The 56797-nt window shown below is 73.7% G+C and carries 51 protein-coding genes (1 of these 51 cut by a window edge); 46 read left to right on the top strand and 5 right to left on the bottom strand.

What is annotated here, in order from left to right; all coding sequences use genetic code 11:
• From AB0D94_RS24935 to AB0D94_RS24900, 8 genes are all read left to right on the top strand, one after another.
• Positions 1–587 carry the 3' portion of an AfsR/SARP family transcriptional regulator gene (locus AB0D94_RS24935; protein WP_362055684.1) on the top strand. The gene continues 235 nt to the left of window position 1, outside the view, so 587 of the gene's 822 nt are visible here — the last part of the coding sequence; the start codon falls outside the window, past its left edge; it ends in the stop codon at positions 585–587.
• Between the two features lie 101 nt (positions 588–688).
• Positions 689–1507, top strand: a complete 819-nt coding sequence (locus tag AB0D94_RS24930) for a thioesterase domain-containing protein (RefSeq protein ID WP_362055682.1) — start codon at positions 689–691, stop codon at positions 1505–1507.
• Positions 1508–1868: 361 nt separating this feature from the next.
• Positions 1869–2813, top strand: coding sequence for an aromatase/cyclase (locus AB0D94_RS24925; protein ID WP_362055680.1), 945 nt, complete (start codon positions 1869–1871; stop codon positions 2811–2813).
• A complete protein-coding gene (locus AB0D94_RS24920) occupies positions 2810–4684 on the top strand; it encodes an acyl-CoA dehydrogenase (RefSeq protein WP_362055678.1) in 1875 nt (624 codons plus the stop codon). The genes AB0D94_RS24925 and AB0D94_RS24920 overlap by 4 nt, the downstream gene beginning before the upstream one ends.
• A 293-nt stretch (positions 4685–4977) precedes the next feature.
• Entirely contained in the window at positions 4978–5787 is an 810-nt protein-coding gene (locus AB0D94_RS24915) for a 4'-phosphopantetheinyl transferase superfamily protein (protein WP_362055676.1), read from the top strand.
• A 299-nt stretch (positions 5788–6086) separates the two neighbouring features.
• The gene (locus AB0D94_RS24910; protein WP_362055674.1) at positions 6087–7637 is read left to right on the top strand and encodes a condensation domain-containing protein; all 1551 of its coding nucleotides are present in this window, start codon (positions 6087–6089) and stop codon (positions 7635–7637) included.
• Between the two features lie 34 nt (positions 7638–7671).
• On the top strand, positions 7672–7812 hold the full coding sequence (locus AB0D94_RS24905; RefSeq protein ID WP_362055672.1) for a hypothetical protein: 141 nt from the start codon (positions 7672–7674) through the stop codon (positions 7810–7812).
• A 341-nt stretch (positions 7813–8153) separates the two neighbouring features.
• Positions 8154–8573: a TIGR03618 family F420-dependent PPOX class oxidoreductase gene (locus AB0D94_RS24900; protein ID WP_362055730.1), complete on the top strand. Its 420-nt coding sequence runs from the start codon at positions 8154–8156 to the stop codon at positions 8571–8573.
• Positions 8574–8672: 99 nt separating this feature from the next.
• Here AB0D94_RS24900 and AB0D94_RS24895 read toward each other — a convergent pair whose 3' ends face one another.
• Positions 8673–9188, bottom strand: a complete 516-nt coding sequence (locus AB0D94_RS24895; protein ID WP_362055670.1) for a nuclear transport factor 2 family protein — start codon at positions 9186–9188, stop codon at positions 8673–8675.
• A 166-nt stretch (positions 9189–9354) separates the two neighbouring features.
• Between AB0D94_RS24895 and AB0D94_RS24890 the strand changes: the two genes are divergently transcribed.
• The 13 genes from AB0D94_RS24890 (at position 9355) to AB0D94_RS24830 (ending at position 21157) form a co-directional block, all read left to right on the top strand.
• Positions 9355–10827, top strand: a complete 1473-nt coding sequence (locus AB0D94_RS24890; RefSeq protein WP_362055668.1) for an FAD-dependent monooxygenase — start codon at positions 9355–9357, stop codon at positions 10825–10827.
• 50 nt (positions 10828–10877) lie between these two features.
• Positions 10878–11573 carry an antibiotic biosynthesis monooxygenase family protein gene (locus AB0D94_RS24885; RefSeq protein ID WP_362055666.1) on the top strand — a complete coding sequence of 232 codons (696 nt, stop codon included), beginning with the start codon at positions 10878–10880 and terminating at the stop codon, positions 11571–11573.
• A gap of 416 nt (positions 11574–11989) precedes the next feature.
• Positions 11990–12319 carry a TcmI family type II polyketide cyclase gene (locus AB0D94_RS24880; RefSeq protein WP_362055664.1) on the top strand — a complete coding sequence of 110 codons (330 nt, stop codon included), beginning with the start codon at positions 11990–11992 and terminating at the stop codon, positions 12317–12319.
• Entirely contained in the window at positions 12316–13587 is a 1272-nt protein-coding gene (locus tag AB0D94_RS24875) for a beta-ketoacyl-[acyl-carrier-protein] synthase family protein (RefSeq protein WP_362055662.1), read from the top strand. Before AB0D94_RS24880 ends, AB0D94_RS24875 begins: the two co-directional genes overlap by 4 nt.
• A complete protein-coding gene (locus AB0D94_RS24870) occupies positions 13584–14798 on the top strand; it encodes a ketosynthase chain-length factor (protein WP_362055660.1) in 1215 nt (404 codons plus the stop codon). Before AB0D94_RS24875 ends, AB0D94_RS24870 begins: the two co-directional genes overlap by 4 nt.
• A gap of 51 nt (positions 14799–14849) precedes the next feature.
• On the top strand, positions 14850–15119 hold the full coding sequence (locus AB0D94_RS24865; RefSeq protein WP_362055658.1) for an acyl carrier protein: 270 nt from the start codon (positions 14850–14852) through the stop codon (positions 15117–15119).
• Between the two features lie 12 nt (positions 15120–15131).
• Positions 15132–15920, top strand: coding sequence for a 3-oxoacyl-ACP reductase FabG (gene fabG / locus AB0D94_RS24860; RefSeq protein WP_266941030.1), 789 nt, complete (start codon positions 15132–15134; stop codon positions 15918–15920).
• A gap of 76 nt (positions 15921–15996) precedes the next feature.
• Positions 15997–16938: an aromatase/cyclase gene (locus tag AB0D94_RS24855; RefSeq protein WP_362055656.1), complete on the top strand. Its 942-nt coding sequence runs from the start codon at positions 15997–15999 to the stop codon at positions 16936–16938.
• A gap of 2 nt (positions 16939–16940) precedes the next feature.
• Positions 16941–18512, top strand: coding sequence for an FAD-dependent monooxygenase (locus tag AB0D94_RS24850; protein ID WP_362055653.1), 1572 nt, complete (start codon positions 16941–16943; stop codon positions 18510–18512).
• Between the two features lie 96 nt (positions 18513–18608).
• Positions 18609–20111: an FAD-dependent monooxygenase gene (locus AB0D94_RS24845; RefSeq protein ID WP_362055651.1), complete on the top strand. Its 1503-nt coding sequence runs from the start codon at positions 18609–18611 to the stop codon at positions 20109–20111.
• A gap of 62 nt (positions 20112–20173) precedes the next feature.
• Positions 20174–20512, top strand: coding sequence for a DUF6245 family protein (locus AB0D94_RS24840; RefSeq protein WP_362055649.1), 339 nt, complete (start codon positions 20174–20176; stop codon positions 20510–20512).
• Between the two features lie 142 nt (positions 20513–20654).
• Complete coding sequence (locus AB0D94_RS24835) at positions 20655–20909, top strand: type II toxin-antitoxin system Phd/YefM family antitoxin (RefSeq protein WP_362055647.1); 255 nt, start codon at positions 20655–20657, stop codon at positions 20907–20909.
• The gene (locus AB0D94_RS24830; protein ID WP_362055645.1) at positions 20906–21157 is read left to right on the top strand and encodes a type II toxin-antitoxin system RelE/ParE family toxin; all 252 of its coding nucleotides are present in this window, start codon (positions 20906–20908) and stop codon (positions 21155–21157) included. The genes AB0D94_RS24835 and AB0D94_RS24830 overlap by 4 nt, the downstream gene beginning before the upstream one ends.
• Positions 21158–21351: 194 nt before the next feature.
• Here AB0D94_RS24830 and AB0D94_RS24825 read toward each other — a convergent pair whose 3' ends face one another.
• Positions 21352–21666, bottom strand: a complete 315-nt coding sequence (locus AB0D94_RS24825; RefSeq protein WP_362055643.1) for a winged helix-turn-helix domain-containing protein — start codon at positions 21664–21666, stop codon at positions 21352–21354.
• Positions 21667–22862: 1196 nt separating this feature from the next.
• Positions 22863–23897 (bottom strand): methyltransferase, encoded by a 1035-nt coding sequence (locus AB0D94_RS24820; protein ID WP_362055641.1) that lies wholly within the window; start codon positions 23895–23897, stop codon positions 22863–22865.
• A gap of 241 nt (positions 23898–24138) precedes the next feature.
• Here AB0D94_RS24820 and AB0D94_RS24815 point away from each other — a divergent pair, with 241 nt between their 5' ends.
• The 16 genes from AB0D94_RS24815 to AB0D94_RS24740 all read left to right on the top strand — a co-directional run bounded on the left by AB0D94_RS24815 (position 24139) and on the right by AB0D94_RS24740 (position 42328).
• On the top strand, positions 24139–25239 hold the full coding sequence (locus tag AB0D94_RS24815) for a ScyD/ScyE family protein (RefSeq protein ID WP_362055639.1): 1101 nt from the start codon (positions 24139–24141) through the stop codon (positions 25237–25239).
• Between the two features lie 222 nt (positions 25240–25461).
• Positions 25462–26604, top strand: coding sequence for an inositol-3-phosphate synthase (locus tag AB0D94_RS24810; RefSeq protein ID WP_362055637.1), 1143 nt, complete (start codon positions 25462–25464; stop codon positions 26602–26604).
• Between the two features lie 113 nt (positions 26605–26717).
• A complete protein-coding gene (locus AB0D94_RS24805) occupies positions 26718–27671 on the top strand; it encodes an SCO3242 family prenyltransferase (protein WP_362055728.1) in 954 nt (317 codons plus the stop codon).
• Positions 27668–28513, top strand: a complete 846-nt coding sequence (locus tag AB0D94_RS24800) for a sugar phosphate isomerase/epimerase family protein (RefSeq protein WP_362055635.1) — start codon at positions 27668–27670, stop codon at positions 28511–28513. The genes AB0D94_RS24805 and AB0D94_RS24800 overlap by 4 nt, the downstream gene beginning before the upstream one ends.
• The gene (locus AB0D94_RS24795; protein WP_362055633.1) at positions 28510–29160 is read left to right on the top strand and encodes an EboA domain-containing protein; all 651 of its coding nucleotides are present in this window, start codon (positions 28510–28512) and stop codon (positions 29158–29160) included. The genes AB0D94_RS24800 and AB0D94_RS24795 overlap by 4 nt, the downstream gene beginning before the upstream one ends.
• Positions 29161–30030 (top strand): TatD family hydrolase, encoded by an 870-nt coding sequence (locus tag AB0D94_RS24790; RefSeq protein ID WP_362055631.1) that lies wholly within the window; start codon positions 29161–29163, stop codon positions 30028–30030.
• A gap of 3 nt (positions 30031–30033) precedes the next feature.
• Positions 30034–31203 carry a metabolite traffic protein EboE gene (eboE, locus tag AB0D94_RS24785; RefSeq protein ID WP_362055629.1) on the top strand — a complete coding sequence of 390 codons (1170 nt, stop codon included), beginning with the start codon at positions 30034–30036 and terminating at the stop codon, positions 31201–31203.
• Positions 31200–32681: a nucleotide pyrophosphatase/phosphodiesterase family protein gene (locus AB0D94_RS24780; RefSeq protein ID WP_362055627.1), complete on the top strand. Its 1482-nt coding sequence runs from the start codon at positions 31200–31202 to the stop codon at positions 32679–32681. The genes eboE and AB0D94_RS24780 overlap by 4 nt, the downstream gene beginning before the upstream one ends.
• A 164-nt stretch (positions 32682–32845) precedes the next feature.
• The gene (locus AB0D94_RS24775; RefSeq protein WP_362055625.1) at positions 32846–33175 is read left to right on the top strand and encodes a 4Fe-4S ferredoxin; all 330 of its coding nucleotides are present in this window, start codon (positions 32846–32848) and stop codon (positions 33173–33175) included.
• Entirely contained in the window at positions 33172–35199 is a 2028-nt protein-coding gene (locus AB0D94_RS24770) for a hypothetical protein (RefSeq protein WP_362055623.1), read from the top strand. The genes AB0D94_RS24775 and AB0D94_RS24770 overlap by 4 nt, the downstream gene beginning before the upstream one ends.
• A gap of 71 nt (positions 35200–35270) precedes the next feature.
• The gene (locus tag AB0D94_RS24765) at positions 35271–36707 is read left to right on the top strand and encodes an amidase family protein (protein WP_362055621.1); all 1437 of its coding nucleotides are present in this window, start codon (positions 35271–35273) and stop codon (positions 36705–36707) included.
• 3 nt (positions 36708–36710) lie between these two features.
• On the top strand, positions 36711–38237 hold the full coding sequence (locus tag AB0D94_RS24760; RefSeq protein WP_362055619.1) for a glutamine synthetase family protein: 1527 nt from the start codon (positions 36711–36713) through the stop codon (positions 38235–38237).
• A gap of 47 nt (positions 38238–38284) precedes the next feature.
• A complete protein-coding gene (purB, locus tag AB0D94_RS24755) occupies positions 38285–39571 on the top strand; it encodes an adenylosuccinate lyase (RefSeq protein WP_362055617.1) in 1287 nt (428 codons plus the stop codon).
• A 97-nt stretch (positions 39572–39668) separates the two neighbouring features.
• Positions 39669–40286, top strand: a complete 618-nt coding sequence (locus tag AB0D94_RS24750; protein ID WP_362055615.1) for a GNAT family N-acetyltransferase — start codon at positions 39669–39671, stop codon at positions 40284–40286.
• Positions 40283–41344 carry a C45 family peptidase gene (locus tag AB0D94_RS24745; RefSeq protein ID WP_362055613.1) on the top strand — a complete coding sequence of 354 codons (1062 nt, stop codon included), beginning with the start codon at positions 40283–40285 and terminating at the stop codon, positions 41342–41344. Before AB0D94_RS24750 ends, AB0D94_RS24745 begins: the two co-directional genes overlap by 4 nt.
• 210 nt (positions 41345–41554) lie before the next feature.
• Positions 41555–42328 carry a response regulator transcription factor gene (locus AB0D94_RS24740; protein ID WP_362055611.1) on the top strand — a complete coding sequence of 258 codons (774 nt, stop codon included), beginning with the start codon at positions 41555–41557 and terminating at the stop codon, positions 42326–42328.
• 69 nt (positions 42329–42397) lie between these two features.
• Here AB0D94_RS24740 and AB0D94_RS24735 read toward each other — a convergent pair whose 3' ends face one another.
• Positions 42398–43480, bottom strand: a complete 1083-nt coding sequence (locus AB0D94_RS24735) for a transcriptional regulator (protein ID WP_362055609.1) — start codon at positions 43478–43480, stop codon at positions 42398–42400.
• A 228-nt stretch (positions 43481–43708) separates the two neighbouring features.
• Here AB0D94_RS24735 and AB0D94_RS24730 point away from each other — a divergent pair, with 228 nt between their 5' ends.
• From AB0D94_RS24730 to AB0D94_RS24705, 6 genes are all read left to right on the top strand, one after another.
• On the top strand, positions 43709–45259 hold the full coding sequence (locus tag AB0D94_RS24730; RefSeq protein ID WP_362055607.1) for an MDR family MFS transporter: 1551 nt from the start codon (positions 43709–43711) through the stop codon (positions 45257–45259).
• 115 nt (positions 45260–45374) lie between these two features.
• Entirely contained in the window at positions 45375–45785 is a 411-nt protein-coding gene (locus AB0D94_RS24725) for an enediyne antibiotic chromoprotein (RefSeq protein WP_362055726.1), read from the top strand.
• Positions 45786–46480: 695 nt separating this feature from the next.
• A complete protein-coding gene (locus tag AB0D94_RS24720; RefSeq protein WP_362055605.1) occupies positions 46481–48514 on the top strand; it encodes an FAD/NAD(P)-binding protein in 2034 nt (677 codons plus the stop codon).
• A complete protein-coding gene (gene pcaB / locus AB0D94_RS24715) occupies positions 48511–50025 on the top strand; it encodes a 3-carboxy-cis,cis-muconate cycloisomerase (RefSeq protein WP_362055603.1) in 1515 nt (504 codons plus the stop codon). Before AB0D94_RS24720 ends, pcaB begins: the two co-directional genes overlap by 4 nt.
• Positions 50022–51533 carry an FAD-dependent monooxygenase gene (locus AB0D94_RS24710; protein WP_362055601.1) on the top strand — a complete coding sequence of 504 codons (1512 nt, stop codon included), beginning with the start codon at positions 50022–50024 and terminating at the stop codon, positions 51531–51533. Before pcaB ends, AB0D94_RS24710 begins: the two co-directional genes overlap by 4 nt.
• 1 nt (position 51534) lies before the next feature.
• Entirely contained in the window at positions 51535–52263 is a 729-nt protein-coding gene (locus AB0D94_RS24705; RefSeq protein WP_362055599.1) for an SDR family oxidoreductase, read from the top strand.
• Between the two features lie 131 nt (positions 52264–52394).
• On the opposite strand, the gene AB0D94_RS24700 is transcribed toward AB0D94_RS24705, so the two are convergent.
• Complete coding sequence (locus AB0D94_RS24700; RefSeq protein ID WP_362055597.1) at positions 52395–53171, bottom strand: alpha/beta hydrolase; 777 nt, start codon at positions 53169–53171, stop codon at positions 52395–52397.
• 375 nt (positions 53172–53546) lie between these two features.
• Here AB0D94_RS24700 and AB0D94_RS24695 point away from each other — a divergent pair, with 375 nt between their 5' ends.
• The 3 genes from AB0D94_RS24695 to AB0D94_RS24685 form a co-directional block, all read left to right on the top strand.
• On the top strand, positions 53547–54737 hold the full coding sequence (locus AB0D94_RS24695) for an FAD-dependent monooxygenase (RefSeq protein ID WP_362055595.1): 1191 nt from the start codon (positions 53547–53549) through the stop codon (positions 54735–54737).
• Between the two features lie 271 nt (positions 54738–55008).
• Positions 55009–56457 carry an FAD-dependent monooxygenase gene (locus AB0D94_RS24690; RefSeq protein ID WP_362055592.1) on the top strand — a complete coding sequence of 483 codons (1449 nt, stop codon included), beginning with the start codon at positions 55009–55011 and terminating at the stop codon, positions 56455–56457.
• Between the two features lie 71 nt (positions 56458–56528).
• The coding region (locus AB0D94_RS24685) for an NAD(P)H-binding protein (protein ID WP_362055590.1) at positions 56529–56797 on the top strand (269 nt) is incomplete at its 3' end.

The following is a 56797-nucleotide window of genomic DNA, read 5'->3' as shown; positions in this document are numbered from 1 at the left end:
CGGACACCCCCGGCTCGGCCAAGGACGTGCTCGTCACCCGCTACGGGGGCTACCTGCTCCAGATCCCCACCGAGGCGGTCGACGTGCACACCTACGAGCGCCTCGTGGCCGAGGGCCAGCAGGCCTTCGAGGACGGCGAGGACGGGCACGCGGCCAAGTGCCTGCGCGAGGCCCTCGACCTGTGGGAGGGGCCCGCGCTCGTCGACGTACGGGTCGGCCCGATCCTCGACATCGAGGTGATGCGCCTGGAGGAGAGCCGGCTCGTCGCGCGCGAGCGCCGGATCGACGCCGACCTGCGGCTCGGCCGGCACGTCGAACTCATCGCCGAACTCACCGATGTGATCGCCCGTCACCCCCAGCACGAGGGGCTGCACTCGCAGGCGATGGTCGCGCTCTACCGCTCCGGCCGGCAGGCCTCGGCGCTCGACGTCTACCGGCGGCTGCGCCAGCGGCTGATCGAGGACCTCGGCGTGGAGCCCTCGCCCCAGCTCCAGCGGCTGCACCAGGCGATGCTCGCCGTGGACCCCCGCCTGGACGTGATCTCCGGACCGCGGCGCACCTCGACCTTCGACCTCTACGCGGCCTGAGTCCAGCGGTGCTCGAGGCGGCCGGGTGAGGCTCGGGCCTCGACCACCGCGCGCCGCGGCCACCGCTGCGCGCGCACGGCTTCCCAGGAGGAGAGCGGCGGATGACTTCCCCGGCGGAGCTCGACGAGACGGTACGAGAAGCGGTACGAGGGGCGGGCGCCCCGGTGGCGGTGGAGCCGGCGGACCGGCGGGTCAGGCTCCACTGCCTCGCCCACGCGGGCGCGGGCGTGGCCAGCTACCGCCGCTGGCCCGCCGCGGTCGGGCAGGCCGTCGACGTGGTGGCCCTGCCGCTGCCCGGCCGGGAGAACCGGCGCCGCGAGCGGCGCGTCACCGACCGGGCCGGCCTCCTCGACGACCTCCTCGCGCCGCTGCTGGAGGCGGCCGAGGCGGGCCCGTACGCGCTGTACGGCCACAGCCTGGGCGCGCTCGTCGTCTACACGCTGACCCGGGCCCTGGCGGACGTCGGTGCGCCGCCGCCGCTGTTCCTCGCGGTGGGCGCGTGCCTGCCGCCGCACGCCACCACCGCGCTGGTCGGCGCGGCCGACCTGCCCGACGAGGAGCTGCTGCCGCTCCTGGGCGACCTGGGCTCGCTGCCCCAGGGCCCGGCCGCCGACCCCGGGGGTCTGTGGCGGCGCAGCGTCCTGCCGGTGCTGCGCGACGATCTGCGGCTGGCCAAGGCCCTGCGTGAGGCGGCCATGGACCCCGCCACCGGCGGGCCCGTCGACGTACCGCTGCTGGCCTTCGCGGGCAGCGAGGACCCGATGGCCGTGCCCGCGGCGCTGCGCGAATGGCGGCAGTGGACCACGGGGCGCATCGAGGCGCGGACGGTCACCGGGGACCACTTCTTCGCGGGCGACGAGGCCTTGCCGCGCCTGATCGGCGAGGCCTGCCGGGAGCGCGTCCTCGGCGACCCCGCGTAGAGCTCCCGTCCGGTCCGATCCGGACTCCTGCACACGACAGAGCCGTCCCGGCCGCCCCGGGGCGGCTCTTCGGCGTTCCGGTGCGGGGAGAGGGAGCGGGGGGAGGGAGGGGGAGGCAGGCGCCGCGTCCTGCCGTCGGGCAGCCGGTTCGAGGCGGCTTCCGGCGCGGCTCCGGCGGGGTGCGAGCAGACCACGAGCGGTTCCGGACAGGCTCGTGGACACGGCCATCGAGCGGAGGACCGTCGGCAGTGACTGCCGGTGCCGGTGCGAGCGACACCGGTACGGGCGGCATCGTGCCGGCCGCGGGTCGCGGACCCGGCCGGCACGGCGGCGCCGCTTCGAGTGATGAAGGGTGTGGAAGATGTCGGATGCGCGAGTGCACCACACGGTCCACGAAGCAATCTCGGCGGCTCCGGCCGGAGTGCTGTACGGGCTGATCGCCGACGCCACGCAGTGGCCGCTGTTCTTCCAGCCCTGCGTCCACGTCGAGCAGCTGGACTTCGACGGGACGCGGGAGCGGCTGCGGATGTGGGCCACCGCGAACGGCAAGGTGAAGTCCTGGGTCACCAGCCGGCGCCTGGACGTCGAGCGGATGCGCGTGGAGTTCTCCCAGGACGTGCCCGCCGCGCCGACGGACTCGATGAGCGGCGTCTGGACGGTGGAGTCGCTGGGCGACCGCTCCAAGGTCACCCTGGAGCACTCGTTCACGGTGCCCGGTGACGACCCGGCGGACGTGGCCTGGGTGAGGGAGGCCATCCGCGCCAACAGCCGCGCCCAGCTGAGGCAGCTGGCCGCGCCGTGGGCGAACCTGGGCGAGCTCGTGCTGTCCTTCGAGGACACGGTGCGCATCAACGCGCCCGCCGAGCTGGTCTTCGACTTCCTCTACCGGGCCGCGGACTGGCCGGGTGCGCTCCCCCACGTACGGGAGCTGGAACTGACGGAGGAGCAGCCGGGCGTCCAGGTGATGTCCATGGGCAGCATCTCCATCGACGGCAGCGCGCACAGCACCGAGTCGGTGCGCATCTGCTTCCCGGCCGCGGGCCGGATCGTCTACAAGCAGACGCAGACCTCCCCGCTGCTGGCCGCGCACACCGGCGAATGGTCGGTCGAGCCCGACGAGTCGGGTGTGAACGTCACCGCCCGGCACAACGTGCTGCTGCGCGAGAAGAAGATCGAGCAGGTGCTGGGCGCGGGCACCGACGCGGCCGCCGCCGGGCGGCACGTGCGCGAGGCCCTCGGCCAGGCCGGGCTCTCCGTCCTGCGGTACGCAGCGCAGCACGCCGCGGCCGCGGTCCGGGTCCTGTGACCACGGTCGTCACCGAGGCCGCCGGCGCGGCCCCGGACGCGGCCCCCCGCGTTCCCCTGCCTGGTCCGCCCGCCCCCGGGGCGGGCCCCGCCGCCTCCCCGGCGGTCCCCACAGCCCCCGTACGGGAAACCCGCGCACCCGTACGGGACATCAGTGAGCTCGAGCGCGCCGCCCGGCTGGAGGTGCTGCTCGGCGATCCCTACGATCCGCTCAACCCGCACGGGCACCTGGCGCTGCTGCGGGCCGACGAGGCCCGCGAGGTGCCCGAGGCCACCGAGGCGCTGCTCGCGGAGGCCGGGCTGGCCGCCGAGTTCGTACCGCGGGAGCTGGGCGGGCGCCTGACGGACCTGGAGGAGCTGGCGCGGGTGCTGCGGCCGCTGTTCCGCCGCGATCTCGCGCTCGGTTTCGGCTTCGGCATCACCTCGCTGTTCGCCGCCTCCACGGTGTGGACCGCGGGCGACGTGCACCAGCGCGGGGAGATGGCGCGCGTGCTGCTCGGCGGCGGCCGGGTCACGATCGTGCACCGCGAGCTGGCGCACGCCAACACCGTGCTGCGCGACGAGTTCACGGCCCGGCCGGCTCCCGGCGGCGGGTTCGTGGTGGACGGGCGCAAGGCGGTCGTCATCAACGCCGACCGCGCCGACACGTTCATCATGTACGCGCGCACGGCCGAGGACGGTCCGGGGAGCCACTCCGTGCTGATGCTCGGCCCCGGGGCGCCCGCCTCCGGCGAGGTGCGCCGGCTGGCGCGGGTGGAGCTGCCCGGTATGCGCGGCGCGCGGTTCGCCGGGCTGGAACTCGCCGGTGTGGCGCTGCCGGACGGTGCGGTCGTCGGCGCGCGGGGCGAGGGGGTGTCGCTGGCGCTGCGCAGTTTCCAGATCAGCCACTGCCTGGTGCCCGGCACGGTGCTCGCGGGTGTGGACAGCGTGCTGCGCCAGGCGGTGCGCGCGGCCACCGAGAGCCGTCCCGACGGGCAGCCGGCCCGCCGCTGGCGCAAGGTGCTCGCCGGGGTCTTCGCGGACCTGCTGGCCTGCGACAGCATGGCCGTGACGGGGCTGCGCGCGCTGAGCCTGCTGCCCGAGGACGCGTACCTGCTGGCGGCGGCGGTCAAGTACACGATGCCGGACATGCTGCGGGAGAACCTGGAGGAGCTGGCCACCGTGCTCGGCGCCCGCGGGTACGACCGCGGGCCGGTGTACGGCGGTTTCCAGAAGCTCGTACGGGACCTGCCGGTGGCGGGGCTCGGGCACGCGGGGACGGCCGTCTGCCAGGCGGTGCTGGTGCCCCAGCTGCCGGTGCTGGCGCGCACGGCCTGGTTCCGCACCGGGGAGCCGCCGGCGGAGCTGTTCCATCCCGGCGCGCCGCTGCCGCCCTTCGACCACCGCCGGCTGGCGCACTCGGGCAGGGACGACCTGCTGACGGCCACGCTGATCGGCGTCGCCGGGCGGCTGGGCGCGGCGGCGGGCGCGGGACGGGGCCCGGGCGGGGGTCCGCGGGAGGTGCTCGCGGCCCTGGCGGAGACCTTCGTCGGGGAACTGCGGGTGCTGCGCTCGCGGTGCGCGGCGCTGGACGACGCGGGCAACTCGGCGGGGGCGGCCTTCAATCCGCAGGCCTGCGCGCTGGCCGACCGCTACGCCCTGGTGATGGCGGCGGCGGCCGTCCTCGGTGTCTGGGAGGGGCAGGCCGGTACGGGCTCCTGGCTGGAGGACCCGGCCTGGGCCGTGCTGGCCCTCAGCCGTATCGGCCGCCGGCTCGGCGCGGCGGTGCCGGACCTGCCCGACGGGGTCGTCGAGTCGGTGCTGGAGGAGGTGCTGGGCCGCTGCCGCGAGGGGCTCAGCCTGGATCTGTACGGGACGCGGCTCGCGGGCTAGTGCTGTGGCCGGAAGGGTTTGCCGGGTCGCGTCGTCCGGTGCGGTGCATCGCAAGGCGGAGGGCCGCGGCTCGTACTGGACGTACCGGAGCGGTCCGACAACGCGGCGAGGTGCCGTGCCGGGCGGCGCGACCCGGTGAACCATTCCGGCCACAGCGCTAGCCGCACGGCCGGGTCCCGTACGGGAGTTGACGGGGCCCGGCGTCCACGGGCGGCGGGTGCGGCGCCGCCCGGCTTCATCGCCGCCCGCCCCCGGTGGGGCGGGCGGTTCTGACTACACGCAGGGAGACGACGATGGACGAGGTGAGATGCGCCGCGCCCATTCACGTGCCGCGGCCGGCCGGTCCGTGGCACGGGGTGCGCGAGAATCTGGCGGAACTGGGCAACGCGGTGGTGTACACGACCTGGAGCGAGTGGCTGCCCAGTGTGCTCACCTCTCCCCGGCTGCGGGAGCTGCTCGGCCCGGACTGGGACCGCTACCGGCGCACCCCCGACGCCACCGTGCGCTACCGCTTCGCGGCCGCCCGGCTGCTGATCAAGTACACGGCCGCGGCGGCGCTGGGGACCACGCCCGAGGACCTGGACCTGGCCTACCGGCTCGGCGGGCGGCCGTACCTGCGCGGCTTCGACCAGGTCGACCTGAGCCTGTCGCACACCGGGGACCTGATGGCGGTGGGGCTCAGCCGTACCGGCCGGATCGGGGTGGACGTGGAGCCGGCCGACCGGACGGTGCGGCTGGAGCTGCTGGAGACGCAGATCCTGACGCCCGCCGAGGCGCAGGAGATCGCCGGGCTGCCGGAGGAGGAGCGGATCGGGCACGCGCTGCGGCTGTGGACGCTGAAGGAGGCGTACAGCAAGGCGCTCGGGCAGGGACTGCGGCTCGGCTTCCGGGAGTTCGGCTTCAGCAAGGGGGGCCGGCTGCTCGCGCCGGACGGCAGCGCCGCCACCCGCGGCGAGTGGGGCTTCGCCACCCATTCGGTCATGGGCCGCTACCTGCTCAGCGTGGCCTGCCACGACGCGGGACTCAGCTCGTCCGGCGACACCAGCGCGGGAACCATGCTCGACCGCGGGTTCCTGTCGGCGATGACCCGGACGGGAGAGTGAGCGCGGCGCGCGCCGACGGCGGGCGCCGTGAGGGGGACGGCCCGCCGGGCCGCGCCCACGGGTGACCCCCTGGACGAGTGGGGCCCCTCCCCGCAGGCGCCGCTTGGGACTTGCTCGTCCAGCCGTCCTCCACCGGATCTCCACCCGCGTCAGCCCCGTATCAGGGCCATGACAGCGGGGTGCTTCACGGTGGGCCCGGGAGCAGCGCGCCTTCGGACCGCCGGAGCGGGCGCGGCTCTCCGGGTTTCCGGCTGCCCCGGGCCCGTACGGGAGCACGTGGAGCCGGAGGAGGGCGTGCGATGGCGAGGCCGAGCCGCCCACGCCCGGTGCACGGACGCGCGGGCCGCAGGGCCGCCGTCCGGCGCTCCACGGTGCCCGCCCGTCCGGCGGAGCCGTCCGTTCCGGTGAGCCGGATCCCGTCCGACCCGCTGCTGGAGGCCCTCGCCGGGCGGGGCGGCGGCCGCCACGTCGAGCAGTTGTCGTGGCGCTGGCGCGGGCCGCTGGACACCGGCCGGTTCACCGCCGCCTGGCAGTCCGTCGTCGACCGCGAGACGGTGCTGCGGGCGGCCGTCCAGCGGGAGCCGGAGCCGCGGGTGGTGCTGCACGAGCGTGCCGCCGCCGAGGTCGTACGGCATCCGGCGGGCACCGTCGACTGGGACGAACTGCTGGAACGGGACCGGCTGCGCGGCTTCGACCTGCGCAGTCCCGGTCCGCTGCGCGTCACCCTCGTCGACGACCCCGCGGAGGGGGCCGGGCCGGGGGCGCTGCCGGGGCCACCGGCGGGTGCGACGCGCGTGCTGGTCACCTTCCACCACGGACTGCTCGACGCCTGGAGCGTGTTCGTGCTCCTGGACGAGTTCTACCGGGCCTATCTGGCGGGCGGCACGCTGTCCGGCGGCGAGCGGCGCCCCGACATCCGCGACTGGGCCGGCTGGCTGGACGGCCAGGACACCGGCCCGGCGCGGGAGTTCTGGACCCGGGCCGTGCCCGAGGGGGTGCCGGCGGTGCTGCCCGCGCTGCCGGGGCCCGACACCATGGAGAGCGGGTGCGGCCGGGCCGAGGCCCGGCTGAGCGCGGCCGAGGCGGACCGGCTGCACCGGTGGGCCGCCGCTCAGGCCGTGCCCGACTCCAGCGCGCTGCAGGCCGTCTGGGCGCTGCTGCTGTACCGGGCCGCGGAGGTGAGCGGGCCCGCACTGGTGGGCTTCGGGGTCACCGTCTCGGGGCGGGGCATCGCCCTGGACGCCGTCGAGCGGCTGCCGGGGCCGATGCGCAACTGCCTGCCGATGGCCGTGCGGGTCGACCCCGCACACGCGCTGGGGCGGCTGCTGACCACGCTGCGCGACCGGGCGCTGGACATGGCCCCGTACGAATGGGTGACGGCCGGGCAGATCCACGAGTGGACCGGCCGCACCGCGGACGGCCGGCTGCTGGAGAGCCTGGTCGCGGTCGAGAGCACGCCGCGCGCACCGGCTGAGCTGAAGGATCAGCTGGCCGCCGACGGCATCCGGGTCGATCCGCTGCGCGCGAGCGGCGCGCACACGGTCTTCCCCGTCGCGCTGCTGGCGCACGGCGGCAGCGACGGCGCGCTCACGCTGGCCGCCGTCCACGACCGTGCCCGGATCTCCGCCGCCGACGCGCGCCGCCTGGTCGGGCACTGCGCCCGGCTGCTGCGCGCGCTGCCGGCCACCGGCGAGGCGACGACCGTGGCGCAGGTGCTGGCCCTGCTGGCCGACGACGAGCCGCCGCGGATCGCCGTCGGGCGGCGGCCGCCCGCCGGGGGCGGGGACGGGCTCAGCCGCCCCGCGACCGGCGGACGACCGGTCGTCGAGCGGATCCCGAGCGAGTCTTGACACCGTGGGGCGACCGACCGTGAAGGAGGCGCCCGTGTACCGCATCAGTGAAGAGTTCCAGGAGGTCGAGATGGTCGTGTTCGGGATGGTCCCGGTGCGGGTCGCGCCCCCGCTCCGGCTGGCCGGAGCGGACGAGGACGAGGCGGAGTTCACCATCGTCCGCGGCATCGACTAGCCATGCCGTACGAGACCTCGGCCACCTCCCTCGCCGGCCGCCGCTGGGAACTGCCCCCGCTGCCCCGGCAGTCCCCGCAGTCCCCGCTCTCCCCGCCGCGGCCCGCAGGCCGCCGGGCCTCCCCGGCCCGCACGCGCGCCGCGCACCTGCGCCGGGCGGTATGGCTCGCCGTGTGCGGCCCGGGCGGCGCGGGCGGCCCCGCCGGTGCCCGCACGGGCCGGCGTACGGGCAGCCGTACGGACAGCCGTACGGGCCGCACGCCCGGCCGGGCCACGGCCCCCGCGGCCGCCCGGACCCCGCCCCAAGGCTCCATGCTCCAGCGGAAGAAGGATCCACACACGATGTCGCTGTCCGAACAGGGTTCCGCCGCCCCGACGGTGTCGGCCGGGGTCGAGACGTTCCTGAACGACCCCCGGCACGTCGGCGCGCTCACCACCGTCCGGCCCGACGGGACGCTGCACGTGGCGCCCGTACGGTTCACCTGGGACGGGCGGGCCGGCCTCGTCCGGGTCATGACGGTCGCCTCCTCGCGCAAGGCGCGGAACCTGCTGGCCGGCCCGGGCGGCCGGGTGGCGCTGTGCCAGGTGGACGGCTTCACCTGGGTGACCCTGGAGGGCCGGGGCACGGTCGTGACGGACCCGGCGCGGATCGCGGACGGCGCGCGGCGCTACGCCAAGCGGTACTGGTCGGCGCCGCCGGACCCGCCGGGCCGGGTGGTCATCGAGATCGAGGTCGACCGGGTGCTCAGCCTCAACGCCTGACGCGCCCGCGGGTACGTACGCGCGGCGGCGCCGGGGGTTCTCCCCGGCGCCGCCGCGCGTTGCCTTCGGTTCCTTCGGTCCTTCGGTTCCCCCGGTGGCTCAGGCGGCCGGCGGCGGGTTGCCGTCGGCCCACAGCAGCCGGAAGGACAGCAGGTTCAGCCGCCAGCCCTGCGGGGTGCGCCGGGCCTCGCCGTCGACGTAGGTGCCGGTGGCGAAGAGCGGGGGGAGCTCGCCCTGGGGGCGCGCGTGCCGCTCGTGGTGCACGTGCGTGGAGAGCAGGTTGGCGCGCAGCGTGGCCCGGTCACCGTCGAGGACGACCACGGCCGGTGAGCCGAGGTGCTGGGTGCGGGCGAAGGCCGCGAGGGCCGAGCGGTGGTACTCGGCCATCTCCTCGATGCCCTCGTGACGGCTCATCGGGAACGCGACCACCGCGTCCGGGGTGAACAGGCGCGCCGCCCAGGCGTCGTCCAGCTTCTCGTTCTCGATGTTGTCGAGCGACACGAGGTAGTGGCCGAGCAGGTCCGCGACGTGGGCGCGCGATTCCGCGGCGGATTCGGTGGGGGCAACACCTTGGGATTCGGTGGTGGATTCGTCCAGGATTCGGGTGGAGTTCATGCCTGATAATGCCGTCGCGGATACCTCCCCCGGCAAGTCCGCTTGTCAAAGATCTGACGTACCCGACGGTTTTCTGTCATTGCTTGTCGAAGGCCTGTACTCAGCCCTATTTACGACCCGGGCAAGCCCTCGCAATACTGGCCGAACACCAGCGGGAAGAGGGCAGATGGACACCTTTGATGCAGACGTCATCGTAGTGGGAGCCGGTCCCACCGGACTTATGCTCGCGGGCGAATTGAGGCTCAATGGAGTCTCGGTGACGGTCCTTGACAAACTCACCGAACCCATTCAGCAGTCCCGCGCCCTCGGCTTTTCGGCACGGACCATCGAGGAATTCTCCCAGCGCGGACTGATTCCCCGATTCGGCGAGGTCGGGGTCATTCCCTTCGGCCACTTCGGCGGGGTCCCGCTCGACTACCAGGTCCTTGAGGGCGGTTCGTACGGCGCCCGCGGCATTCCGCAGGCACGCACCGAGGGAATCCTCGGCGGCTGGGCCCGCGAGCTGGGCGCCCAGGTGCGCCGCGGCGTCGAGGTCACCGGCCTGGAGCCCGACGACGACGGCGTGACGGTCGTCGCGGACAGCGCGGACGGCCCGGTGCGGCTGCGCGCCCGCCACGTGGTCGGCACCGACGGCGCCCGCAGCGCCGTCCGCAAGATCGCCGGAATCGACTTCCCCGGCACCGAGGCCACGCTCGAACTGCGCTTCGCCGACGTGACCGGGATCCAGCTGCGCCCCCGCTTCAGCGGTGAGCGCGTCCCCGGCGGCATGGTCATGGTCATCCCGATGGGCCCGGACCGCAGCCGCATCATCTACTTCGACAGCAACGAGCCGCTGCGCACCAGCCCGGACCCGATCACCTTCGAGGAGGTCGCCGCGGCCTTCCAGCGGCTGTCGGGCGAGGACATCAGCGGCGCCACGCCGCTGTGGGTCAGCTCGACCACCGACGTCAGCCGCCAGGCCTCCGCGTACCGCAAGGGCCGGATCTTCCTCGCCGGCGACGCCGCGCACATCCACCTGCCGATCGGCGCGCAGGGCATGAGCGCGGGCGTGCAGGACGCGGTCAACCTCGGCTGGAAGCTCGCCCTGGACATCAAGGGCCAGGCCCCCGAGGGCCTGCTCGACACCTACCACGCGGAGCGGCACCCGGTCGGCGCCCGCATCCTGACCAACACCCTCGCCCAGCGCACGCTCTACCTGGGCGGCGACGAGCTCAACCCGATGCGCGAGGTCTTCACCGAACTGGTGCAGAACTACGAGTCGGTCCGCCGCCACCTGGTCGGCATGGTCACCGGCCTGGACATCCGCCACGACCTCGGCGAGGGCGACCACCCGCTGCTGGGCCGGCGCCTGCCGGACCGCGACCTGGTGGTCGACGGCGAGAAGACCTCCAGCTTCGCGCTGCTGCACGCCGGGCGCGCCGTGCTCCTGGAGCTCGGCGGCGACCACGGCCTGCGCGAGGCGGCCGCGGGCTGGGCCGACCGCGTCGAGGTGGTCAGTGCCGAACAGGTCGACTGCGACGCCCCTGTGGACGGCATCCTGCTGCGCCCCGACGGCTACGTCGCCTGGGTCGGTTCCTCCGGCTCCGGTTCCGAAGGCCTCGACGACACCCTCACCCGCTGGTTCGGTCCCGCCAACTGAGCGCGCTCCGCTGCGCTCACGTCCGTACCCTCAAAGGAAGCGAAGGAACAATGCCCACCATCTCCCTCGAGGACAAGCACCTCACCGTCCTCAACCTCTTCACCACTGACGCTCCTGAGAAGCAGGAAAGCCTGATCCGGGAGATGCGCAAGATCGTCGACGCGGCGACCTACGAGGGCTGGATGTCCAGCACCGTGCACGCGGGCGTGGACAGCCCCGGCACCGCCAACTTCATCCAGTGGCGCAGCGGCGAGGACCTCGAGAAGCGCTACTCCGCGGACGAGTTCAAGCACCGCACCCTCCCGGTCTTCGGCGAGATCACCACCTCGATCCGCCTCCTGCAGAACGAGGTCGTCTACACGCTGGCCGGCCCCGGCCCGTGCGGCAAGATCGAGATCGGCCCGCACCGCGAGGTCTACACCTCCATCACCGTCTACGGTGTCGAGGCGGAGAACCAGGACGAGCTGATCGACGCCCTCGGCGCCGGCCAGGCCGGCATCGTGGACGCCCCGGGCTTCCGCGCCCACGTCGTCCTCAAGGGCCTGCGCGCCCGCGGCCTGGAGGGCTCCTTCGTCGTCTCCTACTTCCAGTGGGACACCAAGGAGGCCTACGAGGCCCACCGCGACCAGGACCCCGAGACCTGGCCGGTCGGCCGCCAGAAGGCCCAGGCCCGCGTGGACGCCGTCGCCACCTCCGTGGACGGCAACACCTACAACGTGGTGCACACGCGCTCTGCCGGCGAGTGAACCGGCCGCGCCCCTGACGGCGCGACCGACTCCCTAGGGGGTGTCTCGCCGATCATGCCGGGCTAGGGTCGTCTGGTGCCGCGCCTCGCCGCGTTGTCGTCGGTCGCCGACGCTCCGCGTCGACTCCCTCCTCCGCCTTGCGATCCACGGCACCAGACGACCCGAGCTGATCCGGCCTGATCGACAAGACACCCCCTAGCCCCCGGACGCCCGGTCCCCGCGCGGGGACCGGGCGTCCGGCGCACGTGCCCCGCTTCCGCGGCCGGAGCACGGCTCCGGCGGAACTCAGGCATCCCCCGTGCCGGGCGCTATCGCCGGGCCGCACCGTCGAGGGCGATGGCGCACTTTCCCGCCGCGCGCGCAGACCATGCCCGCTGCGCGAACCCTCCCACGCAACCGCTGAGGAGCTAAACCGTATGCACAGCACCCTGATCGTCGCCCGGATGGCAGCGGCCTCGACCAACGACGTGGCCAAGCTGTTCTCCGAATTCGACGCGACGGACATGCCCCAGCGCATGGGAACGCGGCGCCGCCAGCTGTTCTCGTACCGGGGCCTGTACTTCCACCTCCAGGACTTCGACGAGGACAACGGGAGCGAGCTCATCGAGGGCGCGAAGAGCGACTCGCGCTTCGTGCAGATCAGCGAGGACCTGAAGCCCTTCATCGAGGCCTACGACCCGAAGACCTGGCGTTCCCCGGCCGACGCGATGGCCACCCGCTTCTACAACTGGGAGGGTTCCGCGTGACGAGGCGACGCGTTGTCATCACCGGGATCGAGGTGATCGCCCCCGGTGGTGTCGGCAAGGAGAACTTCTGGAACCTGCTGAGCGAGGGCCGTACCGCCACGCGCGGGATCACCTTCTTCGACCCCACGCAGTTCCGCTCGCGGGTGGCCGCCGAGGTCGACTTCGACCCGTACGCGCACGGCCTGACCCCCCAGGAGGTCCGCCGCCTGGACCGGGCCGCGCAGTTCGCCGTCGTGGCCTCGCGCGGCGCGGTCGCCGACAGCGGCATCGAGCTGGCCGGGATCGACCCCCACCGCATCGGCGTCACCGTCGGCAGCGCGGTGGGCGCCACGATGGGCCTCGACGAGGAGTACCGGGTCGTCAGCGACGGCGGCCGCCTGGACCTGGTCGACCACACCTACGCGGTCCCGCACCTCTACAACCACATGGTGCCCAGCTCCTTCGCCACCGAGGTGGCCTGGGCCGTCGGCGCCGAGGGCCCCAGCACCGTGGTCTCCACCGGCTGCACCTCCGGCATCGACTCGGTCGGCTACGCCGTCGAACTCGTCCGCGAGGGCTCGGCGGACGTCGTGATCGCCGGCTCCTCGGACGCCCCGATCTCGCCGATCACCATGGCCTGCTTCGACGCCATCAAGGCCACCACTCCGCGCTACGACGACCCGGAGCACGCCTCGCGCCCCTTCGACGGCACCCGCAACGGGTTCGTCCTCGGCGAGGGCACCGCCTTCTTCGTGCTGGAGGAGCTGGAGAGCGCCAAGAAGCGCGGCGCGCACATCTACGCGGAGATCGCCGGCTACGCCACGCGCAGCAACGCCTACCACATGACGGGCCTGCGCCCCGACGGCCTGGAGATGGCCGAGGCGATCAACCTCGCGCTCGGCGAGGCGCGCCTGAACCCCGAGGCGATCGACTACATCAACGCGCACGGCTCGGGCACCAAGCAGAACGACCGGCACGAGACCGCCGCCTTCAAGCGCAGCCTCGGCGACCACGCGTACCGCACCCCGGTCAGCTCCATCAAGTCGATGGTCGGGCACTCGCTCGGCGCGATCGGCTCCATCGAGATCGCCGCGTCGGCACTGGCCATGGAGTACGACGTCGTACCCCCGACGGCCAACCTGCACACGCCCGACCCGGAGTGCGACCTCGACTACGTCCCCGTCACCGCGCGCGACCAGCTGGTCGACGCGGTCCTCACGGTCGGCAGCGGATTCGGCGGCTTCCAGAGCGCCATGGTGCTGGCCAGCCCCGAAAGGAGCCTCGTATGACCACGTCGGTGGTGGTCACCGGTCTTGGCGTCGCCTCCCCCAACGGGCTCGGCACCGAGGACTACTGGTCGGCGACGGTCGGCGGGAAGAACGGCATCGGCCGGATCACCCGCTTCGACCCCTCCGGCTACCCGGCCCGGCTGGCCGGCGAGGTGCCCGGCTTCCAGGCCGAGGAGCACCTGCCCAGCCGTCTGCTGCCGCAGACCGACCGGGTCACCCGGCTCGCGCTGGTGGCGACCGACTGGGCGCTGGCGGACGCGGGCGTCGATCCGAAGGAACTGCCCGAGTTCGACATGGGCGTCATCACGGCCAGCGCCGCGGGCGGCTTCGAGTTCGGCCAGGGCGAGCTGCAGAGCCTGTGGAGCCGCGGCAGCCAGTACGTCTCCGCGTACCAGTCCTTCGCCTGGTTCTACGCCGTCAACAGCGGCCAGATCTCCATCCGCAACGGCATGAAGGGCCCCGCCGGGGTCGTCGTCAGCGAGCAGGCCGGCGGCCTCGACGCCGTCGCCCACGCCCGCCGGCAGATCCGCAAGGGCACCGCGCTGATCGTCTCCGGCGGCGTCGACGCCTCCATCTGCCCCTGGGGCTGGGTGGCGCAGCTGTCGACCGGGAAGCTGAGCACCAGCGACGAGCCCTCGCGCGCCTACCTGCCCTTCGACCGCGACGCGCGGGGCTACGTGCCCGGCGAGGGCGGCGCGATCCTCATCGTCGAGGACGCCGAGGCGGCCCGGGCGCGCGGCGCCCACATCTACGGCGAGATCGCCGGGTACGGCTCGACGATGGACCCGCGTCCCGGCAGCGGCCGCGAGCCGGGCCTGGGCAAGGCGATCCGGATCGCCCTCGCCGACGCGGGCGTGGCCGCCGCGGACGTCGACGTGGTCTTCGCCGACGGCGCCGGGGACCCCACCCTCGACCGCGAGGAGGCCGCGGCGATCAGCGGGGTCTTCGGGGACCGCGCGGTGCCGGTGACCGTGCCCAAGACGATGACCGGCCGCCTGTACTCGGGCGCCGCGTCGCTGGACCTGGCGGCGGCGTTCCTGTCGATCCGCGACGGGGTCATCCCGCCCACCGTGCACACCCAGCCGTGCCCGGACTACCCGCTCGACCTGGTCGTCGGCCAGCCGCGGCAGGCCCCGGTGCGCACCGCGCTGGTGCTGGCCCGCGGCAGCGGCGGCTTCAACTCCGCCATGGTCGTGCGCGCCGCGCAGTAGCGCCGTACGCCACCCCAGACACCACACCACGTAAGGAAAGGGACTTCCACCATGGCCACCAAGGCATTCACCCCCGACGACCTGCGCCGCACCCTGCGGGAGGCCGCGGGCGTGGCCGAGGGCGTCGACCTGGACGGCGACATCCTCGACACCGAGTTCGACGTGCTCGGCTACGAGTCCCTCGCGCTGCTGGAGGCCGGAAGCCTCATCGAGCGCGAGTACGGCATCTCCCTCGACGAGGAGGCCGTCAACGACGCGAACACCCCGCGTGCGTTCATCGAGGTCGTCAACGCGCAGCTCGCGCCCGCCACGGCTGCCTGAGGGGGATCCGACATGACGCAGAACACCGCTCCCCGGGTCGCCGTCATCACCGGCGCCACCAGCGGCATCGGCCTCGCCTCGGCGCGGCTGCTGGCCTCGCAGAACCACCAGGTCTTCATCGGCGCCCGCAACGCCGACAACGTCGCGGCCACCGTCAAGGAGCTCCAGGCCGAGGGCCTGGACGTGGACGGCGGGGTCGTCGACGTCCGCGACACCGCCTCCGTCGAGGCCTTCGTCCAGGGCGCCGTCGACCGCTTCGGCACCGTCGACGTCGTCGTCAACAACGCCGGCCGGTCCGGCGGCGGCCCCACCGCGGACATCGCGGACGAGCTGTGGGAGGACGTCATCGAGACGAACCTCAACAGCGTCTTCCGGGTCACGCGCGCCGCGCTGACCACCGGCGGCATGCGCGGCAAGGACCGCGGCCGGATCATCAACATCGCCTCCACCGCGGGCAAGCAGGGCGTCGTCCTCGGCGCCCCGTACTCGGCCTCCAAGCACGGCGTCGTCGGTTTCACCAAGGCGCTGGGCAACGAGCTCGCCCCGACCGGCATCACCGTCAACGCGGTCTGCCCGGGCTACGTGGAGACCCCGATGGCCCAGCGGGTCCGCCAGGGCTACGCGGCCGCGTACGACACCTCCGAGGACGCCATCCTCGAGAAGTTCCAGTCGAAGATCCCGCTCGGCCGCTACTCCACGCCCGAGGAGGTCGCCGGCCTGGTCGGCTACCTGGCCTCCGACACGGCCGCCTCCATCACCGCCCAGGCGCTCAACGTCTGCGGCGGACTGGGCAACTTCTAGGCCCTGACCGGCCGGACCGGGCCCTCGCGCCCCGCGCACCACCGCATTTCCCGAGGAGAAAGAGGAGTAAGTCGTCATGACGACGCGTGAGGTCGAGCACGAGATCACCATCGGCGCCCCCGCCGCCGCGGTCTACCAGCTGCTCGCGGACGTCACCAACTGGCCGCGGATCTTCCCGCCGACGATCCACGTCGACCGGGTCGAGGCCGAGGGCAACGAGGAGAAGATCCGGATCTGGGCGACCGCCAACGGCCAGCCCAAGAACTGGACCTCGCGCCGCACCCTGGACCCCGAGGGCCTGCGCATCACCTTCCGCCAGGAGGTCCCGGCGGAACCGGTCAAGCACATGGGCGGCACCTGGATCATCGAGGCGCTCGGTGCGAACGAGTCCCGCGTCCGGCTGCTGCACGACTACAGCGCGATCAACGACGACGCGCACGACCTGCTGTGGATCGAGCGGGCCGTGGACAAGAACAGCACCTCGGAACTGGCGGCGCTCAAGACGAACGTCGAGCTCGCGCACGCCGCCGAGACCGAGGAGCTGACCTTCTCCTTCGTGGACACGGTGCAGATCGCGGGCAACGCCAAGGACGCCTTCGACTTCATCAACGAGGCGGACCGGTGGGCCGAGCGGCTCCCCCACGTCGCCGTCGTGCGCCTGGCCGAGGACACCCCGGGCCTGCAGGAGCTGGAGATGGACACCCGCGCGAAGGACGGCTCGGTGCACACCACCAAGTCGTACCGGGTGGTCTTCCCGCACCACAAGATCGCGTACAAGCAGGTCACGCTGCCCGCGCTGATGACCCTGCACACCGGCGAGTGGACCTTCGAGGAGAACGAGGGCGGGTTCGCCGCCTCCTCGCAGCACACCGTCACCATCAACACGGACAACATCGCGCGGATCCTGGGCCCGGAAGCCACCGTGGCCGACGCCCGCGCCTACGTCCACACCGCGCTCAGCACCAACAGCAGCGCCACGCTCGCGCACGCCAAGGCCTACGCCGAGCAGAAGGCCTGACCATGACGGCGGACCTGCTGGAGGCCGACGTCGTCGTCGTCGGCGCCGGTCCCGTCGGGCTGCTGCTCGCCGGCGAACTGTGCCGGGGCGGCGCCGACGTGGTCGTGCTGGAGAAGCGGCGCGCCCCCAGCACGGAGTCGAGGGCCTCCACCCTGCACGCCCGCACCATGGAGATCCTCGACGTCCTCGGGCTGCTGCCCGACCTGGGCGGACCGCCGGTCGAACCGCGCGGCCACTTCGGGGGGATCCCCCTGGACCTGACCGGGCCCAGCCCCCACACCGGCCAGTGGAAGGTCCCGCAGACCAAGACCGAGGGGGTGCTGGAGGAGTGGGCGATCGCGCTGGGCGCCGACATCCGGTGCGGCCACGAGCTGACTGCCGTCACTGAGACGGGCGGGTCGGCCGGGGGCGCGCAGGAGGCCGGGACCGGCGCGGTCACCGGGTCCGCCGCAGCCACGGAGCCCGCCGCGGGCTCCGGGTCCGGCGCAGCCGCCGGGTACGTGGAGGCCGAAGCCGTCGGCCGCGACGGGGCGGTGCTGCGGCTGCGCGCCCGCTACCTGGTGGCCTGCGACGGCGAGGACAGCGCCGTACGGCGCCTGGTGGGCGCCCGGTTCCCCGGCGAGGACGCCGGCCGGGAGCTGCTGCGCGCCGACGTCGACGGCATCGACATCCCCAACCGCCGCTTCCAGCGGCTGGAGAAGGGCCTCGCCATCGCCTGGCGCAACCCCGCCGGGGTGACCCGCGTGATGGTCCACGAGTTCGGCTCGGCCGCGCAGCCGCGCACCGGCGAGGCGCAGTTCGAGGAGATCGCCGTCGTCTGGAAGCGGGTCACCGGCGAGGACATCAGCGGCGGCACCCCGCTGTGGGTGAACTCCTTCGGCGACGCCTCCCGCCAGCTGGAGCACTACCGCCACGGCCGGATCCTGTTCGCTGGAGACGCCGCGCACCGGCAGATGCCGATCGGCGGCCAGGCCCTCAACCTCGGTCTCCAGGACGCCTTCAACCTCGGCTGGAAGCTCGCGCTGCACCTGCGCGGAGCCGCCCCCGCCGAGCTGCTCGACACCTACGACGCCGAGCGGCACGCCGTCGGCCGGCGGGTCCTGGCCAACATCCGGGCCCAGGCCCTGATGCTGCTCGGCGGCCCCGAGGTGGAGCCGCTGCGCACCGTACTGGGCGAGCTGATCGCCCTGGAGGACGTACGGGCCCACCTGGCCGGCATGATCAGCGGCCTCGACGTCCGCTACGACGTGGGCGGCCCGGCGCACCCGCTGCTGGGCCTGCGGCTGCCGGAGACGGCGCTGTCGGCCGGCGGCGGCGAGACCAGCACCACCCGCCTGCTGCGCGAGGGCAGGGGCGTCCTGCTCGACCTGCGCGGCGCGGCGGACGACCCGCTTCCCGGTGCGGACGGCTGGGCGGACCGGGTGGACGTAGTGGCCGCGCTCCCGAAGCAGGGCGGCGCCCTGGAGGGCGTCGGCGCGGTTCTCCTGAGGCCGGACGGCCATGTCGCGTGGGCGGGGTCCGGCGACGCCGGGCTGCGGGAGGCGCTGGAGCGCTGGTTCGGCCCGACGGGCTGACCGGCCGCCGGCCGCACGCCGACCGCGCGCCGGCCGCGCCCCCCACCTCCCACCACCGCGCAACTCTTTACGACGCATCTCGAGGAAGGGAACACCATGGAAGGGACAGCGGTGGACACCGATGTCATCGTCGTCGGAGCCGGTCCGACCGGCCTGATGCTCGCCGGGGAACTGCGCCTGGGCGGGGCACGCGTGATCGTGATCGAGAAGCTGACCGAGCCCACCATGCAGTCGCGGGGCCTGGGCTTCACCGCCCGCACCATGGAGTCGTTCGACCAGCGCGGGCTGCTGCCCCGCTGGGGCGGGCTCGAGACCATGCCCATGGGCCACTTCGGCGGTGTGCAGTTCGACTACAGCGTGCTGGAGGACGCCCACTTCGGCGCCCGCGGCGTGCTGCAGTGGCGCACCGAGGAAGTACTGGAGACCTGGGCCACGGAGCTCGGCGCGCAGATCCGGCGCGGCTGGGAGTTCGTGGAGCTGGCCGACGGGTTCCTGGACGGGGACGCCGTCGAGATCACCGTGAACACCCCGGAGGGCGAGCAGCGCCTGCGCGCCTCCTACCTGGTGGCCTGCGACGGCTCGCGCAGCACCATCCGCCGCGCGGCCGGCTTCGACTTCCCGGGCATCCCGGCCAGCCGGAAGATGTACGTCGCCGATGTGGTCGGCTGCGAACTGCGTCCGCGCTACCTCGGCGAGCAGCTGCCGAACGGCATGGTCATGGTCGGCCCGCTGGGCGACGGCGTGGACCGCATCATCGTCTGCCCGCACGGCACCCCGGCGAGCGACCGCGACGCGATCGTCCCGTTCGAGGAGGTCGCCGACGCCTGGGAGCACATCACGGGCGAGGACATCCACGGCGGCGGCGCGAAGTGGGTGAGCTCCTTCACCGACGCCACCCGGCAGACCTCCGAGTACCGGCGCGGACGGGTGCTGGTGGCCGGCGACGCCGCGCACATCCACCTGCCGGCCGGCGGCCAGGGTCTGAGCACCGGTGTGCAGGACGCGGTCAACCTGGGCTGGAAGCTGGCCTCGGTGGCCCGCGGTACGGCGCCGGACGCGCTGCTCGACACCTACCACGCCGAGCGGCACCCGGTCGGCAAGCGGCTGCTGATGAACACCCGGGCCCAGGGCACGGTGTTCCTCGGCGGCGAGGAGGCCGAGCCGCTGCGCCAGCTGTTCCAGGAGCTCGTGCAGTACGACGACGTCAAGCGGCACCTGGCGGGCATCGTCAGCCACCTGGAGATCCGCTACGAGTTCGGGGACGGCACGGGCGAGGAGGGCCACCCGCTGGTGGGCCGCCGGATGCCGCCGCGGCTGCTGGTCGGCGCCGAGGGCGAGACCCGCATCGCCGAACTGCTGCACCCCGGGCGCGGGGTGCTGCTCGACCTGGCCGACGACGAGGCCGTACGGAGTGCGGCGGCCGGCTGGCAGGGCCGCGTGGACGTGGCGACGGTCGTCGCCAAGCCCGCCGACGGAGCCGACCAACTGGAGGGCACCACCGCCCTGCTGGTCCGCCCCGACGGCTACGTGGCCTGGGCCGGATCCGCGGAGCACGGCCTCACGGCCGCCCTCGACCGCTGGTTCGGCCCGGCCGCCTGACCCCCTCCCCCAGGGGCCGCGCCCCCGTCCCCCCGTTGCCACACGGGGAGACGGGGGCGCGGGTGCGTTTGGGGTGCGCGGGTGCGCGGGTGCGCGGGTGCGGGCCCGGGGTCATCGGCCACCGCGGCAGCCTGCGACCTCGCCAACGCTTGTACGGAGCGGCGATCGGAACCGGGATGCTCACCGAGGGCCACATGCTCGCCGCCGGCGCCGGGGCCAAGGACATGAGCCTCGCCCGCCAGCAGGTGCTCAAGGCCTCCGGCGCGGAGGGCCCCGCCGTCACCGGAGTGCTGCACTGGCAGGCCGGACAGATCAGCCAGCCGCTCAAGGCCTTCGATGCGGCGACCGCGCACACATCTGCTGGGGCACGACAGGCCATCTGGCCCGACACCGTTCCCTGAGGGAACAAGGCGGCGATCATGACGGGAAGCGGTGAGGGCCCCGCGCGCCGGGTGGCAGGCGGGGCCTCGGGGACGGGACCGGCGGGAAGTACAGCCAGTGGCCCGACCCCACACAAGGCGCGGGAAGTGTACAGTTCTGCGCATGAGTGACACTCTGCCGATCACCGAAGCGCGGGCGAAGTTCGGCTCGCTGGTCCGCCGTACGTCCCACGCCCGCGAACGCATCACGATCACCGACCACGGCCAGCCGGCGGCCGTGCTCATCAACCCCCAGGAGCTGGCCGACCTCGAGGACGCCCTGGCCCTGGCCAGGTACCGCGAGCGCCAGTCCGCCGGGACCGCGGCGGCCGTGCCCCACGATGACGTCCGTGCCCGGCTCGGACAGGAGCGCGGGTGACCTACTCGATCGTCTGGGACGAGCCCGCCATCGACGCGGCCGCCCGGTACCTCAAGGACGACGCCGACGGGCTGCGCCAGCTGATGGACGCCGTCGACCTGCTCGCCGCCCAGCCCCGGCCCGAGGGCAGCACCCCCTACGGCTCCCCGGACCTGCGCCGGATGCACGTCGGGCGCTACCGGGTCATGTACGAAATCACCGAGGCCACCGTCACCATCGTGGTCATCCACGTCGGCCGCCTCGGCTGACACCCCCGCAGCAGCGCACGGCGAAGGGCCGGACCGACCGTGGTCCGGCCCTTCGCCGTTCCCAGGCCAGACCTGTTGGGTCCAACGGGTCCCCGACCGCCTGACCCCCTCCCCCAGGGGCCGTGCCTCCGTCCCCCCGATACACACCGGGAGGCCGGGGGCCCGGGTGCGTCCGGGCTACGAGCCTGGGGGTCTCAGCCGCCGGTACGTTTCAGCGGGACGACCACGCGTCGGCCGGTGGCCTTCTCGCCGAGGCGGTAGAACTTCACCTGGCCCTCCTTGTGCGTGAACTCCATCCACCCTTCCGCCTCCAGCTCACGCCGGGCGCGGGAGAAGTGCGACGGCGGGACGCCGACGATCTCAGCCAGCTCGACGGCCGTCATCTCCACCGCGCGCTCCAGCGCCCCGAAGACCGCGTACGTCATCAGCAGGTTCTGCTTGAGGTGAGGGAGTCGGCTGATCCGCAGTTGCAGAGCTTCGAGCTCCGGGTACGGGCTTTGGCGTGACATTCGTCTTGTCCTTCGGTGCAGCGTCGGGTCTCCCCGGCAAAGTCGGCAGCTTGTAGGTGGCAGCCTCTTGCGACTGTTCCTCTCCCGCGAGACTGGACACGATGTGTGGGCTGGCCCGGTACTTGATGGTGCGCCCCACAGTCTCGGCGACCAGGAAGAGCTTGTTCTCCGCCAGTTTCTTCGCGATCCGCCTGGTCCCCTGCGGCGTCAGCCCGAGGTGCTGTGCGGTCTCGACGGCTGTGGCTCCACCTTGCTCGTACGTCTGGATCGCGCAGTAGAAGAACACCCGGAAGTCGTCGCCCGTCAGGCCCGAGTCCTTGCTGAGCATCGCCATGACCCGCGGGAAGGAGAACTGTCCGAACCTCCCGCCGAAGTCGTACGAGCGTTGGACCGGCCCTTCCTCCCAGAGTTCGTGCACCTCACCGCTCTGTTGGCTGACCAGCTTCCGACGAGTACCGCGCGTGCTCCTAGGCAACTTCCGACCCCCGACCCGTGCCATCCGAACCCATCCAACATTACCAGGGACGACATGTCGTGGTGGGTAAGCGAACGAACCCTACAGTTCCCTTGATTACCACAGGCGACATGACCACCAGCGCCAGGTAATGGCATCCTAGGATGCCGATATAGGCATCCTAGGATGCCATTACCCTTGACGTTTCCGCAGGTCAGAGCCCTGCGAGGGTTGCGCCCTCTCTATATAAGGGAGGAATAGCAACCACGGAGGCCGGCAGGGGGCTCGGGCTGGGGCGGCTCCGGCAACAGGGACGGCCGCACTCGTCTGCATCTGAGGCGTCCCCGTCGCAGGCCGCCGGGGCTGTCGAGTCCGAACGCCCCGGGGGGCGTCCGCCCTCACCAGCGGGTGCGCGTCCACCACCGGCGGCGGCCGGGTCCGTGCGGGGCTTCAAATGGATGCAGTGGCTTATGCCGGTGGGGGCTGAGCGAATTCCGAATGACCGGCGTCCGGCTTGCGGGTCTCGCCTGGGCACACCTTCTATGGCTGAGGTCTTCCAGGTCCGGCCGAGGCCGAGCACGCTTGGAGGGCCGAGGTCCGGAGCCCGGCAGGCGTCAGGCCGCGGGGAGGCGCACGTAGAGGGCGATCGCGAAAATGCCGGGCAGGCCGTGGCGCAGCCCGAGGGCGGACATGGCGAAGGCCCCGGCGGGGCCGGGGCCTTGGCGGGACTCAAACGGCGGGCCTAGACCGGGACGGCTTCCACGATCGAGACCGGGGAGCCCGTCGGGACGACGCGTTCCAGCTTGAAGCCGGCGCGGGCCACGAGGTCCGCGTACTGGGTGGCGGTGCGCTCCTTGCCGCCGACGAGCAGCATCAGCCACATGTCGACGAGCTTGCCCGAGTGCGGGGCGTTGAGCTCGTCCTCCGGGATCACCATCTCGACCAGCAGCAGCTTGCCGCCGGGCTTGATGGCCGCGCGGACGTTGCGCAGGATCTCCAGCACCTGGTGCTCGGGCCAGTCGTGCACGATGTGCTTGAGGACGTACGCGTCGCCGCCCTCGACGACCGGGTCGAAGAGCCCGCCCGCGTGGGTGCTGCTGCGGTCCGCGACGCCCTGCTCGGCGAGGAATTCGGCCGCGCCGTTCCCGCCGACGCGGGGGTCGGAGAGGATTCCGCGGGTGCCCGGCGCGCTCTGCAGGATTCCCGCGAGGAGTCCGCCGCGGCCGCCGCAGAAGTCCACGACCGTGCCGAATTCGGAGAAGTCGTAGGAGCCGACGACGGGCTGGGTCTCCGTGTCGGACATGTTGCCCATGCCCTTGATGAACACCTCGCCGTACTCCGGGTTCTGCTCCAGGTACTCGAAGGCGCCCATTCCGCGCAGCTTCGGCAGGCTCGGCTCGCCGGTGCGTACGGAGTCCAGCAGGTGGCTCCAGTCCTCCCAGTGGATCGGGTGGCCCATCAGCACGGCGATGTCGCGCATCGTCAGCGGGTGGTCCGCGCGCAGCGCGTCGGCCATCGGGGTCAGCGCGTAGGTGCCGTCCTCGCGTCCCTCGAAGATGTGGTGGCTGGCGAGCAGCCGCAGCAGCCGGTGGACGGCCTCCGCGTCCGCGTCGACCCGCTCCGCGATCTGCGCGGGTGCCAGCGGTCCCTCGTACAGGACCTCGGCGATCCGCAGCTCGGCGGCGACGTGGATCGCCTGCGTGACCATGGAGCCCATGGCCAGCTCCAGCAGCGCGAACGGCGCGAACTGGGCGGGAGGGGGCGGCAATGCGGGCATTCGATTCCTCCAAGGCAGCAGCCTGAATTCTGTCCCAACCGCCGGAAGGGACCCGTCTCTCGACCACGATAGGGAAATTGCTCCAGGTGCTCTGGAGCCGTACTCGAATTTGGCTGGTGCGGGGAATTCAGGTGTTCAACCGCGGAAATCCGGCAGTCGGACATCGGCCGGTTTTCCCCTATCGTGGCGCAGGTTTCAATCTGCTCCCGGGGAAAACGGGGGGCGCCGACAAGGGAGAAACATGTCGAGTTCACGCAAGTCCTGGAAGAGGGCCCTCCTGGCGGCGGGTGCGGCCGGCATCGTCGTCGCTCCGCTGGTCTCCGGGCCGGCGCAGGCCGATGCCGCGGCGGGCACCGCGACGCTGGAGGTCCTGGCCACCGGCCTGAAGAACCCCCGCGACATCACCGCGCTCAACGACGGCACCCTGCTGGTGGCGGAGTCCGGCGAGGGCCTGGTGGGCTGCGCCGCGGGCGTGCAGTGTGCAGGGGCCACGGGCTCGATCTACAAGGTCAAGGGCACCTCCAAGAGCCGTGTCGTGACCGGGCTGTCGTCCGTCGCCGCGGGCCCGGCCGCCGCCGGCGCCCCGGTCATCGCCGCGGGCCCGGCCCGCGTCGTGCCCGACCCGCTGGGCGGCTACCTCGTCCTGAGCAGCTTCGGCGGCAACCGCACCACCGCGGACCGTGACGCGCTCGGCGCCAACGCCAGTCAGCTGGGCAAGCTCTTCCGCACCCGCGACGCCAAGGTCCTCGGCGACCTCGTCGACCACGAGACCCGGCTGAACCCGGACGCGGGCGACCTCAACGCCAACCCGTGGGGCTTCGTCCGCCAGGGCTCCGGCTACCTGATCACCGACGCGGCCGCCAACACCGTGGTCCGCGCCGCGAGCGACGGCACCACCACCACGGCGCACGTCCTGCCGAAGAACCAGCTGTCGAACACCACCGCCGCCGAGAGCGTGCCCACCGCCATCATCAAGGACTGGGACGGCACCCTCTACGTCGCCGACATGAGCGGCGGCAACCCCGGCGCCTCGCGCATCTGGAAGATCGAGCCGGGCGGCCAGCCGCAGGTGTTCGCCACCGGCCTGACCAACGTGGTGGACCTGGACTTCGACTGGAAGGGCGACCTCCTCGCCCTCACCTACAGCAAGACCACCCTGGCGGGCCCGCCCTCGGCCGGTGCGCTGCTGGAGATCAACCAGTTCACCAAGGCGGTCAAGGAGATCCCGACCGGTGACCAGCTCAAGCAGCCGACCGGTCTCGCGGTCGACGTCTGGGGCGACGTGTACGTCACCAACAACACGGTCGGCACCGGCGGCACGCTGGTGAAGGTCAAGTACTGACCACGTACTGACCCTCAGTACCCGCGCTCCGCGCACTCCCTACGGCCCCGCCGGTCCCCCAGCCGGCGGGGCCGTCGGCGTGCTGCGGCGCGGTACGCGGTGGTGGGCGGGACTCCGGTGGGGAACGGCTCGGGCGGCGCTCGACGGCCGCCGGAGCGGGGCGTCCTGAAGCCGCCCGGATCGGCATCCTGGCCGGGCATCCACTTGCGAAATACGACGCCCATGGAGGCTGCCGTGTCCCTTCACGCCGAGACCCCCGCCGCCGGAGACCGGACCGGCGTGTGGTTCGTCGGGGCCCGCGGGTCGGTCGCCACGACGGCGGTCGCGGGCTGCGCGGCGCTGGCCGCGGGGCTCGTCCCGCCGACCGGTCTGGTCACCGAGGCTCCGGCCTTCGCCGGCGGCTCCCTGCCCGCGCTCGGTTCGCTGGTCTTCGGCGGACACGACACGGCCGCCGCGCCGCTGCCCAAGCGCGCGGAGGAACTGGCCGCGCAGGGCGTGCTGCCGCACTGGCTGCCCGCCGCCGTGCAGGGCGATCTCGCCGCGGCGGACGAGCGGATCCGTACGGGCGGCCCGCTGCCGGGCGACGCCCGCACCGGCGAGGAGCTGATCGCCGCCTTCGCCGCGGACATCGGGGAGTTCGCCCGGTCCACCGGGGTGGCGCGCGTGGTCGTGGTGAACGTGGCCTCGACCGAGCCGGTCCCGGCGGGCGGCGAGCTGCCGGCCAGTTCCCTGTATGCGGCGGCGGCGCTGCGGGCCGGCTGCGCGTACGTCAACTTCACCCCGTCGGCAGGGCTCCACCACCCGCGGCTCGCGGAGGCGGCCCGGGCGTCGGGCCTGCCGTACGCGGGCCGCGACGGCAAGACCGGGCAGACGCTGCTGCGGGCGGTGCTCGCGCCGATGTTCCACCAGCGGGCGCTGACGGTACGGGCCTGGTCGGGCACGAACCTGCTGGGCGGCGGTGACGGGGCTTCCCTGGCCGATCCGGCGGCCGCGGCCGCGAAGAACGCGGGCAAGGAGCGGGTGCTGGCCGACAACCTGGGCTCGGTGCCCGAGGGCGAGGTGCACATCGACGACGTGCCGGCGCTCGGGGACTGGAAGACGGCCTGGGACCACGTGGCCTTCGAGGGGTTCCTGGGAACGCGGATGGTGCTCCAGACGATCTGGCAGGGCTGCGACTCGGCGCTCGCCGCGCCGCTGGTGCTGGACCTGGCCCGGCTGGCGGCCCGCGCCCACGAGGCGGGGCTGAGCGGGCCGCTGGCCGAACTGGGCTTCTACTTCAAGGACCCGGACGGCGGTTCCTCGGCGCTGCCCGAGCAGTACGCCGCGCTGCTGGACTTCGCCGCGCGCCTGGACGGGTCCCGGTGACCGCCGCGCCCACCACCGAGGCGGCGCGCACCACCCACACCCGCACCACAGCCGCGCCCGCCGGCACAGCGCCCGCCACCGAGGCGTGCGCCACCGCTCCGCCCGTCCCCGCGCTGTCGGCCGCCGGCCGGCTGCGGGCCTGGGCGGAACTGCTCAGGGTCCCCGCGGTGTTCACCGTGCCCGGCGACGCGCTCGCCGGAGCCGCGGCCGCCGGGGTGCGCCCGGGGCGCCGCAGCGTCCTCGCGGTCGGCGCCTCGCTGTGCCTGTACGAGGCGGGCATGGCCCTCAACGACTGGGCGGACCGCGAGGAGGACGCGGTGGCCCGCCCGCACCGGCCGCTGCCCTCGGGCCGGATCCGGCCCGGCTCTGCCCTCGCCGCGGCGGGCGTGCTGACGGCGGCCGGTCTCGCCCTGGCGGCGCGGGCCGGGCGCCCGGCGCTCGCCGTCGCCGTCCCGCTGGCGGCCACGGTCTGGGCGTACGACCTGCGGCTCAAGCACACCCCGGCGGGCCCGGCGGCCATGGCCTGCGCCCGTTCCCTGGACCTGCTGCTGGGCGCGGCCGCCGCCGCGGGCACCGTCCGCCCGGCCCTGGCCCCCGCGGCCGTCCTGGGCGGCCACACCTATGCCGTCACCCTGGTCTCCCGCCGCGAGGCCGAGGGGGGCTCCACCGCCGCCCCGCTGGCCGCGCTCGCCGCGACGGGCCTGCTGGCCGCCTCGGTGGCCCGCCCGCCCGCGGCAAACGCGGCAAGCGCGGCCAACACGGCGGACGCGAGGGACGCAGGGAACGCGGCGGACACGGCGGACGCGGCCGACCGGGGGCCGTACGCGACCGCCGTACGCGTCGCACTGGCCGCCGGGTACGCGACGACCTTCGCCCGGCCCCTCGTACACGCCGTGCTGCATCCGTCGCCGCCGCTCACCCAGCGGGCGGTCGGCGGGGGCATCCGGGCCATGATCGCGCTGCAGGGCGGGCTGATGGCGCGCGCCGGGGCGCCGGGAGCCGCGCTGCTGACCGCCGCGCTCGCACCCGTCGCCGCCCGCCTGGCGCGGAAGGTGAGCACCACATGAGCGCCCTGCGCCTGGGATACGGCACCAACGGCCTGACCGACCTGCGGCTCGACGACGCGCTCGCGCTGCTCGCCGACCTCGGGTACGACGGGGTCGGGCTGACCCTCGATCACATGCACCTGGACCCCTTCTCCTCCGACCTGGCGGCGCTGACGGCCCGTACCGCGCGGCGGCTGGCCTCGCTCGGGCTCGGCGTGACCGTGGAGACCGGGGCCCGCTACGTGCTCGACCCGCGCCGCAAGCACGGTCCCACCCTGCTCGACGCGGACGAGGACGCCCGCGGGGCCCGGACCGGCCTGCTGGTGCGGGCGGTGCGGATCGCCGCCGAGCTGGGCGCGCACGCCGTGCACTGCTTCAGCGGGGTGCTGCCCGACGGCGTCGACGAGGACACCGGCTGGACGCGGCTGGCCGAGGCGCTCGGTCCCGTCCTGGACGCGGCCGAGGAGTACGGGATGCCGCTCGCGATCGAACCCGAGCCCGGCCATCTGCTGGCCACGCTCGCCGACTTCCACCGGCTGCGGGCCGGTCTCGGCGACCCCGGCCCGCTCGGCCTGACCCTCGACATCGGCCACTGCCAGTGCCTGGAGGACGACAGCCCGGCCGACTGCGTACGGGCTGCCGCGCCGTGGCTGCGGCACGTGCAGATCGAGGACATGCGCCGGGGGGTCCACGAGCACCTGCCCTTCGGGGACGGGGAGATCGACTTCCCGCCCGTGCTGGAGGCCCTGGCGGCCACCGGCTACCAGGGGCTGACCGTCGTCGAGCTCCCCCGCCACTCCCACGCCGGGCCCGCGCAGGCCGCGCGGTCCCTGCGGTTCCTGCGCAACGGAGGCACGAGATGACCGCCCAGCACACCGAGCCCCGCGAGAGCCCGTACGAGACCCCGTACGGGGACCCGTACGAGACCGGAGCCCCGTACGAGCAGGTGCGCGCCGAGGCCTACGGCCCGCTCGACGACGCCGCCCGCGCCTGGCTGGACGCGGCCCGCGCCGACGCGGCCGCCCGGGTCCCCGAATGGGAGCTGCGCTTCGCCGAGGCCGGCCGCAACTGCGCCGCGCCCGACGCGGCCCGGGTGCTGCTGCTCGCCGCGGCCCGCCCCGGCGCGGCCGCCGTGACCCGGCTCTACCGGCAGGGCAGCGCCGCCGAACGGCGGGCCGTGCTGCTGGCCCTGCCGTACCTGGACCCCGCTCCCGGCGACGGGGTGCCGCTGGTCGAGGACGCCCTGCGCGCCAACGACACCCTGCTGGTGGCCGCCGCCCTCGGCCCGTACGCGGCCCGCCACCTGGCGCCGCACGCCTGGCGGCACGCGGTGCTCAAGTGCCTGTTCACCGGCGTCCCGCTGGCCGCGGTCGCGGGCCTGGAGCGGCGTGCCCGCGGGGACGGCGAACTGGCCCGGATGCTCACCGCCTTCGCCGCCGAACGCACCGCTGCCGGCCGCGCGGTCCCCGAGGACCTGCGCCGTGCGCTCACCCTGACCGAGGAGCTGTAAATGCGTATCTTCGACCCGCACATCCACATGACCTCGCGCACCACCGACGACTACGAGGCCATGTACGCGGCAGGCGTCCGCGCGGTCGTGGAGCCCGCGTTCTGGCTGGGCCAGCCCCGGACCTCCCCCGCGTCGTTCATCGACTACTTCGACGCGCTGCTCGGCTGGGAGCCCTTCCGCGCCGCCCAGCACGGGATAGTCCACCACTGCACGATCGCGCTCAACCCCAAGGAGGCCAACGACCCGCGCTGCACCCCGGTGCTCGCGGAGCTGCCCCGCTACCTGGTCAAGGACCAGGTCGTGGCCGTGGGCGAGATCGGCTACGACTCGATGACGCCGGCCGAGGACCACGCGATGGAGGTGCAGCTCCAGCTGGCCGCCGACCACGGACTGCCCGCGCTGGTGCACACCCCCCACCGCGACAAGCTGGAGGGGCTGCGCCGCACGATCGACGTCGTACGCGGATCCGCGCTGGGCACCGGGCGGGCGCTGCTGGACCACCTGAACGAGTCCACGGTCAAGGAGGCCAAGGACAGCGGCGCCTGGCTGGGCTTCTCCGTCTACCCCGACACCAAGATGGACGAGGAGCGGATGGTCGCGGTCCTCAAGGAGTACGGACCGGACAAGGTGCTGGTCAACTCGGCCGCCGACTGGGGCAAGAGCGATCCGCTGAAGACCCGCAAGGTCGGCGAGGCCATGCTGGCCGCGGGCTTCGGCGAGGACGACGTGGACCTGGTGCTGTGGCGCAACCCCGTCGCCTTCTACTCGCTCAGCGGGCGGCTGCGCCTGGAGGCCGCCGCCACCGGCGCCACCCACGAGGGCAACTCGATCCTGCGCGGCGCCCCCAAGACCGTCCCCGCCGGGGTGTAGGCGGTGCGTTTCCGGCACGAGGACGGCTCCACCGTCCACCTCGCGTACTGCACCAACGTGCACCCGGCCGAGACCCTCGACGGGGTCCTCGCCCAGCTGCGCGACCATGCCGAGCCGGTGCGCCGCAGGCTGGGCGTGGACCGGCTCGGCATCGGACTGTGGCTGGCCGAGGAGGCCGCCCGCACCCTGGACGGCGACCCGCGCGCGCTGCTGGGGCTGCGCACCGAGCTGGAGCGCCGGGGGCTGGAGGTCGTCACCCTCAACGGCTTCCCCTACGAGGGCTTCGGCGCCGAGGTGGTCAAGTACCGCGTCTACCGTCCCGACTGGGCCGACGCGCAGCGCCTGGAGTACACCCTGGCGCTGGCCCGGGTGCTGACCCGGCTGCTGCCCGACGACGTGGCCGAGGGTACGATCTCCACGCTGCCGCTGGCCTGGCGCACCGGGTACGGCGGGGAGCGCGCCGCCCGCGCGCAGGCGGCCCTGGCCGTCCTCGGCGAGCGGCTGGACGCCCTCGCGCAGGAGAGCGGCCGCTCGGTCCGCGTGGGCCTGGAGCCGGAGCCGGGCTGCGCGGTGGAGACCACCGCCGACGCGATCGGCCCGCTGACGGCCCTGGGGCACGAGCGCGTCGGGATCTGCGTGGACACCTGCCACCTGGCGACCTCCTTCGAGGAGCCGCGGGCGGCCTTCGCCGCGCTGGCCGCGGCGGGTGTGCCGATCGTCAAGTCCCAGCTGTCCGCGGCCCTGCACGCCGAGCATCCGGAGCGGCCCGAGGTGCGGGCGGCGCTGGCCGCCTTCGACGAGCCGCGGTTCCTGCACCAGACCCGTACCCGGAGCAGCGGGGAGCTGCACGGCTGCGACGATCTGGGGCCCGCCCTGTCGGGGGGCCTCGCTTCGGACAGCGGGCCGTGGCGCTCCCACTTCCACGTGCCCCTGCACGCGGCGCCGCAGGCCCCGCTGGCCTCCACCCGGCCCGTGCTGGAGGAGGCGCTGGCCGCGCTGGTCGGCGGCGAGCGGCCGCTGACCCGGCACCTGGAGGTGGAGACGTACACCTGGCAGGCGCTGCCGCCCGCGCTGCGGCCCCGCTACGCGGACCAGCTCGCCGACGGCATCGCCGCCGAACTCTCCCTCGTCCGCGACCTGCTGACGCACCACGGCCTGAAGGAACTGCCATGACGCCCGCCGCCCCGTCCCCCGGCCAGAGCACGAGCCAGAGCGCGAGCCAGAGCGCGAGTCCGAGCACGAGCACGAGTCCGGCTACGCCCGCGGCCCCGGGCGCGACCCCGCTGCTCGTGCTGGACGTCGTCGGCCTCACCCCGCGCCTGCTGGAGCACATGCCGCACCTGACGGCCCTGGCCCGGGGCGGCTCGCGCGCCGCGCTGGAGACCGTACTGCCCGCGGTGACCTGCTCGGTGCAGGCCACCTTCCTGACCGGCTCCACCCCGTCCGAGCACGGCATCGTCGGCAACGGCTGGTACTTCCGGGACCTCGGCGAGGTGCTGCTGTGGCGCCAGAGCCACGAGCTGATCGAGGGGGACCGCGTCTGGGACGCGGCGCGCCGCGTCCGGCCCGGCTACACGGTCGCCAACATCTGCTGGTGGTACGCGATGGGCTCGGGCGCCGACTGGACGGTCACGCCCCGCCCCGTCTACTACGCCGACGGCCGCAAGGAGCCCGACTGCTACACCCGGCCCCCGGCCCTGCACGACGAACTCACCGAGCGCCTGGGCACCTTCCCGCTGTTCACCTACTGGGGGCCGACCGCCGGCCTGCCCTCCTCCCAGTGGATCATCGACGCGACCCGGCACGTCATGGCCACCCGCAGCCCCGACCTGACCCTGGCCTACCTGCCGCACCTGGACTACGACCTCCAGCGGTTCGGCCCCGACGACCCCCGCTCCCACCGGGCGGCCGCCGAACTGGACGCCGCCCTCGCGCCGCTGCTGGCGGACGCCCGCGCCCAGGGCCGTACGGTCGTGGCGCTCTCCGAGTACGGCATCACCCGGGTCAGCCGGCCGGTCGACATCAACCGCGCCCTGCGCCGGGCGGGGCTGCTGGAGGTCCACACCCAGGACGGCATGGAGTACCTCGACCCGGGCGCCTCGCGCGCCTTCGCCGTCGCCGACCACCAGGTCGCCCACGTCTACGTACGCCGCCCCGAGGACCTCGGCGCCACCCGCGAGGCGCTGGCCGGGCTCCCCGGCCTGGCGCTGCTCCTGGACGAGGACGGCAAGAAGGCCGAGGGGCTGGACCACCCGCGCTCCGGCGAACTGGTCGCCGTCGCCGAGCCGGACGCCTGGTTCACGTACTACTACTGGCTCGACGACGCCCGCGCCCCCGACTTCGCCCGGCTGGTGGACATCCACCGCAAGCCCGGTTACGACCCCGCCGAGCTGTTCCTGGACCCCGAGGACCCCTACGTCCGGGTCCGGGCCGCGGGTGCGGTGGCCCGCAAGAAGCTCGGCATGCGCTACCGGATGGCGGTCGTCCCCCTGGACCCCTCCCCCGTCCGCGGCAGCCACGGCCGGCTGCCCGGGCACCCCGACGACGGCCCGCTGGTGCTGTGTTCGGTGCCCGCGGCCGTGTCGGGCCAGGTCGCGGCCACCGAGGTGAAGGCGCTGCTGCTGGAGCTGGCCGGGCTGACCGGCGGCTGAGAGCGGGCCCTGCGGGGCGGCCGGCGCCGGTTCGCGGCCGCCCCGCAGGGCACGGCTCCACCCGGTCCCGATCCAAGCTCTGGGGGCAGTCGAGACGGCGCCGGGATGATCGGACGCATCCCGTACCAGCTGTGGCCGAGAAGACTCAAAAGGGGTCCATGCCCGTGGAAAACAACGCTTCGTCGGCTGCGCTGTCCGGGCGGGCCGAGCGGATTGCCTCGCGCAGCCGCGGTGACAACTGGAAGAAGCCGCCGCGCCGCATCGAGAAGTCCGAGTGCATCACCTGCGACAGCTGCCTGCGCGGCTGCCCGGCGGAGTTCGGGGCCATTTTCGACCGCGGCCTGGACGTCGTGATCATCCCCGAGCTGTGCTCGGGCTGCCCTGCCTGCGTCCTGGAGTGCCCCGTCGACTGCATCTACGTCGACGAGGACTGGACCCCGACCGACGACTCGATGTGGAACCACATCGAGCTCACCGCCGGAGGTACGTCATGACCGGGCCCGCCGAGCGCGAGTCCCGCCGCGCCGTCAACGCCAGGAAGCGGATCAGCCGCCGGCCCAGCCGGCTCGGCACCCCCGCCGGAACCACCCTCAAGCCGGACCGCGAGAGCGAGCCCGACGCCGGCTTCCCCAGCCTGCTCAAGCGGGCCTGGCAGCGCGCCACGGAAGCCGGTGACCCGCGCTCCGCGGTCGAGGTGCTGCTGACCCTCGACGGCTACGTCCCCGCCGACGTGCAGCTGCGGGCGCTGAGCACCGCGGACGAGGCGGCGCTCAAGGTGCTGTCCGGGCTGACCTGGCGCGCCGAGGGCGGCGTCGACCTGGCCGCGGAGGCCGCCGCCGCGGCCGACGCGTCCGCGGACACCGGTGCGCAGCCCGCGTTCCTCGGCGAGATCGCCCTCGCCACCAGCGGCCGCATCCTGCTGCGCGTCCCCTCCCAGGCCCCCCTCGCCAAGCAGAACCTGGTCGGCGGCGTGCTGCGCGTGCCGTGGAGCGGGCGCCAGCTGGCCGCGTACGCCGAGGAGACCCGGCTCGCCGCCGCCCGGCTCGCCGAGTCGGTCGCCGACTGCCGGCAGTGGCTCGCGGACCAGGGCGCCGAGGCCCGTGACGAACTGCTCGAACAGGCCAAGGAAGCGGCCCTGCGCAACGCGCCCTTCGTGCTGTACCAGGAGCAGAAGCAGTACACGAACTTCCGCGACCAGAACACCCTCACCGGCAAGACCCTGTGGCCGGGCCACCCGGACTGCGCGCTCAGCAGCCTCCAGGGCCTGCCGCTGGACCTGTGGTCGGACAACGACGCCCAGATGGTCGTCTGCCTCACCCTGCTCATCCGCTCGGCCGGCTTCGGCCGGATCGAGGAGGCGAACAACACCCAGCTGACCGTGGACCACGTCGCGTACATGCTGGAGCGGGTCCGGCGGGGCTACAACGGCATCACGGGCGCCGAACCGGTCGCCCCCGCCGCCTCGCACCGCGTCCAGGACCTCGGCGACCTCGCCGACGCCCTGCGCGCCCGCCGCCAGGAGCCGGCCACCAACAGCCTGCTGTACCGCGAGATCCACGGCGCCCTCATGCACAAGATCGAGCGCGTGGCCGGCGCTCCCGCCGAGGGCGTCCGCGCCCGCGAGGAGGCGGTCACCGCCCGGCTGCGCGAGCGCCTGCCGCTGGCCGGCGCCACCTTGGAGGAGCTCGGCCTGCACCTCGCCGCCTCCCCCGAGTGGCTGGCCGCCCCGCACGGCGGCTTCGGCACCGGCCTGGAGTCCCTCGTGTACGAGACGGTGGCCGCGACCTCCGAGGCCTTCCGCGCCGACTTCGCCATGAGCCGGGGCATGCGTTCGCTGCCCGCGCTGATCAGGGCGCTGCGCGAGGAGAGCTGGGCGGAGATCTGCGACTGGGACATCACCAACTTCTTCTGCTGCGTGGTCCCGCTGCCCGAGGCGCGCCGCCATTTCGCGGACTCGGCGGCCGCGCTCGCCGACACCGCGTGGGCCATGTCCTCGCGGATGCAGTACAACTCCTGGCACTTCGTCCCGGGCAACGTGCCCCGTGTGCCCGAGGTGCTCGCCCGCGACCACTTCGTGCCGCCGACCATCCCGGACATCGCCTTCTACTCCGACCAGCACCACCACGGGCACGTCAACAACAAGGTGCGGTTCTCGATCCGTTCCCCGCAGGCCGTCGACGTGGACGGGCGGCGCTTCAACGGGTTCATGGACCTGCGGCTGCTGCGCTGCGACGGAACGCCCTTCAACGAGCAGGACATGCTCGCCGCCCACCGCGTGTCGGCCTTCATCGCCCGGGCCACGAGCCTGGTCGCGGCGATGGCAGCCGCCGGTGAGCACGTCGAGGTCACGTCCTTCGACGCCGCCTGGCACTGGTCGGCCATCACTGGAGCGGGGGCGACAACTGCCGGACCGGCGGCCGCCGGGCCGGCTCCGGCCCGGGCCGTGGCGCCCGAGCCGGCGGGAGCCGCGCCCGCGAGGGCCGCGGCCGCGCCGGGGCAGGCCCGGCACGCGTCCTAGGGAGTGTCGTCACAGCAGCCTCGCAGCCGCCCGTCCTCCGCCCCGCCGGGGGCGGTCCCGAAGGAGAGCCGATGACCGCCCGCGGCATCAGCCACACCAAGGAACTCCTCAGCCGGGGAGAGATCTCCGCCGTCGAACACGTCCAGGCCGTCCTGACCGCCATCCGCGAACGGGACACCCTGGGCGCGTTCGTCACGGCCGCGGGGGACGAGGCCCTGCGGGCCGCGGAGCAGGCCGACGCCCGTATCCGCGAACGCGGCCGGGAGGCCTGGTGGGACATGCCGCTGCTGGGCGTGACCGTCTCCGTCAAGGACCTGCTGCAGACCCGGGACCTGCCCACCACGCGCGGCTCGCTGCTGCCCAACGACCGCCCGCGCGCTGACGCGCCGGCCGTGGCCCGGCTGCGCGCGGCCGGGGCCGTGGTCGTCGGCAAGACCACGACCTCCGAGTACGGCTGGAGCGCCTCCACCGTCAGCCGGGTCGCCCTGCCCACCCGCAACCCCTACGATCCGCGGCTGACCGCGGGCGGCTCCAGCGGCGGGGCCGCCGCGGCGGTCGCGGCGGGGCTGTGCGAGGGCTCGCTGGGCACCGACGGCAGCGGCTCGATCCGGATCCCGGCCGCGTTCTGCGGCGTGGTCGGCTACAAGCCCTCGTACGGCCGCGTCCCCTACTTCGCCAACGGCGCCGAACGCCTCGCCCACCAGGGCCCCATCGCCCGCAGCGTCGCCGACGTCACCCTGCTCGGGCAGATCGTCTCCGGCCCGCACCCGGGCGACCCCGACTCCGGTCTCGGCTCGCTCGACACGCCGCGCGACAACCGCCGGCTGCGGATCGGCTGGATCGAGTACGAGGGGACCACGGACGGGATCCGCCGGGCCACGGCCCAGGCCCGGTCCGTGCTCGCCGCGCAGGGGCACCGCGTCGAGGACATCGAGGTCCGCTGCAACGACCTGTACCCCGCCCTGGTCGACCTGCTGGCCGCGTCCGAGGCCGCCGGCACCTCCGCCGAGGACGAACAGTGGTGCGACCCGGGCCGGCTGGAGGTCGTACGGTACGGGCGCACCCTCAGCGGGGCCGCCGTGATGCGGGCCGAGGGGGTGCGCCAGGAGCTGCGCCGCACGCTGCGCTCGGTCATGGACCGCTACGACCTGCTCGCCATGGCCACCGTGCCCGTCGAGCCCTTCGCGGCCGGGGCCATCGGACCCGCCTGGGCGGCCGACCCGCGCGACCTGCAGTGGCTTTCCTGGGCGCCCGCCTCGTACCCCTTCAACATGACGGGCCAGCCCGCCGTCTCCCTCCCGGCCGGGCTGACCGCCTCCGGGCTCCCGGCCGGGGTGCAGCTCGTGGGCCCGGTCGGCGCGGACGACCTGGTGCTCACCGTGGCGGGCCGCCTGGAGGCGGACCTGGCGCCGCTGCCGCAGCCGCCCGCCGCGGCGCCCGGCTCGGCCGCCGTGTCCGCAGCAGTACCCGCCGCCGTACCCGCGGCACTTGCCGAAAGGACGCTCTGAGCCATGTTTGCCCGGTCATGGTCGACCCCCTCCGCGGAGGGCAGTGTCGGGTGTCCCTCGTTCGTCGCCGACCACGCGCTGTGGGACGGCGCGCAGCTCGCCGCCGCCGAGCGGATCGAGGCGGGCCTGGACGGGGTGGACCTCGTACGCCTGGTCTTCGCCGACCCGCACGGCCTCGCCCGTTCCAAGACGCTGACCGCCCGAACCTTTCGCGGCGTGCTGCGCAACGGCATGAACTTCAGCCCGGGCCCGTTCCTCAAGGACACCGGGTGCGCCACCGCCGTCGACTACCGCGGCGAGCACGGCATCGGCGTCGACGAGATCGCGGGCCTCGGCAACTTCGTCCTGGTGCCCGACCCGCTGACCTTCCAGACGCTCCCCGGCGACGGGCCGCGCACCGCCTGGGTGATCGGCGACGAGTACCTGCGCGACGGCACCCCGCACCCGCTGTCCTCGCGGGGCGTGCTGCGCCGCACCCTGGCCCGCTACGCCGGCCGCGGCCTGTCGCCGGTCCTGGGCCTGGAGGTCGAGTGGTACCTCACCCGCCGCCTCGACGAGGACCCCGGCAACGCGGGCAACGGCTTCGGGCTCCAGGGCGAGGCCCCGCGGGTCGCCGCGATGAACGCGGGCTACCAGTTCAACCTGGACGCCGCCTACGACTCCGTGGCCCCGCTGACCGACCCGCTGGCGCTGGAACTGCTGCGGCTCGGGCTGCCGCTGCGCTCGATGGAGCACGAGATGGGGCCCGGCCAGGTCGAGACCACCTTCGACCCGATGTCCGCCCTGGACACCGCCGACGCGATGCTGCTGTTCCGCACCTTCACCAAGCGGTACTGCGCCCGCCGCGGCCACCACGCCTCCTTCATGTCCCAGCCGCGGATCGAGGGGGCCGACCCCAGCGGCTGGCACCTGAACCAGTCCCTCGTGGACACCGCCACGGGCCGCAACGTGTTCAGCGCCGAGGGCCTGTCCGCCGGCATGTCGCCCGTCAGCAAGGCCTACGCCGACGGCCTGCTGTCCTGGCTGCGCGACCTGTTCCTGCTGTCGGTGCCCACCGTCAACGGCTACCAGCGCCTCAGCTCCGCGCACGCCCTGTCCCCCACCCGCGCCCGGCTGAGCCTGGAGGACCGTACGGCGATGCTCCGCGTGGTCGGCAGCGGCGCGGGCGCGCACATCGAGAACCGCATCGGCGAGCCCTGCGCCAACCCGTACCTCAACATCGCGGCCCAGCTGTTCGCCGGCCTCGACGGACTCGACGGTCTCGACGCACTCACCGCGGGCGCCGCGGGGCCCGGCTCCGAGGAACCCCCGGGCCCCTCCGCCGAGTTCGTGCCCCAGTCCTTGCGCGAGGCCCTGGAGGCCTTCCGCTCCGGCCGGGCCGCCCGGCTGCTCGGCGAACCGCTCGCCGCCTGCCTGGCCAAGCTGAAGGAGAGCGAGCTGCGCCGGTACGAGGCCTGGGCCCTGCACGCCGCACCCGTGGCGGGGCGGGTCACGCAGTGGGAGCAGCGCGAGTACTTCGCGGCGTTCTGAGCCCCGGCCCGACCGACCCACACCACCCCACCGGACGAAGGACCCTCGTGATTCCTCGCTTCATGCTGCCGCAGATGGCGGACCTCTTCTCGGACGAGTCCCGCTACGCGACCTACGTACGCGTCGAGATCCTCGCGTCCGAGGCGCAGGTACGGCTGGGCCGCGTACCGGCCGAGGCGGTCGAGGACATGCGCCGGGCCCCGGTGCCGACGCCCGCCCGGGTCGAGGAGCTGGAGAAGGAGCGCGAGCACGAGGTGCTGTCCTTCCTCGCGGCGTACTGCGAGGGCATGCCGGCCTCCTCGGCCCGCTGGGTGCACCTCGGCATGACCAGCTACGACCTGGTCGACACGGCGCTCGGCCACACCCTGGCCCGCGCCACCGACCTGCTCACGGACGCCGCGAAGCGGCTGCGGCGGGTCCTGGTCGACAAGGCCTTCGAGCACTGGGACACGGTGATGGTGGGCCGCACCCACGGGGTGCACGCGGAGCCCACCACCTTCGGCCACAAGCTCGCCACGTCCGCCTTCGCCGTCGACCGCTCGCTGACCCGGCTCGCCGCGGCCCGCGAGGCCGTCGCCGTGGGCACCGTCTCCGGCTCGGTGGGCACGTACGCGCTGATCGACCCGTACGTCGAGGAGTACGTGTGCGGGGCGCTGGGCCTGGGGGTCGAACCGGCCCCCAGCCAGGTCGTCGCCCGCGACCGGCACGCCCAGCTGCTCCAGGCCGTGGCCGCCCTGGGCGCCTGCGTGGAGCAGATCGCCCTGGAGCTGCGGCTGCTCCAGCGCACCGAGGTCCGGGAGGTCGAGGAGCGGCGCTCCACCGCCTACCAGGGTTCCAGCGCCATGCCGCACAAGCGCAACCCGACGGTCAGCGAGCGGCTGAACGGCCTCGCGCGGCTGCTGCGCGGCTACGCCAACACGGCCCTGGAGAACGTGCCGCTGTGGCACGAGCGGGACATCGCCCACCAGGCCGTCGAGAAGGTGATCCTGCCCGACAGCCTGTCCGTCGGCCACTACCAGGCGACGGTGGCGGCGGACCTGGTGGCTTCGCTGACGGTCCACCCGGACCGGATGCGCGCGCACATCGACCAGACCGACGGGCTCGTCTACAGCTCGTCGGTGCTGGCCGAACTGCTCAGCGACGGCATGGAGCGCGAGGCGGCGTACCGCTCGGTGCAGGCCGCCGCGAACCACACGATCGCCACCGGTGAGCACTTCGGGGAATCCCTGGCCAGGAACGGCATCGACCTGGGGGTCCTGCGGCCGGAGCGGTTCCTCGTCAACCACCACGTCATCCGCGAACGGCTGGAGGGGCTCCGTAGGATCGCGGACTGATCACCTTCCCCGGGCGGCGCGAAGCCCCGGCCGCCCACCCGTCCACCCCCGCCTACCGTCCACCACGCCATCCACGTCACGACCGGAGAGCCTGACCATGACCGCGAACTGGGCCGAGAACGCCTCCGCCACCCTCGAGAACGACCACGTCCTGCTGACCCCGATCAGCGAGGCCGACCGCGAAGGCGTCCGCGCCGTGGCCATGGACCCCGACATCTGGCGCTACTTCACCACCGTCGTCGGTTCCGACAGCGACTTCGAGTCCTTCTTCGACGGCAACCTCCGCGAGCAGGACGCCGGCCGCCGCGCCGTCTACGTGATCACCGACAAGGCGACCGGCCGCACGGCGGGCAGCATGAGCCTGCTCTCCATGGCCGAGGCCGACCGCCGCCTGGAGATCGGCGCGTCCTGGCTCGGCAAGGACTTCCGCGGCAAGGGCATCAACCACTGGGCCAAGTCCCTGCTGCTCCAGCACGCCTTCGAGGTGCTGGGGGCCGAGCGCGTCGAGTTCAAGACGGACGTCCTCAACCTCCAGGCCCGCCGCGGCCTGGCCAACATCGGCGCGACCGAGGAGGGCACCCTGCGCAGCTTCAACTACATGCCGGGCGGCCGCCGCCGCGACGCCGTCTTCTACAGCGTGCTGCGCGCCGAATGGCCCAAGGTGAAGGAGAACCTCGCGGCCGGCCCGAAGGCGAAGCCGGCCGTCGCGGGATGAGCATCGCCTTCGTCCCGGCTTCGGGCACCCCCCGCGAGCTCGGCCTCGCCCACGGCCGGGCCCTGGCCGCACCGCTGCGCGGCTTCCTCGACGACGGCCTGGCCCGGCTGAACCACCTCGTCCGCGAGCCCCTGGCGCTCCAGGAGCTGCTGCCGTCGATCGCCGCGTACCGCACGGTGATCGAGGCGGCCCTGCCGGACCTCGCCGAGGAGGTGGCCGGGCTCGCCGAGGGCGCCGGGATCAGCGAGGACGAGGCCTGGCTGCTCCAGCTCCGCCGCGAGGTCATCGGCTACAACCGGGTCCCCACCGCCGGGGACTGCACCACGTACGCCCGCACGGCCGCGGCGGGCACCGGCCGTGCGGCGGCCGTCCCGGTGCTGGCGCAGACGGTGGACCTGAACGCGAACCTGGACACCCACATCAGCGTCCTGCGCATCGCCCGCGCCGGCTCGCCGCGCCGCTCCCTGGTGCTGAGCTTCGCCGGCCTCCTCGGCTACCTGGGCCTCAACAGCGACGGCCTGGCCATCGGCCTGAACCTGGTCACCGACGGGCAGTGGCGCCCGGGCGTGTCCCCGTACCTGGCCATCCGCCACCTGCTGGACACGGCCTCCTCCGTCGACCACGCCCTGAAGATCCTCGCCGGGCTGCCGCTGGCCAGCTCCCGCTCGCTGATGCTGTGCGACCGCGAGCGGGCGGTGTACGCGGAGATCTGCGGCAACGACATCCGGGTGACCGAGCCCGCCTCCGGGGAGGCGGTCCACACGAACCACTACCTCCACGAGGACTTCGCCCCCTTCGACCGGCAGACCGCCGCCGACCGCGTCTCCTCGGACCTGCGGCTGGAGGCCGCCGCCCGGGGCCTGGCCGGCCTCGCGCCGGACGCGGGCGCGGAGGAGCACTTCGCCGTCCTGTCCCGGCCGCCGGTCTGCATCCCCGACCACGGGAACATCCGCGTCGAGCACACGGTCGCGGCCGCGGTGCTCTTCCCCGCCGAGGGCCGGCTCCACCTGCGTCCGGGCGACCCCTCCCGCTCGGCCACCCGGGTCTTCACCATATGACCCTGGACGGGGACCGGAGTCCGCGAGGATGCCTGGTCCGCGCACTCTGCGTCCGGGCTGTATCAGGACTCGACCGGTGGTCTGTAGGTTCGTCGGCGGGACGCGGTCCGGACCTGCCCCGGCAGGTGCGCACCTGACCGCGTGCCGGCGTGTCCGCGTCCCGCCGACGCACCGATTCCACGCAGGCCGTGCAGGACCCTCGGGGGAGGCATGACTCAGATTCCGTCACCGGCGCTGCTGGAGCCCCACGCACCCGTCCCGCATCCCATCCGCCTGGTCAAGGACGGCGTGCCCGGCTCCGCGCCGCGCACCACGGCCTCGCTGCCGGGGCGCCGCATCCTGGTGGTCGACGGGGACGGCGACGTCGCCGACTCCCTGGTGACCCAGCTGCGCAGGCACGGCCACGAGTCCGTCGGCGTGCGCCGCGGCAGCGCCGCCCTCCAGGCGTACGAGGAGATGGACCTGGTCCTGCTCGACCTCGAACTGCCCGACCTGGACGGCCTGGAGGTCTGCCGGGCCATCCGGTCCGTCAGCCGGGTCCCCGTCATCATCGTCACGGCCCGCCAGTCCGAGCTGGACTGCGTACTGGGCCTGCAGGCGGGCGCCGACGACTACGTGACCAAGCCCTACGGGCTGCGCGAGCTGATGGCCCGCATCGAGGCCGTCATGCGGCGCGCGCAGTGGCAGCCGGCCGCCGTCCAGGAGATCCGCCGCGGCCCGCTGCACATCGACGTGAACTCCCGCGAGGTCACCGTGGAGGGCGTCGAGGTCGCCCTGACCCGCAAGGAGTTCGACCTGCTGTGCCTGCTGGCCTCGCACCCGGACACGGTCGTGCCCCGCAAGCAGCTGCTCCAGCAGGTGTGGGGCGACTCCTGGTCGCGGCGTACGGTCGACACCCATGTCAGCAGCCTGCGCGGCAAGCTGGGCGACAGCGGGTGGATCGTGACGGTACGGGGCGTGGGGTTCAAGCTCGGCAACGCGTGAACGCGTGCGGGCCGTCATGCGGGACGGCCCGCAGGCTCGGGCGCCGGCGCGGGCCGGGTCCGGCGGGCCTCACCAGGCGCGGCCGGCCCCCACGCGGGCGGCGCGCTCGGTGGCCGGCCGCCCTTCCTCGCTGACGCGCAGTTCGTCGGCGAACAGCTGCCACAGCTCGGAGTAGCCGCTCATCAGCTCCGCCATCTGGCCGGTGCAGTGCGGCGGCAGGTTGGCGATGATCCGCTGGCGGTCGCGGGCCACCAGCGAGCAGGCGTCCAGCATCCGCAGGATGTTGCGGCCCACCTCGTTCAGGCGCAGCGAGGGGTCCCGCCGCAGCGCGTCGAAGATCACGAACAGTTCGCCGGGCGACCTGGCCTCCGCGCCCCGCTCCTCACCGTCCCGCTCCCGGTCCCGGTCGCGCTCGCGCCGGCCGCGCTCGGCCACCAGGACGCCCCGCTGGCGGGGCGGCACCGGGTCCTCGCCTCGCTGCAGCCGGTCGCGTACGTCGGCGACGGTCGCCGGGGAGATGCCGGCCTGGCGGGCGATGGTCCGCAGCGAGGCCTTCGGGTCGGAGGTGAGCAGCTGCCCGGCGAGTTCGCGGCCCTGGGCGGTGCTCAGCGGCCGGGCCCGCCCGTCGAGGCCCACCCGGCGCTCGCACTGCGGCAGGTCGTCCGCGTGCAGCCGTATCTCGGAGACCTTCTTGGCGGACAGGCCGGCGACGACGGCGATGGCCCGGTCCGACCAGTGGGGGCGCGCGGTGAGGATGCGCTGCGCGGCGCAGACCCGGTCGGCCTGGGACAGCGGGCGTCCCTGGGCCACGTTCAGTGCCACGGCGAGCAGGGCGGCGTCCTCCTGGGAGCCGTCGAAGAACCGCGCCGCGATGTGCTCGCGCCCCTTGAGGCCGGCGGCCCGCAGCCGGTGCAGCCCGTCGATGACGGTCATGGTCGGGCGGTGGACGAGGATCGGCGGGAGCTCGGTCTCCAGCTCGGCGAGGGTGAGCGCCCAGTCGCCGTCCACTCCGGCGGTGCGCGGGGTGAAGGACACCGTCACGTCGGCGACCCGTATCCGCTCCACGGGTGTCCCGCGCAGGACCGTGTCCCGCAGTGCGAGCAGGGAGTCCGAGCTGCTGTCGTAGGGCACGCGCACGACCTGGTTGGCCATCACCGGGACTCCTCGTTGACGCAGGCGGTCGGGCAGCACGGGGCTGGCGGGCCAAAACGGCCCTCCACGGAGCCTTTCAACGCGGGCTGACGCCACGCTGACGGGCACCTGATACCCCCCGGGCCCACGTCGGGGGCGCCCGCGCCGCGACCGCGAGTCATACACGAGTGCCCGCTGCTCCACTGCGGACCCGAAGACGGCCGGATTTCATCCGAACAGGGGGAAGCAATGGTGGCGACAACGGTGGCGGCAGCGGGCATCGGGGCGGAGGCGCGCGGGCGCAGCGTACGCCTGCAACTGCTCCCGCTCATGATCGCGATGCTGCTCGCCCAGCTCGACCACATGATCGTGGGCACGGCGATGCCCACGGTCGTGGGCGATCTCGGCGGGCTGGAGCACCTGGCGTGGGTGGTGACCGCCTACACGCTGGCCACCGCCGCCGCGACGCCCATCTGGGGCAAGCTCGGCGACATGCACGGGCGCAAGGGGGTCTTCCTCACCGCGATCGTGATCTTCCTGGCGGGGTCGGCGCTCAGCGGCATGGCCCAGGACATGGGGCAGCTGATCGGCTTCCGGGTCGTCCAGGGGCTGGGCGCGGGCGGTCTGATGGCCGGGGTGCTGGCGATCGTGGGCGAACTGGTGCCGCCGCGCGAACAGGGCCGCTACCAGGGCATGCTGGCCGGCCTGATGGCGCTCGCCATGGTCGGCGGCCCCCTCGCCGGAGGCACGATCACCGACCACCTGGGCTGGCGCTGGGCGTTCTACATCAACCTGCCGGTCGGCGCGATCGCCCTGGCGATGGCGGTGGCGGTGCTGAAGCTGCCCAAGCGGCGCTCCCCGGCGCGCGTGGACTACCTCGGCGCGGGGCTGCTGACGGCCGGGATCACCGCGATCGTGCTGGTCACCACCTGGGGCGGTACGGAGTACGCCTGGGGTTCGGGGGTCATCGTCACGCTGCTGGCGGCCGCCGCCCTGTCGGTGGCCGGATTCGTCTGGTGGGAGAGCCGCGCGGCCGAGCCGATCATGCCGCTGTACATCTTCCGCAACCGCAACTTCTCGCTGATGGCGGTGATCGGGACGGCCACCGGCTTCGTGATGTTCGGCGCGGTGCTCTTCCTGCCCCTCTACCAGCAGACCGTGCAGGGCGCCTCCGCGACCAACTCCGGGCTGCTGCTGCTCCCGATGCTGGGCACGATGATCGTGGTCGCGGCCGTGTCGGGGCGGGTCACCAGCGGCAGCGGGCGGTACAAGGCCTTCCCCGTGGCGGGCGGCGCGCTGATGCTCGTGGGGATGTACCTGCTGTCGCGGATGGACACCTCCACCTCGCGGCTGGAGTCGGGGATCGCGATGGCGGTGGTCGGCGCGGGCCTCGGCTGCCTGCTGCAGATCGTGATGCTGGTGACGCAGAACAGCGTGCAGATGAAGGACATGGGGGTGGCCTCCGCCTCGGTGATGCTCTTCCGGATGCTCGGCAGCTCCTTCGGCGTCGCGATCATGGGCGCCCTCTTCAACCGCCGCCTCCAGGAGGTGATGGCCGAGCGCGCCCCCGGCGGCGCTCCCTCGCCGCAGCACGCCCAGCTGGACGCGGCGGGACTGGCCACCCTGGACGCCCCGGTGCGCGAGGCCTACCGGCAGGCCACCGCCTCCGGGACGCACGCCGCCTTCCTCGTCGGCGCGGGGGTGGGGGCGATCGCCTTCGTCGCGGGGCTCTTCGTCAGGGAGGTCGCCCTGCGCAAGGCCCTGGACGACACCGCTCCACCTGCCGCACAACCTCACTGACCTGCGAGTTCGAGCGCTTCTCAAGCGAATCTCATTCGGTGCCCCGGACGCTGAAAGCGCGTGATCACGAATCACGCTCTTACTTTGCGAACCCGCACACGATGTGGAGTTGACCATGCAGATCACCCGTACGCGTCTGTCCCAGTTCGCCGTCCTCGGCGCCACCGCCGCCGCCGCCCTCGCCTTCGCCGCGGGTCCCGCCTCCGCCGCCGCCACGGTCTCCGTCTCGCCCTCCACGGGCCTGTCCGACGGCCAGTCGGTCACGGTCACGGGCGCCGGCTACGCCGCGGGCAGCGAGGTCGGCGTCGCCCAGTGTGCCGACGGCATCGTCTGCGCCACCGCGGTGGTCGCGAACGCCGACGCCAACGGCGGCTTCCAGCTGGACTACCAGGTGCACAAGACCTTCCAGGCGACCGACTGGGCCACCGGCGCGGCCATCTCCGTGGACTGCGCCGTGACCCAGTGCCGCGTCGTGGCCTGGCAGGAGACGACCGGTCAGGTCGGCTCGAACATCTCCTTCAAGTAGGTCCCCACATGGCCCGAGAGATGTGAACGCCGGCTGACGCGGGGCACGGCCGACCGCGCGGTGACCCCGCGCGGCCCCCGGCCCGGCCCCGGCCCCTCCCGTACGGCGGCTCCGCGCGGCAATCCCGCGCGGGGGAACCCGTACGGCGGCTGACACCGCGCGGTGACCCCGCGCAGCCACGACACCTCTCGAACGGCGGCCGGCCGCGCGGCAATCCCACGCGGCCACGGCAGGCACCTCCCGTACGGCGACCGCAGGCGCGCGGTGATCCCGCGCGCTCCCGGCACCCGCCGTGACGAGGCCGCCTGAGCGGTGACCCCGCACAGGCACACAGCAGGCACCTCCGCGCGGCGGCCGACTCGCCGCCGCGGGAGGTGCCTGTGCTGTTGCCCGCCGCGGATTGCCAACCCTTGCCGCACGCCCGCCGGCCAGCCCCTCTAGCGCCGTCCGAGCCCGGGTTGAGCGTCGCGGCCGACCTTTGCGGAGGAAGGAGGCCCTGTGGACGGTACCCACGGAGGCGACCGCGAAGGTCTTGCCGGACCCCCTGCGGGGCCGCCGGGTTCGGCGGCCGCTCTGTTCTACCCGGAACACCGGGAATCCACCATGACCTTCGGGGACGACGCCGGGACCCCGGCGCAGCCGACGCGGCGGCGCCGCGGGCGCGGCCGTCCCCGTCTGCTGAGCGGAGTGTCCTTGTGAGCAGCGGACGTCTGGAAGTCTGCCTCGTCGGCGCCGGACCGCGCGGGCTGTCCGTACTGGAACGGCTCTGTGCGCAGGAGCGCAAGTCCCCCCGCTGGGACCACGTCACCGTGCACGTCGTCGATCCCGATCCCCCGGGCTCGGGGCGGGTGTGGCGGCCCTCGCAGTCCCGGCACCTGCTGATGAACACCGTCGCCTCGCAGGTCACGGTCTACACCGACGACAGCGTCACCGTCGAGGGACCGCTGGAGGAGGGGCCGAGCCTCTACCAGTGGGCCAAGGCGCTGGGCCCGAGCGCGCTCACCCCCGGCTCGGGCGTGGCCTACGACGACGAGACCCTCGCGGAGGCACGCGACCTCGGGCCGGACACCTACCCCACCCGCGCCCTCTACGGCCAATACCTGACCTGGGTGTTCCAGCAGGTCACCGCGAACGCGGCCGCGCACATGACGGTCCGCGTGCACCCCGTACGTGCCATAGCCCTGGAGGACGGCGACGCCCCGGAGCACGGCGACGCCGGCCCGGGCGGAGCGGGACCGCAGAGCGTGCTCCTGGAGGACGGCACCCGGCTGACCGGACTGTCCGCGGTGGTGCTGGCGCAGGGGCACGTCCAGGTCCGGCTCACCGAAACCGAGCGGGAGCTGGGCGAGTTCGCCGCCCGCAGCGGCCTGACCTACATCCCCCCGGCCAACCCGGCGGACGTGGACCTGTCCTCGGTCGCGCCGGGCGAGAACGTGCTGCTGCGCGGGCTCGGCCTGAACTTCTTCGACTACATGGCGCTGTTCACGCACGCCCGGGGCGGCGTCTTCGAGCGCGTCGGCGGCCGGCTGGTCTACCGCCCCTCGGGCCGTGAGCCGCGCCTGTACGCGGGATCCCGGCGCGGCGTGCCGTACCAGGCGCGCGGCGACAACGAGAAGGGCGCGCACGGCCGGTACTTCCCCCGGCTGCTGACCGCCGAGTACATCGCCGCGCTGCGCGCCCGCACCGCGCACCGCGGGGCGATCCGCTTCGGCACCGACCTGTGGCCGCTGATCGCCAAGGAGGTCGAGTGCGTCTACTACGAGGCGCTGCTGGCCCCCCGTACGGCGCCGGCCGCCGTCGCGGAGTTCGCCGCCCGCTACCTGGCGGCCGAGCCGGGCGCGCAGGAGCAGCGCCTCCTGGACGCGGCCGGTGTCGGCGCGGACGAGCGCTGGGACTGGGAGCTCGTCGCCCGCCCGTACGGCGCGCGCGCCTTCCGCGACCTCGCCGAGTTCCGCACCTGGCTGCGGGAGCACCTCGACCGGGACGTGCGCCACGCCCGTCAGGGCAACGTCAGCGGGCCGGTCAAGGCCGCCCTGGACCTGCTGCGGGACCTGCGCAACGAGCTGCGGCTCGCCGTCGACCACGGCGGGCTCGACGCCGCCTCGCACCGCGACGAGCTGGACCGCTGGTACACGCCGCTCAACGCCTACCTGTCGATCGGCCCGCCCGCGTCGCGGATCGAGGAGATGGCCGCGCTCATCGACGCGGGCGTGCTGGAGGTGACCGGTCCCGGGATGCGCGCCGAAGCCGATCCGCGCGACCCGCGGGGGCCCTCGTTCGCCGGCACCTCCGCCGAGATCCCCGGCGTGCGCGTACGGGCCACCGTACTCATCGAGTGCCGGCTGCCCGAGATCGACCTGCGCCGCACCGCGGACCCGCTGATGAGCCAATTGCTGCGCACCGGGCAGTGCCACCCGTACCGCATCCGCGGCGCGGGCGGCGAGGAGTACGAGACCGGCGGCCTCGCCGTGTCCGCGCGCCCTTACCACCTGCTGGACTCCCAGGGCGCGGCGCACCCCCGGCGGTTCGCCTACGGGGTGCCCACCGAGTCCGTGCACTGGGTGACCGCGGCGGGCATCCGGCCGGGCGTCGGCTCGGTCACGCTGGAGGACTCCGACGCCATCGCGGCGGCCGTCCTGGACCTGCCCGAACTGCCGCCCGGCGCGGCGCGGCTGGCCGTACGGGCCGACCGCGGGGCCCTGGGCACGGGCGCGGCGGCGACGGCATGACGGACGCCACCCCCGGCGCGGCGGCCTCGGCCGCGGCGCCCGCCTGCCCGCCGGACAGCGGGCTGCTCTCCCCGGTCCGGGCGGGCACCCCCGCCGAGGCGGCGGTGAGCGACACCGCCTGGCTCCAGGCGATGCTCGACGCGGAGGCGGCCCTGGTGCGCGCCCAGGCCCGGTGCGGGACCGTTCCCGCCGCGGCGGCCGGGGCCATCACGGCCGCGGCGCGCGCGGAGCACCTGGACGTACGGGAACTGGCGCTGGCCGCCCGCGAGACGGCGAACCCGGTCGTCGGACTGGTCAAGGCGCTGACGGCGGTGGTGGCCGAGCGCTCGCCCGAGGCCGCCGAGTACGTGCACCGGGGTTCCACCAGCCAGGACATCTTCGACACCGGCGCGATGCTGGTGGCCGCGCGGACGCTGCGGCTGATCGGCGCGGACCTGCGGGCCACCGCCGGGGCCCTGGGCGCCCTCGCGGCCGCGCACCGGGACACGGTGATGGCGGGCCGCACGCTCGCCCTGCACGCGGTGCCCACCACGTTCGGGCTCAAGGCCGCGGGCTGGCGGCAGCTGGTCCTGGAGTCCGCCGAGCGCCTGGAGCGGACCGCGGACGGGCTCCCGGTCTCCCTGGGCGGCGCGGCCGGGACCCTGGCCGGCTACCTCCAGTACGCGGGTGAGGGCGCCGACCCGGGCGCCGTACTCGACGGCCTGGTCAGCACCTTCGCCGAGGAGACGGGCCTGGCCGCGCCGGTCCTGCCCTGGCACGCGCTGCGCACGCCCGTCGCCGACCTCGGCGCTGCGCTCGCGCACACCGCGGGCGCCCTCGGCAAGATCGCCGCGGACGTGCTGGTGCTGGCCCGCACCGAGATCGGCGAGGTGGCCGAGCCCGCGGCGGCCGGACGGGGCGCGTCCTCGGCGATGCCGCACAAGCGCAACCCGGTCCTCGCCACCCTGATCCGCTCCGCCGCCCTCCAGGTCCCCGCGCTCGCCTCGGTCCTGACGCAGTGCCTGGCCACCGAGGACGAGCGTTCGGCGGGCGTGTGGCACACCGAGTGGCAGCCGCTGCGCGAGTGCCTGCGGCTGGCCGGCGGGGCCGCGCACACCGCCCTCGAACTGGTCCGGGGGCTCGCCGTGCACCCGGAGCGGATGCGCGCCAACCTGGCGGCGACCGGCGGGCAGATCGTCTCCGAGCGCGTCTCGGCCGTCCTCGCGCCCCTCCTGGGCAAGGCGCCCGCCAAGGACTTGCTGACGTACGCCTCCCAGCGGGCGGCCGACACCTCCCGGCCGCTGGCCGAGGTGCTCGGCGAACTCCCGCAGCTGCGCGGGGTGTTCACGCCCGCGGAGCTGACCGCACTGCTCGACCCGGCCGGATACACCGGCCTGGCCGGGCCGCTGGTCGACCGGGCACTGGCCGGCCGGGCACGGACCGACCGCCCGTCCGGCCGCACGCCTTCCGGCGGCCGGCCCACGGCCGCTGCCGGGAGCCATTCATCTGTTCACCACCAAGGGGCGACATGAGCCACACGGATACGGACGTCATCATCGTTGGAGCCGGGCCCGTGGGGCTCATGCTGGCCGGGGAGCTCCGGCTGGCCGGGGTGGAGTGCGTCGTCCTGGAACGGTCGACGGAACCCACCGACCAGTCGCGCGCCCTGGGCTTCACGGCGCGGACCATCGAGACCTTCGACCAGCGCGGCCTGCTGCCGAGGTTCGGCGGCTTCGGCACCATCGACATCGGCCACTTCGGCGGCGTGCCCCTCGACTACCGCGAGGTGCCCGGCGGCTCGTACGGCGCCAAGGGCGTACCCCAGTCGCTGACCGTGGCCGTCCTGGACGAGTGGGCGCGGGAGCTCGGCGCGGACCTGCGCCGCGGCTGGGAGGTCACCGGGGTCGACGCCGGGGACGACGGCGTCGAGGTGGAGGTCAACGGACCGGACGGCCCCACCCGCCTGCGCGCCGCGTACCTCGTGGGCTGCGACGGCGGCCGCAGCACCATCCGCAAGAAGGCGGGCATCGGCTTCCCCGGCCACGACGCGCGCATCGAGATGGCCTTCGCCGAGGTCGTCGGCGTCCAGGTGCGCCCCCGGCCCAACGGCGAGCGGGTCCCGGGCGGGATGGTCCTCGCCTTCCAGCAGGGCCCCGACATCTTCCGGGTCACCTACTACGACGCGGGCGTCGTCCCGCGCAAGGGCGACGAGGCCCCCTCCTTCGAGGAGGTCGCCGCCGCCTGGGAGCGCCTGACCGGCGAGGACATCCGCGGCGGCACACCGCGGTGGATCGGCAAGTTCACCGACGCGAGCCGCCAGGCGAGCGAGTACCGGCGCGGGCGGATCCTCCTGGCCGGGGACGCCGCGCACATCCACCTGCCCATCGGCGGGCAGGGCATGAGCGCGGGCGTGCAGGACGCGGTGAACCTGGGCTGGAAGCTGGCCGCGCAGATCCACGGCCACGCCCCGGAGGACCTGCTCGACACCTACCACAGCGAGCGGCACCCGGTGGGCGCCCGCGTCCTGGTCAACACCCTCACCCAGCGCAGCCTGTACATCACCGGCGAGGAGATGCAGCCGGTGCGGGACGTCTTCGCCGAGCTCACGCAGTTCGAGGAGGTCCGGGCGCACCTCATCGGCATGGTCACCGGCCTGGACATCCGCTACGAGGTCGGCCCCGGCGACCACCCGCTCCTCGGGCGGCGCCTGCCCGACCATGAGCTGGTCGACGCCTCCGCCGCCTCCGGCAGCGCGGGCAAGACCAGCACGTTCGAGCTGCTGCGCACCGCGCGCGGCCTGCTCCTGGACCTGACCGGGGACGCCGGGGTGCGGGCCGTGGCGGCCGCGTGGGCCGACCGGGTCGACACCGTCGGCGCGGCCCTGCACGAGGCCGCCGCAGACGGCCCGTTCCAGGGGGCCGGCGCGCTGCTGGTGCGCCCCGACGGCTACGTCGCCTGGGTCGGGCGTACGGGATCGGGGGGCGAGGGCCTGGAGGAGGCGCTCACCCGCTGGTTCGGCGAGCCCGCGAAGGAGGCCTGAGGTGTCCGGCCGCAAGACCGCCCTGGTCACCGGGGCCAACAAGGGCATCGGCTTCGAGATCGCCCGGCAGCTGGGCGAGCTGGGGTACGCCGTACTCCTCGGCGCCCGCGACGAGGTGCGCGGCAAGGAGGCCGCGGCCGCGCTGACCGCCCGGGGCCTGGCCGCCGAGGCGCTGCGGCTGGACGTGACGGACGGCGCCGGCGCCGCGGAGGCGGCCGGGCGGATCGAGGAGCGGTACGGGCACCTGGACGTCCTCGTCAACAACGCGGGCATCACCGGCGGCTTCTTCGGCCCGCCCAGCGCGGCGACGGCTCAGCAGTTGCGGGAGGTGTACGAGACCAATGTCTTCGGCGTGCTGGCCGTGACCAACGCGATGCTGCCGCTGCTGCGCCGTTCGGCGGCCGGGCGGATCGTCAACCTGTCCAGCAACGTGGGCTCGCTCGCCCTGAACGCCGACCCCGCGGGCGAGTTCAAGGACTACAACCAGGTCGCCTACCAGTCGTCCAAGACCGCCCTGAACGCGCTCACCCTCGCGTACGCCAAGGAGCTGCGGGAGACGGGGATCAAGGTCAACTGCGCCAACCCCGGCTTCACGGCCACCGACATGAACGGCCACCGCGGCCACCAGAGCGTCGAGCAGGGGGCCGTGGTCGCCGTCCGGCTGGCCACGCTCGGCCCCGACGGGCCGACCGGGACCTCCCAGGACGAGAACGGCCCTGTCCCCTGGTAGCCGTGCCCTGGTAGCCGTTCCCGGCAGCCGCTCTCGGCAGCCGCTTGCGTAGAAGTAGAAGGGGAGCCGCCCGTCCCCGACCGCGCACGCAGCGCGGCCGGGGGCGGGCGGCGGCCCGTTGCGGCCGTGCCTCAGCCGGTGACGTACTCGACCAGGACCGGTCCGAGGACCTCGGGCAGCACCCGGTGCCACACACCGGGCAGTTCCAGGCGCCGGCCGGCCGGCAGCGCGGCGGCGGTGGCCGCGGTCGCCGTGAGCAGCCAGTCGCTGGTGGCGTTGCTGTTGATGAGCAGCGTCTCCACCTCGGTGCGGGCCAGCCGCTCGACGGGGATGCGGCCGTCTCCCATGACCTGGGTGTCGTAGGGGAGGGTGTGCGCCAGCACCTCGTTCGACGCCCACATCGGGCTGGCCTTCCAGTCGGCGATCCACTCCGGCGGGAAGCCGACGTGCTCCGCCAGGAAGTACTCGACGGCCTCGCCGCGCTTCTCCTGGTCCAGCAGCGCCTGGAGCTTGTCCGCGAAGGGCTCCTCGGGCTTGCGGAAGCCCTCCACCCGGTAGGGCGGTTCCAGCAGGGCGAGCTTGCGCATCGGCACGCCCGCCATCATCGCCTCGAGCGCCAGGATCGCGCCGCTGGAGCCGCCGAAGACGACCGGGTTGCCGCCCGCCTCCTCGACGACGGCGGCCAGGTCCTCGATCTCCCGCTCGACCGCGTACGCCGGGGAGTCGCCGCTCTGCCCCCGGCCCCGCCGGTCGTAGGCGTAGACGGTGCAGTGCCCCGACAGCTCGGGGACGAGCGTGTCGAAGGCCGTGTGGTCGCGGAACCCGCCGCCGAGGAGGACGATCGGGGGGCCCTCGCCGGCCTGCTCGTACGCGATCGTCGTGCCGTCCCGCGAAACGACCTTGCGCATCACACTCTCCTGTCGAATTTGACGTGATGACGTGATGACGTGATTTCGCAGCGGCGGCCGGCCGCCGAATCGGCGGCCTGAAAATGCAGCCAATTCTCGCCATCTTTACATGTCCGGCTGGAAAAATAGTCGCGCATTTCCGCCGCTGTCAACGCACGGTGTTGAGCACGGTCCGGACGTATCAGCTGTCCGACTGCACTTGGCACCACAGTTGAACACCTTGAAGCGGATCCTGTCACTGCCCTAACCTCACCCGAAAAGTCAGCCATGTCGCTGGGCGCTGCCGATTCGGCGAATTCGATTGTCGAGACAGGGTCGGCTGACCTGTACCGGGCCGAAACGACGGCTGGTCCTCAACCGACAAAGGCAGAAACCATGAGCTCCCAGACCCGTACCGCCCTGGTCATCGGCGGCGGAATCGCCGGCACGATCACCGCCATGGCCCTGCGCCAGGCCGGCATCGAGGCCACCGTCCACGAGGCGTACAGCAGCACGGCCGACGGGATCGGCGGCGGTCTGAGCCTCGCCCCCAACGGGGTGAACGCGCTCGACGCCATCGGCGCCGGCGACGTCGTGCGCGCCGTGGGCATCCCCATGCGGGGCACCGTCCTCAAGAGCGGGGACGGCGAGTTGATCGGCGAGATCAGCCTCCCGTCCGAGCTGCCGCCCTCCCGGTTCGTCTGGCGCGGCGCCCTGTACCGGGCGCTGTACGACGAGGCTGCCCGGCGCGGCATCCGCACCCTGCACGACCAGCGGGTGGTCGGCGCCGAGGACACCGGTGACGGAGTGCGCGCGCACTTCGCCGACGGGAGCCACGCCGACGCCGACATCCTGATCGGCACCGACGGCATCCGCTCCACGGTCCGCACCCTCATCGACCCGGCCGCGCCGCAGCCCCAGTACGCGGGCCTGCTCGGCTTCGCCGCCCAGCTGGGCGACACGGGGCTGGCCTCCACCGAGGGCAAGCTGCACGTCGCCTACGGCAAGCGCGGCTCCTTCGGCTACCTGGTGCACGAGGACTCCTCCGGCGGCTGGTTCGTGAACCTGCCGCACCCGGAGCCGATGACGCTGGCCGAGGCCAGGGCGGTGGGCAACGAGCAGTGGCTGTCCGTGCTGCGCGAGGCGTTCGCCGACGACCACTCCCCCGCGGCCGGCCTGCTGCGCCGGAGCGACCCGGCCGACCTGCTGATCACCGGCCCGCTGGAGACGATGCCGACCGTCCCCACCTGGAGCCGGGGCCGGATGGTGCTGGTCGGCGACGCGGTCCACGCGGCCTCCCCCAGCTCCGGGCAGGGCGCCTCCCAGGCCATCGAGAGCTCCGTACAGCTGGCCCGCTGCCTGCGCGACCTGCCGTACGAGGAGGCCTTCGCGGCCTACGAGCTGCTGCGCCGCGAGCGCGTCGAGCGGATCATCGAGGGCGCCACCCGCACCAACGCCAGCAAGGCCGGCGCCCGCGGGGCGAGCGAGATCAAGCCCGAGAACATGGACTGGCAGTTCGAGTACCGCATCGACTGGGACGCCCCCGTCACCGGCGCCGAGTACGCGGCCGCAACCCCCGCACAATAGGGCCGATAAACCCGGCTCGAATGCCGCTCGAATGCGGCTCGAATTGAACTCGTAAACCGCTTGAGAAAAGACCGGGCGCCGGACTGGTATTTCCCCAGTTCAGACAGAAAAGTCTGAGCCAAACCCTCCACTTCGGCTATTGGATAAGTTGTACGGCGGCAGGTTGACCGCTACGCTCACGCTCAATGCCGCAGGCAGCATCGTCTTCACACGGGAGAGCCGGAAAGTGAAAACTCGCGTAATAGTTGTCGGTGCCGGACCGGTCGGATTGATGCTCGCGGGTGAAATCCGGCTCGGTGGCGCGGACGTCACCGTCTACGACAGGCTGCCTGCCGCGTCCGGGGAATCCCGCGCGCTCGGTTTCACCCGGCGCGTCGCCGAGGTCCTCGACCAGCGCGGCCTGCTCTCCCGCCTCGGCGAGTACCGCACGGGCCAGAACGGCCACTTCGGCGGCGTGGGCATCGACCTCGGCATGCTGGACGAGAGCCACCACGGCGTACTGGGCCTGCCCCAGGCCCGCACCGAGGAACTGCTCGGCAACTGGCTGGCCGAGCTGGGCGTACCGGTGGTCCGGGGCCACGAGCTCGTCGACTTCCAGGAGACCGAGGACGGCATCACCGCCGGCTTCGAAGGCCCGGACGGCCGCGTCGAGGCCGACGCCGCGTACCTGGTCGGCTGCGACGGCGGCCAGAGCACCGTCCGCCGGCTGGCCGACATCGAGGCTCCCGGCTGGGAGTCCACGCGCGGGATGTACATGGCCGACGTCACCGGCGTCGAGCTGCCGCAGCGTCCCACCGGCAAGCACGTGCCGGGCGGCCACATGATCCTCTCCGTCAGCCTGGGCGACGGCTACTACCGGGTCCTCATCCACGACCGGAGCCTGCCGCCCTACCCCGACTCCGCCACCCTGACCTTCACCGACGTCGCCGACGCCTGGCAGCGGATGACCGGCGAGTCCATCCACCACGGCGAGGCGCGCTGGATGGCCGCCTTCAGCAACGGCGCGGGACTCGCCACCGACTACCGGCGCGGCCGGGTCCTGCTCGCCGGGGACGCCGCGCACGAGACTCCCCCGCTGGCGGGCTGGGGGCTGGCCACCGGCATCCAGGACGCGGTCAACCTCGGCTGGAAGCTGGCGGCCGTGGTCACCGGTTCGGCACCCGAAAGCCTGCTCGACACCTATCACGCGGAGCGGTACCCGCTCGGCGAGCAGCTGCTGCGCAACACGCACGCGGGCTCGATGCTCTACCTCAGCGACGAGGGGATCGACCCGCTGCGCGCCGTCATGCGCGAGCTGATGGACGACAAGAACGTGGCGGCGCACTTCGCCGGCATGATCAGCGGGCTCGGCGTCCGCTACGACATGGGCTCCGGCGACCACCCCCTGCTGGGCCGGCGCCTGGCCCCCCACCGCGAGCTGGAGCTGCCCGACGGCACCCGTACCCGGGTCGCCGAACTGCTCCGCGCCGGGCGGGCGGTGCTCATCACCACCGACGGCTCCGACGCGGCGGCGCGGACCGCCGCCGCCTGGTCCGACCGGCTCGACGTCGTCTCCGGCAGCTGGGTCCCGGTGGAGGGCGACAGCGCCCTGGACTCCGTACCGCAGGCGGCACTGGTGCGCCCCGACGGCTACATCGCCTGGGCCGCGCCCGGCGGCGGCGACCTGTCCGAAGCACTGGGCCGCTGGCTCGGCGCGGCGCGGGCCTCCGTCACCGCCTGAGGGCTCCGGCCCTGCTCAGCAGTCACACGAACAGCACATCCACACACCATGGAAGAGGAGACACGGGAGCGATGACCTCACCCATCCTGGTCACCGGCGGCACGGGCAACCTGGGGAAGCACGTCGTCCCCCTCCTGCGGGCGGCCGGCCACGACGTACGCGTCCTGTGCCGGACCCCGCGCGAGAACACCACCGGCATCGAGTACTTCGCCGTCGACCTCATGAACGGCGAAGGCATCGACCCTGCCCTCAAGGGCGTCGACACCGTCCTGCACCTCGCCGGCGGCACCAAGGGCGACGACAAGGTCACCCAGAACCTCGTCGACGCCGCCAAGCGCGC

Origin of the sequence: Streptomyces sp. NPDC048255, from assembly GCF_040652415.1 — a bacterium.
Taxonomy (GTDB): Bacteria; Actinomycetota; Actinomycetes; order Streptomycetales; family Streptomycetaceae; genus Streptomyces.
This window is presented reverse-complemented; position numbering and strand designations above follow the sequence as displayed.

What these genes read in the sequence shown, in the direction of transcription:
- AB0D94_RS24930 (WP_362055682.1), top strand. Translation starts at nt 689, where the DNA reads ATGACTTCCCCGGCGGAGCTCGACGAGACGGTACGAGAAGCGGTACGA.
- AB0D94_RS24925 (WP_362055680.1), top strand. Translation starts at nt 1,869, where the DNA reads ATGTCGGATGCGCGAGTGCACCACACGGTCCACGAAGCAATCTCGGCG.
- AB0D94_RS24915 (WP_362055676.1), top strand. Translation starts at nt 4,978, where the DNA reads ATGGACGAGGTGAGATGCGCCGCGCCCATTCACGTGCCGCGGCCGGCC.
- AB0D94_RS24910 (WP_362055674.1), top strand. Translation starts at nt 6,087, where the DNA reads ATGGCGAGGCCGAGCCGCCCACGCCCGGTGCACGGACGCGCGGGCCGC.
- AB0D94_RS24900 (WP_362055730.1), top strand. Translation starts at nt 8,154, where the DNA reads ATGTCGCTGTCCGAACAGGGTTCCGCCGCCCCGACGGTGTCGGCCGGG.
- AB0D94_RS24895 (WP_362055670.1), bottom strand. Translation starts at nt 9,188, where the DNA reads ATGAACTCCACCCGAATCCTGGACGAATCCACCACCGAATCCCAAGGT.
- AB0D94_RS24890 (WP_362055668.1), top strand. Translation starts at nt 9,355, where the DNA reads ATGGACACCTTTGATGCAGACGTCATCGTAGTGGGAGCCGGTCCCACC.
- AB0D94_RS24885 (WP_362055666.1), top strand. Translation starts at nt 10,878, where the DNA reads ATGCCCACCATCTCCCTCGAGGACAAGCACCTCACCGTCCTCAACCTC.
- AB0D94_RS24880 (WP_362055664.1), top strand. Translation starts at nt 11,990, where the DNA reads ATGCACAGCACCCTGATCGTCGCCCGGATGGCAGCGGCCTCGACCAAC.
- AB0D94_RS24870 (WP_362055660.1), top strand. Translation starts at nt 13,584, where the DNA reads ATGACCACGTCGGTGGTGGTCACCGGTCTTGGCGTCGCCTCCCCCAAC.
- AB0D94_RS24865 (WP_362055658.1), top strand. Translation starts at nt 14,850, where the DNA reads ATGGCCACCAAGGCATTCACCCCCGACGACCTGCGCCGCACCCTGCGG.
- fabG (WP_266941030.1), top strand. Translation starts at nt 15,132, where the DNA reads ATGACGCAGAACACCGCTCCCCGGGTCGCCGTCATCACCGGCGCCACC.
- AB0D94_RS24855 (WP_362055656.1), top strand. Translation starts at nt 15,997, where the DNA reads ATGACGACGCGTGAGGTCGAGCACGAGATCACCATCGGCGCCCCCGCC.
- AB0D94_RS24850 (WP_362055653.1), top strand. Translation starts at nt 16,941, where the DNA reads ATGACGGCGGACCTGCTGGAGGCCGACGTCGTCGTCGTCGGCGCCGGT.
- AB0D94_RS24845 (WP_362055651.1), top strand. Translation starts at nt 18,609, where the DNA reads ATGGAAGGGACAGCGGTGGACACCGATGTCATCGTCGTCGGAGCCGGT.
- AB0D94_RS24835 (WP_362055647.1), top strand. Translation starts at nt 20,655, where the DNA reads ATGAGTGACACTCTGCCGATCACCGAAGCGCGGGCGAAGTTCGGCTCG.
- AB0D94_RS24825 (WP_362055643.1), bottom strand. Translation starts at nt 21,666, where the DNA reads ATGTCACGCCAAAGCCCGTACCCGGAGCTCGAAGCTCTGCAACTGCGG.
- AB0D94_RS24820 (WP_362055641.1), bottom strand. Translation starts at nt 23,897, where the DNA reads ATGCCCGCATTGCCGCCCCCTCCCGCCCAGTTCGCGCCGTTCGCGCTG.
- AB0D94_RS24815 (WP_362055639.1), top strand. Translation starts at nt 24,139, where the DNA reads ATGTCGAGTTCACGCAAGTCCTGGAAGAGGGCCCTCCTGGCGGCGGGT.
- AB0D94_RS24810 (WP_362055637.1), top strand. Translation starts at nt 25,462, where the DNA reads ATGGAGGCTGCCGTGTCCCTTCACGCCGAGACCCCCGCCGCCGGAGAC.
- AB0D94_RS24800 (WP_362055635.1), top strand. Translation starts at nt 27,668, where the DNA reads ATGAGCGCCCTGCGCCTGGGATACGGCACCAACGGCCTGACCGACCTG.
- AB0D94_RS24795 (WP_362055633.1), top strand. Translation starts at nt 28,510, where the DNA reads ATGACCGCCCAGCACACCGAGCCCCGCGAGAGCCCGTACGAGACCCCG.
- AB0D94_RS24790 (WP_362055631.1), top strand. Translation starts at nt 29,161, where the DNA reads ATGCGTATCTTCGACCCGCACATCCACATGACCTCGCGCACCACCGAC.
- AB0D94_RS24780 (WP_362055627.1), top strand. Translation starts at nt 31,200, where the DNA reads ATGACGCCCGCCGCCCCGTCCCCCGGCCAGAGCACGAGCCAGAGCGCG.
- AB0D94_RS24770 (WP_362055623.1), top strand. Translation starts at nt 33,172, where the DNA reads ATGACCGGGCCCGCCGAGCGCGAGTCCCGCCGCGCCGTCAACGCCAGG.
- AB0D94_RS24765 (WP_362055621.1), top strand. Translation starts at nt 35,271, where the DNA reads ATGACCGCCCGCGGCATCAGCCACACCAAGGAACTCCTCAGCCGGGGA.
- AB0D94_RS24760 (WP_362055619.1), top strand. Translation starts at nt 36,711, where the DNA reads ATGTTTGCCCGGTCATGGTCGACCCCCTCCGCGGAGGGCAGTGTCGGG.
- AB0D94_RS24750 (WP_362055615.1), top strand. Translation starts at nt 39,669, where the DNA reads ATGACCGCGAACTGGGCCGAGAACGCCTCCGCCACCCTCGAGAACGAC.
- AB0D94_RS24745 (WP_362055613.1), top strand. Translation starts at nt 40,283, where the DNA reads ATGAGCATCGCCTTCGTCCCGGCTTCGGGCACCCCCCGCGAGCTCGGC.
- AB0D94_RS24740 (WP_362055611.1), top strand. Translation starts at nt 41,555, where the DNA reads ATGACTCAGATTCCGTCACCGGCGCTGCTGGAGCCCCACGCACCCGTC.
- AB0D94_RS24735 (WP_362055609.1), bottom strand. Translation starts at nt 43,480, where the DNA reads ATGGCCAACCAGGTCGTGCGCGTGCCCTACGACAGCAGCTCGGACTCC.
- AB0D94_RS24730 (WP_362055607.1), top strand. Translation starts at nt 43,709, where the DNA reads ATGGTGGCGACAACGGTGGCGGCAGCGGGCATCGGGGCGGAGGCGCGC.
- AB0D94_RS24725 (WP_362055726.1), top strand. Translation starts at nt 45,375, where the DNA reads ATGCAGATCACCCGTACGCGTCTGTCCCAGTTCGCCGTCCTCGGCGCC.
- pcaB (WP_362055603.1), top strand. Translation starts at nt 48,511, where the DNA reads ATGACGGACGCCACCCCCGGCGCGGCGGCCTCGGCCGCGGCGCCCGCC.
- AB0D94_RS24710 (WP_362055601.1), top strand. Translation starts at nt 50,022, where the DNA reads ATGAGCCACACGGATACGGACGTCATCATCGTTGGAGCCGGGCCCGTG.
- AB0D94_RS24700 (WP_362055597.1), bottom strand. Translation starts at nt 53,171, where the DNA reads ATGCGCAAGGTCGTTTCGCGGGACGGCACGACGATCGCGTACGAGCAG.
- AB0D94_RS24695 (WP_362055595.1), top strand. Translation starts at nt 53,547, where the DNA reads ATGAGCTCCCAGACCCGTACCGCCCTGGTCATCGGCGGCGGAATCGCC.
- AB0D94_RS24690 (WP_362055592.1), top strand. Translation starts at nt 55,009, where the DNA reads ATGCTCGCGGGTGAAATCCGGCTCGGTGGCGCGGACGTCACCGTCTAC.